This window comes from Cobetia sp. BL01 (genome assembly GCF_056493605.1).
This window is the reverse complement of record NZ_JBVBEE010000006.1, coordinates 57,672-115,342: the sequence shown is the minus strand read 5'-3', so window position 1 is coordinate 115,342 and position 57,671 is coordinate 57,672. Positions and strand designations below refer to the sequence as shown.

At 63.1% G+C, this 57,671-nt stretch carries 46 protein-coding genes and 1 pseudogene (1 of these 47 only partly in view); 20 read left to right on the top strand and 27 right to left on the bottom strand.

Annotation, left to right across the window (positions count from 1 at the left end):
* Positions 1-299: 299 nt before the first annotated feature.
* A complete protein-coding gene (rpmE, locus tag ACZYGA_RS12215) occupies positions 300-512 on the bottom strand; it encodes a 50S ribosomal protein L31 (protein WP_077377930.1) in 213 nt (70 codons plus the stop codon).
* 218 nt (positions 513-730) lie between these two features.
* Here rpmE and ACZYGA_RS12210 point away from each other — a divergent pair, with 218 nt between their 5' ends.
* The 13 genes from ACZYGA_RS12210 (at position 731) to tatC (ending at position 13,850) form a co-directional block, all read left to right on the top strand.
* Positions 731-2,998, top strand: coding sequence for a primosomal protein N' (locus ACZYGA_RS12210; protein WP_084207835.1), 2,268 nt, complete (start codon positions 731-733; stop codon positions 2,996-2,998).
* Positions 2,999-3,238: 240 nt separating this feature from the next.
* Complete coding sequence (gene argS / locus ACZYGA_RS12205; RefSeq protein WP_077377924.1) at positions 3,239-4,924, top strand: arginine--tRNA ligase; 1,686 nt, start codon at positions 3,239-3,241, stop codon at positions 4,922-4,924.
* A 3-nt stretch (positions 4,925-4,927) separates the two neighbouring features.
* A complete protein-coding gene (locus tag ACZYGA_RS12200; RefSeq protein ID WP_077377921.1) occupies positions 4,928-5,581 on the top strand; it encodes an SPOR domain-containing protein in 654 nt (217 codons plus the stop codon).
* A gap of 334 nt (positions 5,582-5,915) precedes the next feature.
* Positions 5,916-6,437, top strand: a complete 522-nt coding sequence (gene hslV / locus ACZYGA_RS12195) for an ATP-dependent protease subunit HslV (protein WP_077377918.1) — start codon at positions 5,916-5,918, stop codon at positions 6,435-6,437.
* Between the two features lies 1 nt (position 6,438).
* Positions 6,439-7,764 (top strand): ATP-dependent protease ATPase subunit HslU, encoded by a 1,326-nt coding sequence (gene hslU, locus ACZYGA_RS12190; protein ID WP_077377915.1) that lies wholly within the window; start codon positions 6,439-6,441, stop codon positions 7,762-7,764.
* Between the two features lie 346 nt (positions 7,765-8,110).
* Positions 8,111-8,470 carry a gamma-butyrobetaine hydroxylase family protein gene (locus tag ACZYGA_RS12185; protein WP_240499733.1) on the top strand — a complete coding sequence of 120 codons (360 nt, stop codon included), beginning with the start codon at positions 8,111-8,113 and terminating at the stop codon, positions 8,468-8,470.
* 150 nt (positions 8,471-8,620) lie between these two features.
* Positions 8,621-9,367: a bifunctional demethylmenaquinone methyltransferase/2-methoxy-6-polyprenyl-1,4-benzoquinol methylase UbiE gene (gene ubiE, locus ACZYGA_RS12180; protein WP_077377909.1), complete on the top strand. Its 747-nt coding sequence runs from the start codon at positions 8,621-8,623 to the stop codon at positions 9,365-9,367.
* A 7-nt stretch (positions 9,368-9,374) separates the two neighbouring features.
* Entirely contained in the window at positions 9,375-10,043 is a 669-nt protein-coding gene (locus ACZYGA_RS12175) for a ubiquinone biosynthesis accessory factor UbiJ (protein WP_077377906.1), read from the top strand.
* A complete protein-coding gene (gene ubiB, locus ACZYGA_RS12170) occupies positions 10,040-11,668 on the top strand; it encodes a ubiquinone biosynthesis regulatory protein kinase UbiB (protein WP_084207832.1) in 1,629 nt (542 codons plus the stop codon). The genes ACZYGA_RS12175 and ubiB overlap by 4 nt, the downstream gene beginning before the upstream one ends.
* Positions 11,669-11,942: 274 nt before the next feature.
* The gene (locus ACZYGA_RS12165) at positions 11,943-12,278 is read left to right on the top strand and encodes a phosphoribosyl-ATP diphosphatase (protein ID WP_077377900.1); all 336 of its coding nucleotides are present in this window, start codon (positions 11,943-11,945) and stop codon (positions 12,276-12,278) included.
* Positions 12,279-12,391: 113 nt separating this feature from the next.
* Positions 12,392-12,646, top strand: coding sequence for a Sec-independent protein translocase subunit TatA (tatA, locus tag ACZYGA_RS12160; protein ID WP_084207831.1), 255 nt, complete (start codon positions 12,392-12,394; stop codon positions 12,644-12,646).
* 5 nt (positions 12,647-12,651) lie between these two features.
* Entirely contained in the window at positions 12,652-13,056 is a 405-nt protein-coding gene (gene tatB / locus ACZYGA_RS12155) for a Sec-independent protein translocase protein TatB (RefSeq protein ID WP_479399265.1), read from the top strand.
* On the top strand, positions 13,056-13,850 hold the full coding sequence (gene tatC, locus ACZYGA_RS12150) for a twin-arginine translocase subunit TatC (protein ID WP_404626319.1): 795 nt from the start codon (positions 13,056-13,058) through the stop codon (positions 13,848-13,850). The genes tatB and tatC overlap by 1 nt, the downstream gene beginning before the upstream one ends.
* A 122-nt stretch (positions 13,851-13,972) precedes the next feature.
* Here the strand turns inward: tatC and elbB are convergent, their stop codons facing one another.
* The gene (elbB, locus tag ACZYGA_RS12145) at positions 13,973-14,659 is read right to left on the bottom strand and encodes an isoprenoid biosynthesis glyoxalase ElbB (protein WP_404626317.1); all 687 of its coding nucleotides are present in this window, start codon (positions 14,657-14,659) and stop codon (positions 13,973-13,975) included.
* Positions 14,660-15,106: 447 nt separating this feature from the next.
* On the opposite strand from elbB, the gene hemB reads away from it, so the two are divergent.
* Both hemB and ppk1 read left to right on the top strand, forming a co-directional pair.
* Positions 15,107-16,126 carry a porphobilinogen synthase gene (gene hemB, locus ACZYGA_RS12140; RefSeq protein ID WP_136939602.1) on the top strand — a complete coding sequence of 340 codons (1,020 nt, stop codon included), beginning with the start codon at positions 15,107-15,109 and terminating at the stop codon, positions 16,124-16,126.
* Between the two features lie 159 nt (positions 16,127-16,285).
* Positions 16,286-18,454 (top strand): polyphosphate kinase 1, encoded by a 2,169-nt coding sequence (gene ppk1 / locus ACZYGA_RS12135; protein ID WP_077377882.1) that lies wholly within the window; start codon positions 16,286-16,288, stop codon positions 18,452-18,454.
* A 213-nt stretch (positions 18,455-18,667) separates the two neighbouring features.
* On the opposite strand, the gene ACZYGA_RS12130 is transcribed toward ppk1, so the two are convergent.
* Positions 18,668-20,818, bottom strand: a complete 2,151-nt coding sequence (locus tag ACZYGA_RS12130; RefSeq protein ID WP_404626314.1) for a PhoX family protein — start codon at positions 20,816-20,818, stop codon at positions 18,668-18,670.
* A 240-nt stretch (positions 20,819-21,058) separates the two neighbouring features.
* Positions 21,059-22,153: a 3-deoxy-7-phosphoheptulonate synthase gene (locus tag ACZYGA_RS12125; RefSeq protein ID WP_077378189.1), complete on the bottom strand. Its 1,095-nt coding sequence runs from the start codon at positions 22,151-22,153 to the stop codon at positions 21,059-21,061.
* A gap of 794 nt (positions 22,154-22,947) precedes the next feature.
* On the opposite strand from ACZYGA_RS12125, the gene ACZYGA_RS12120 reads away from it, so the two are divergent.
* Positions 22,948-23,502, top strand: coding sequence for a sigma-70 family RNA polymerase sigma factor (locus ACZYGA_RS12120; protein WP_084207827.1), 555 nt, complete (start codon positions 22,948-22,950; stop codon positions 23,500-23,502).
* The gene (locus tag ACZYGA_RS12115; RefSeq protein WP_077377873.1) at positions 23,481-24,191 is read left to right on the top strand and encodes an anti-sigma factor; all 711 of its coding nucleotides are present in this window, start codon (positions 23,481-23,483) and stop codon (positions 24,189-24,191) included. Before ACZYGA_RS12120 ends, ACZYGA_RS12115 begins: the two co-directional genes overlap by 22 nt.
* A gap of 152 nt (positions 24,192-24,343) precedes the next feature.
* On the opposite strand, the gene folM is transcribed toward ACZYGA_RS12115, so the two are convergent.
* From folM to trxA, 5 genes are all read right to left on the bottom strand, one after another.
* The gene (gene folM, locus ACZYGA_RS12110) at positions 24,344-25,057 is read right to left on the bottom strand and encodes a dihydromonapterin reductase (RefSeq protein ID WP_077377870.1); all 714 of its coding nucleotides are present in this window, start codon (positions 25,055-25,057) and stop codon (positions 24,344-24,346) included.
* A gap of 33 nt (positions 25,058-25,090) precedes the next feature.
* The gene (locus ACZYGA_RS12105; RefSeq protein WP_176494248.1) at positions 25,091-25,885 is read right to left on the bottom strand and encodes an FAD-binding oxidoreductase; all 795 of its coding nucleotides are present in this window, start codon (positions 25,883-25,885) and stop codon (positions 25,091-25,093) included.
* A gap of 84 nt (positions 25,886-25,969) precedes the next feature.
* Positions 25,970-27,439, bottom strand: coding sequence for a 4-hydroxy-3-polyprenylbenzoate decarboxylase (gene ubiD / locus ACZYGA_RS12100; RefSeq protein WP_404626310.1), 1,470 nt, complete (start codon positions 27,437-27,439; stop codon positions 25,970-25,972).
* Between the two features lie 197 nt (positions 27,440-27,636).
* Positions 27,637-28,896 carry a transcription termination factor Rho gene (gene rho / locus ACZYGA_RS12095; protein WP_077377862.1) on the bottom strand — a complete coding sequence of 420 codons (1,260 nt, stop codon included), beginning with the start codon at positions 28,894-28,896 and terminating at the stop codon, positions 27,637-27,639.
* A 528-nt stretch (positions 28,897-29,424) separates the two neighbouring features.
* Positions 29,425-29,751, bottom strand: coding sequence for a thioredoxin (gene trxA, locus ACZYGA_RS12090; RefSeq protein WP_077377859.1), 327 nt, complete (start codon positions 29,749-29,751; stop codon positions 29,425-29,427).
* A gap of 411 nt (positions 29,752-30,162) precedes the next feature.
* On the opposite strand from trxA, the gene ppx reads away from it, so the two are divergent.
* The gene (gene ppx, locus ACZYGA_RS12085; RefSeq protein WP_404626307.1) at positions 30,163-31,725 is read left to right on the top strand and encodes an exopolyphosphatase; all 1,563 of its coding nucleotides are present in this window, start codon (positions 30,163-30,165) and stop codon (positions 31,723-31,725) included.
* 104 nt (positions 31,726-31,829) lie between these two features.
* On the opposite strand, the gene tilS is transcribed toward ppx, so the two are convergent.
* The 18 genes and pseudogenes from tilS to rpsB all read right to left on the bottom strand — a co-directional run bounded on the left by tilS (position 31,830) and on the right by rpsB (position 53,865).
* Positions 31,830-33,386, bottom strand: a complete 1,557-nt coding sequence (gene tilS / locus ACZYGA_RS12080; protein WP_479399263.1) for a tRNA lysidine(34) synthetase TilS — start codon at positions 33,384-33,386, stop codon at positions 31,830-31,832.
* Between the two features lie 143 nt (positions 33,387-33,529).
* On the bottom strand, positions 33,530-34,483 hold the full coding sequence (gene accA, locus ACZYGA_RS12075; protein WP_084207821.1) for an acetyl-CoA carboxylase carboxyl transferase subunit alpha: 954 nt from the start codon (positions 34,481-34,483) through the stop codon (positions 33,530-33,532).
* A 277-nt stretch (positions 34,484-34,760) separates the two neighbouring features.
* Positions 34,761-38,261, bottom strand: a complete 3,501-nt coding sequence (gene dnaE / locus ACZYGA_RS12070; protein ID WP_077377851.1) for a DNA polymerase III subunit alpha — start codon at positions 38,259-38,261, stop codon at positions 34,761-34,763.
* Between the two features lie 428 nt (positions 38,262-38,689).
* A pseudogene (gene rnhB, locus ACZYGA_RS12065) lies at positions 38,690-39,334 on the bottom strand (ribonuclease HII); the annotation flags it as partial.
* A 92-nt stretch (positions 39,335-39,426) separates the two neighbouring features.
* Positions 39,427-40,578 carry a lipid-A-disaccharide synthase gene (gene lpxB / locus ACZYGA_RS12060; RefSeq protein ID WP_084207819.1) on the bottom strand — a complete coding sequence of 384 codons (1,152 nt, stop codon included), beginning with the start codon at positions 40,576-40,578 and terminating at the stop codon, positions 39,427-39,429.
* Between the two features lie 2 nt (positions 40,579-40,580).
* On the bottom strand, positions 40,581-41,348 hold the full coding sequence (gene lpxA / locus ACZYGA_RS12055; RefSeq protein ID WP_077377842.1) for an acyl-ACP--UDP-N-acetylglucosamine O-acyltransferase: 768 nt from the start codon (positions 41,346-41,348) through the stop codon (positions 40,581-40,583).
* The gene (gene fabZ, locus ACZYGA_RS12050; protein WP_077377839.1) at positions 41,345-41,788 is read right to left on the bottom strand and encodes a 3-hydroxyacyl-ACP dehydratase FabZ; all 444 of its coding nucleotides are present in this window, start codon (positions 41,786-41,788) and stop codon (positions 41,345-41,347) included. Before fabZ ends, lpxA begins: the two co-directional genes overlap by 4 nt.
* 251 nt (positions 41,789-42,039) lie before the next feature.
* Positions 42,040-43,077, bottom strand: a complete 1,038-nt coding sequence (lpxD, locus tag ACZYGA_RS12045; protein ID WP_077378183.1) for a UDP-3-O-(3-hydroxymyristoyl)glucosamine N-acyltransferase — start codon at positions 43,075-43,077, stop codon at positions 42,040-42,042.
* A gap of 86 nt (positions 43,078-43,163) precedes the next feature.
* A complete protein-coding gene (locus tag ACZYGA_RS12040) occupies positions 43,164-43,676 on the bottom strand; it encodes an OmpH/Skp family outer membrane protein (RefSeq protein ID WP_077377836.1) in 513 nt (170 codons plus the stop codon).
* Positions 43,677-43,793: 117 nt separating this feature from the next.
* Positions 43,794-46,130 carry an outer membrane protein assembly factor BamA gene (gene bamA / locus ACZYGA_RS12035; RefSeq protein WP_170877460.1) on the bottom strand — a complete coding sequence of 779 codons (2,337 nt, stop codon included), beginning with the start codon at positions 46,128-46,130 and terminating at the stop codon, positions 43,794-43,796.
* A gap of 258 nt (positions 46,131-46,388) precedes the next feature.
* Complete coding sequence (gene rseP / locus ACZYGA_RS12030; RefSeq protein ID WP_404626298.1) at positions 46,389-47,744, bottom strand: sigma E protease regulator RseP; 1,356 nt, start codon at positions 47,742-47,744, stop codon at positions 46,389-46,391.
* A gap of 88 nt (positions 47,745-47,832) precedes the next feature.
* Entirely contained in the window at positions 47,833-49,053 is a 1,221-nt protein-coding gene (gene ispC, locus ACZYGA_RS12025) for a 1-deoxy-D-xylulose-5-phosphate reductoisomerase (RefSeq protein ID WP_084209578.1), read from the bottom strand.
* A gap of 11 nt (positions 49,054-49,064) precedes the next feature.
* Entirely contained in the window at positions 49,065-49,868 is an 804-nt protein-coding gene (locus tag ACZYGA_RS12020) for a phosphatidate cytidylyltransferase (RefSeq protein WP_084207817.1), read from the bottom strand.
* Positions 49,868-50,611 (bottom strand): polyprenyl diphosphate synthase, encoded by a 744-nt coding sequence (gene uppS, locus ACZYGA_RS12015; RefSeq protein ID WP_084207816.1) that lies wholly within the window; start codon positions 50,609-50,611, stop codon positions 49,868-49,870. The genes ACZYGA_RS12020 and uppS overlap by 1 nt, the downstream gene beginning before the upstream one ends.
* 55 nt (positions 50,612-50,666) lie before the next feature.
* Positions 50,667-51,224, bottom strand: coding sequence for a ribosome recycling factor (gene frr, locus ACZYGA_RS12010; RefSeq protein WP_077377825.1), 558 nt, complete (start codon positions 51,222-51,224; stop codon positions 50,667-50,669).
* Between the two features lie 4 nt (positions 51,225-51,228).
* Positions 51,229-51,966 (bottom strand): UMP kinase, encoded by a 738-nt coding sequence (gene pyrH, locus ACZYGA_RS12005; RefSeq protein ID WP_240499639.1) that lies wholly within the window; start codon positions 51,964-51,966, stop codon positions 51,229-51,231.
* Positions 51,967-52,081: 115 nt separating this feature from the next.
* On the bottom strand, positions 52,082-52,951 hold the full coding sequence (gene tsf / locus ACZYGA_RS12000; protein WP_065392492.1) for a translation elongation factor Ts: 870 nt from the start codon (positions 52,949-52,951) through the stop codon (positions 52,082-52,084).
* Positions 52,952-53,130: 179 nt separating this feature from the next.
* On the bottom strand, positions 53,131-53,865 hold the full coding sequence (gene rpsB, locus ACZYGA_RS11995) for a 30S ribosomal protein S2 (RefSeq protein WP_065392491.1): 735 nt from the start codon (positions 53,863-53,865) through the stop codon (positions 53,131-53,133).
* A gap of 316 nt (positions 53,866-54,181) precedes the next feature.
* On the opposite strand from rpsB, the gene map reads away from it, so the two are divergent.
* Together map and ACZYGA_RS11985 are read left to right on the top strand one after the other, a co-directional pair.
* Positions 54,182-54,973 carry a type I methionyl aminopeptidase gene (gene map, locus ACZYGA_RS11990; RefSeq protein WP_077378170.1) on the top strand — a complete coding sequence of 264 codons (792 nt, stop codon included), beginning with the start codon at positions 54,182-54,184 and terminating at the stop codon, positions 54,971-54,973.
* A 5-nt stretch (positions 54,974-54,978) separates the two neighbouring features.
* Positions 54,979-57,671, top strand: partial view of a [protein-PII] uridylyltransferase gene (locus ACZYGA_RS11985; protein WP_077377823.1) — the 5' portion only. 19 nt of this gene lie beyond the right edge of the window; 2,693 of the gene's 2,712 nt are visible here — the first part of the coding sequence; the start codon lies at positions 54,979-54,981; its stop codon lies off the right edge, out of view.

Here is a 57,671-nt window from a genome sequence, read left to right as displayed (position 1 = left end):
GTTATGGATGCCCCACTCAGTCATAAACCTTTCCTTATCACTGACGGGTCGGCGTGGCGTTTCGCCCCGCGTATCTCATGAAAATCCGCGCAATGACCGCGCGCATCCGGCGCCGGAAATGAAATGCCTCCTGCGCAGAGGGGTGATGCGTTGGTGGCGCTGGAATAGTGCCAGCTCGGCACCAATCCCCTCACCTGCATCGAATGACAGGCACAAAAAAACCCGCTCGCAAGCGGGTTTTTTCGTTGATGGCGCTGCGCGATGCACAGCGCCATGCAAGCGACAAGCAGCTGAAGGTATCAGCGCTTGATGGCAGCACCGAAACGCTTGTTGAAGCGCTCGACGCGGCCACCGGTGGTAGCCTGCTTCTGCTTGCCGGTGTAGAACGGGTGGCACTCGGAGCACACGTCCAGCGCGAAGGTCTGCTTGGAAGTGGAACCGATTTCGTGCTGCGCGCCGCAGGAGCAGGTTGCGGTCTGGCGCTGGTAGTCCGGATGGATACCCTGTTTCATGGTGTGTAACCTCAGGTCGCTGTGCACCGCCACCTGATCGATTGCCAGGCACCGTACACGGGTTTTGGATGTAACCGGTCATTCCGCCGACTCCGACGGAAGGCGACGCATTTTACCAGCCATCTGCGACAAGACCAAACTTTGTGGCGTTTATTGCCGGCAACACTCTGTAGACTGCGTGGCGTTTTCCTCTCGTCATCTCATTCTCTCTTCCTCGGATGCCTTGCGTGCCTGACACCAGCGACAAGACTGCGACTCACCTGCCCGGACGTGTACTGGGCATCGCGATTCCCGGCCCCCTGCGCGACCTGTTTGACTATCTGCCAGCACGCCAGCCACCTCGCCATGGCTGGCAGGTCGGTCTGCGCGTGCGCGTCGAGTTCGGCCGTCGCCAGCTGGTCGGGGTGATCGCGGAGCTGCGCAGCGACTCAGCCTTTCCCATCGAGAAGCTCAAGCCCGTCAGCGAGGTGATCGACGAAGCGCCATTGCCGGCCGACTGGCTGTGGATATGTCAGTTCACCGCACGCTATTACCAGCACTCACTCGGCGACACCTTCGCGCAGGCGATGCCATCACTGCTGCGCCAGGGACGTGCCCTCGAGGCACGCACCCGTGAGCGCTGGTCACTCACCGACAAGGGGCGTATCACGGAGCCGGCCAGCCTCGGCCGCGCGACCCGCCAGATCGCATTGCTCGAGCTGCTCGCTCAGCACCGTCATGGCCTGGTACACAGCGCGATCACCGCCCAGGGCTTCACCCGCCAGCAGCTGGAAACCCTGCGCAGTCGTGGCTTCATCGAATCACGTGAAGAGCCTGTCACCGGCGCCACCCCGGAGCAGGCCAGCAAGGGCGTGCTGGCCGAGCCCAGCCTGGCACTCAATGACGAGCAGGGCCGCGCGCTCTCGCGCCTGCATGAAGGCCTGAGTCGCTTCTCCCCCACGCTGCTGGAGGGCGTGACCGGCTCCGGCAAGACCGAGGTCTACCTGCAACTGATCGAGGCGGTGCTGGATCGCGGCGGCCAGGCTCTGGTGCTGGTGCCCGAGATCGGCCTGACGCCCCAGACGCTGGAGCGCTTCCGCAGACGTTTCCGCGTCCCCCAGGTGATGCTGCATTCCGGCGTCAGCGATGGCGAGCGCCTCGATGGCTTCGAGGCGGCACGCAGCGGCCGCGCGCGCATCGTGATCGGCACGCGCTCTGCCATCTTCACGCCGATGGCAAAGCTCGGGGTGATCATCGTCGACGAGGAGCACGACGGCTCCTTCAAGCAACAGGATGGCCTGCGCTATCACGCCCGCGATCTGGCGCTGGTACGTGGCAAGCAGGAAGGCATCCCGGTAGTGCTCGGCAGCGCCACGCCGTCTCTGGAAAGCCTGCGCCATGCCCGCGAAGGGCGCTTCACTCACCTGCATCTGCATCAGCGTGCCGGGCGCAGCCAACCGGCACGCCTGCACCCGATCGACCTGCGCGGCCGCATGACGCTGGGCGGACTCTCCACCCAGAGTCTGGACGCCATCGAGAAGCGCCTCGCCCAGGGCGATCAGGTGCTGGTATTCATCAATCGGCGCGGCTTCGCTCCGACGCTGACCTGCCATGCCTGCGGCTGGATCGCCGAATGTGACAACTGCGACGCACGCATGACCCTGCATCGCCATCCCCCGCAGCTGACCTGCCATCACTGCGAACGCACCCGCCCGCTGCCGGATGCCTGCCCGGCCTGCGGCAGCGGCGATGTTCGTCCACAAGGCGCGGGCACCGAGCGCACCGAAGAGCTGCTCGGCGAGAAATTCCCCGACGTGCCGGTGCTGCGCATCGACCGCGACAGTACCCAGCGCAAGGACGCCATGAGTGAAGCGCTGGCAGTGATCCGCCGTGGCGAACCCTGCCTGCTGGTCGGCACCCAGATGCTGGCCAAGGGCCACCACTTCCCCCACGTCACGCTGGTGGTGGTGGTCAATGCCGACAGCGGACTCTACGCCGCCGACTTCCGTGCGCTGGAGCAATCCGCCCAGCTGCTGGTGCAGGTCGCCGGGCGAGCCGGACGCGCCGAGCGCCCCGGTGAGGTGCTGATCCAGACCCGCCATCCGGAAGACCCCAACCTGCTGACACTGATCCAGGCCGGCTACCCACAGCTGGCCGGCGAGCTGCTGGAGGAGCGCCGCATCGCGCAGTTGCCGCCGTTCAGCCATCTGGCCTTGCTGCGCGCCGAAGCCACCGATCAGCAGCAGGTCGAGCAGTGGCTGTTGAAGGTAGGAAGCGCCCTGCGTCAGCACATCGACAGTGCCGACCTCAAGGTGGACTGCCTCGGCCCGGTACCGGCGCCGATGGAGCGCCGCCAGAATCGCTATCACGCCCAATTGCTGTTGCGCGCGGCGAAACGCGGCCCGCTGCATGAAGCCGCCGCCTGGCTGGTGACGCTCTGCGAGCAGGATCGTGACGCGCGCCGCCTGCGCTGGTCACTGGATGTCGATCCCATCGGCATGGCCTGAGTCTGGCAGGGGGACTCAGGCAGGTGTCGCCAGCTCCGATACTGAACTGACCACTATCCCGCCAGGACACGGATTGCGCCGTGATTGATCACGACGGTTTATGCAAGCCGCAGGATCGGTGATAATGCCCGCCATCGTGCAGCGACATCCGCACTCCCCCATTGCCCGCAGGCCTGATGCCTGCAACCGCCTGCTCCAGAGCACGCGGTGCGACCTGAGCCGTGAAGAGACCGATATTCCATGAAAGAGACGATCATCGAACTGCTGGGCCAGGCCCTGGATTCCCTCAAGGCCGACGGCACCCTGCCCGCCGACGCCAGCCCGCAGATCAAGGTCGACCCGACCAAGGACAAGACCCACGGCGACTACGCCAGCAACTTGGCGATGATGACGTCCAAGGCTGCCGGCATGAAGCCGCGTGAGCTGGCCGAGAAGCTGGTCGCCGCCCTGCCGGCCTCCGACGCGGTCTCCAAGGTCGAGATCGCCGGCCCCGGCTTCCTGAACTTCTTCGCCGAGACCGGGGCGGTGGCCGACATCGTGCGCCGCGTCTTCAGCGAAGGCGACCGCTTCGGGCACAGCGACGTGGGCGCCGGTGAGAAGGTCCAGGTCGAGTTCGTCTCCGCCAATCCGACCGGGCCGCTGCATGTCGGTCACGGGCGTGGCGCCGCGGTCGGCGACGTGCTGTGCCGCCTGCTGGCCGCCACCGGCCACGACGTCACGCGCGAGTTCTACTACAACGACGCCGGCGCCCAGATCAACAATCTGGCGCTCTCCGTTCAGGCACGCGCCAAGGGCCTGGGCCCGGATGACGCCAGCTGGCCGGCTGATGGCTATCGCGGTGACTACATCCGCGAACTGGCCGCCTCCTACATGGCCGGCGATACCGTCGAAGCCGATGGCAAGCAGGTCACGGGCGCCGCAGAACCTGACGATCTCGACGCCATCCGCGTCTTCGCCGTCGCCTACCTGCGCCATGAACAGGATCTGGACCTCAAGGCCTTCGGCGTCGAGTTCGACGTCTACTTCCTCGAATCCTCGCTCTACCGTGACGGCAAGGTCGAAGACACCGTCAAGCGCCTGGTCGACAACGGCTATACCTACGAAGACGATGGCGCCATGTGGCTGCGCACCACCGACTTCGGGGATGACAAGGACCGCGTGATGCGCAAGCGTGACGGCGGTTACACCTACTTCCTGCCAGATGTCGCCTACCACCTGGACAAATGGCAGCGCGGTTTCACCCAGGTCATCAATGAACAGGGTGCCGACCACCACTCCACCGTGACTCGCGTGCGTGCGGGCCTGCAGGCCCTCAAGGCCGGCATCCCGGAAGGCTGGCCTGACTACGTGCTGCACCAGATGGTCACCGTGATGCGCTCCGGTGAGGAAGTGAAGCTCTCCAAGCGTGCCGGCAGCTACGTGACCCTGCGCGACCTGATCGAGGAAGTCGGCCGCGACGCGACCCGCTACTTCCTGGCGGCGCGGCGCGCCGACTCCCAGCTGACCTTCGACATTGACCTGGCCCGCTCCCAGTCCAACGACAACCCGGTCTACTACATCCAGTATGCCCACGCCCGCGTGCACAGCGTGCTGCGCAAGGCCAGCCGTGAAGACAAGGCCTTCGATGAATCTCTGGCCATGGCGCAACTGTCCTTGCTGACCAGCGATCAGGAAAAGGCCGTGATGAATCGCATGGCCCAGTTCCCGGACGTCGTCACCCACGCCGCCAAGGTGCGGGAACCGCAGCAGGTCGCTCAGTATCTGCAGGACCTCTCCTCTGACTTCCACACCTGCTACAACGCGGTGAAGGTGATGGTCGAGGACGACGCGACCCGCAACGCGCGCCTGGCGCTGGGTCTGGCGACCGCTCAGGTCATCCGCAACGGCCTGGCCCTGCTGGGTGTCAGCGCTCCCGAGGAGATGTAAGCCATGGCAGCTCGCCGCCCCGCCAGCAAGAAGCCCGCTTCCCGTCAGGGAGCCAGCCCCCGCCGGCAACCCGCCGCCAGTCAGAGCCGCGGCTTCCCGGGGTGGCTGTGGGGGATCGTCGGTCTGGTCGCCGGCTTCGTGCTGGCTCAGTATTTCCAGCAACAGGCGCCGCGTCTGCCGGTGGCTGCCATCGTGCCCAAGGCCAACACTCAGCAGAATGGTCAGCAGGCCGCACAACAGGGTAGCCAGCAGGACAAGGCATCGCAGAAGGACACTCCCGAAGAGAGCGGCGGCAGCATGCCAACCTTCGAGTTCTACACTCTGTTGCCGGAAACCGAGGTGATCGCCCCCAAGGTGGATGAGTACAAGTCCACTCCGCGTCCGGGCAGCGCCGAGAGCACCAAGAAGTCCGAGGCTTCGCTGACCAACTACATGCTGCAGGCGGCCTCCTTCCGCGAGATGTCCGATGCCAGGAAACTGGCCGGCAAGCTCAAGGATCTCGGCCTGCTGGCCAAGGTCAGTGACGTCAATGCTTCTGGCGGTACCGTCTGGCACCGCGTTCAGGTCGGCCCGTACAAGGACACCCGCGAGCTCAACCGCGCACAGGATCTGATGAACACCCAGGGCATCGAGCCTCTGCTGATCAAGCTGCAATGACCTCGGCATGACGCCACAGGTCAACGGGCCCGCTCACAAGTTGAGCGGGCCCGTTGCGTAAAGGGCGCCAGCCCTCTGCACAACGGGCGTCAACGCTGAGTCGCCGATGACTTGAAACCCGCATCAGCGCCCCCATTTACAGCATTCCGGTGAGATATCAGACCGCGATCCGCCACGGTGGCGGTGACACGTCGCGGCAAGCAGTGGCAATTGCCAGACTGACGACCACCACCCGTTTTACGCGACGAGGCCCTGGCCTCGTCTGCCCCGAAATGCCATGCCCGGCCCCGTTCACCTTATTCCAATCGCCGGCATGCTCTCTCAGGAGTTATCCATGACCACGATCGTCTCCGTGCGTCGCAACGGCCAGGTCGCCCTGGCTGGTGACGGCCAGGTATCCCTTGGCAACACTGTCATGAAAGGCAACGCAGCCAAGGTGCGTCGCCTGTATCGCAATCAGGTGCTGGCCGGCTTCGCTGGCGGTACCGCCGATGCCTTCACGCTGTTCGAACGCTTCGAAGCGCAGCTCGAGAAGTATCAGGGCCAGCTGGTGAAATCCGCCGTGGAACTGGCCAAGGAGTGGCGCTCCGACCGCGCCCTGCGCAAGCTGGAAGCCATGCTGGTGGTGGCCGACAAGCATGCCTCGCTGATCATCACCGGCAACGGTGACGTGGTCGAGCCCGAACACGGCGTGCTGGCCATCGGCTCGGGCGGCAACTTCGCCGAAGCCGCCGCCCGCGCCCTGATCGAGAACACCGAGCTGTCCGCCCGCGAGATCACCGAGAAGTCCATCTCCATCGCGGCCGACATCTGCGTCTTCACCAACCACAATGCCATCATCGAGGAGCTGTCCTGAGATGTCCCAGATGACCCCGAAGGAAATCGTCAACGCCCTCGATCAGCACATCGTCGGTCAGCCGGAAGCCAAGCGTGCCGTGGCCGTGGCCATGCGCAATCGCTGGCGTCGCATGCAGCTCAACGATGATCTGCGCCCGGAAGTCACCCCGAAGAACATCCTGATGATCGGCCCGACCGGTGTCGGCAAGACCGAGATCGCTCGTCGTCTGGCCAAGCTGGCCGGCGCGCCCTTCCTGAAGATCGAGGCGACCAAGTTCACCGAGGTCGGCTACGTCGGACGTGACGTGGAATCGATCATCCGTGACCTGGTCGAGGTCGCCATGAAGCTGGTGCGTGAAGAGGCCATGAAGGAAGTGCGCGACAAGGCCGAGGATGCCGCCGAGGATCGCATCCTCGATGCGCTGCTGCCGCGCGCCCGTGGCGAGGAATATGATGCGGCGGCCAACAACAGCAGCACGCGTCAGATGTTCCGCAAGAAGCTGCGCGAAGGTCAGCTGGATGACAAGGAAATCGACATCGAGCTGAGCCCGGCCAGCCAGAGCCTGGATTTCGCCACCCCGCCGGGGATGGAAGAGATGACCAGTCAGCTGCAGTCCATGTTCTCCAGCATGGGCAAGCAGCAGAAGGAAAGCCGTCGCATCAGCGTCAAGGAAGCCCTCAAGCTGGTTCACGAGGAAGAAGCGGCCAGAATGGTCAGCGATGAAGACCTCAAGAGCCGTGCCATCGAGGCCGTCGAACAGAACGGTATCGTCTTCCTCGACGAGATCGACAAGGTCGCCAAGCGTGGCGAGTCCGGCAGTGGTGGCGACGTGTCCCGTGAAGGCGTGCAGCGCGATCTGCTGCCGCTGATCGAGGGCTCCACCGTCTCCACCAAGCACGGCATGGTCAAGACGGACCACATCCTGTTCATCGCTTCCGGCGCCTTCCACCTGTCCAAGCCCTCGGACATGATTCCGGAGCTTCAGGGCCGTCTGCCGATCCGCGTCGAGCTCAATGCCCTGACCCCGGACGACTTCAAGCGCATCCTGACCGAGCCGTCCGCGGCATTGATCCGTCAGTACAAGGCGCTGCTGGCCACCGAAGGCGTCGAGCTGAGCTTCGCGGATGACGCCATCGAGCGTATCGCCCAGATCGCCTATCAGGTCAACGAAGGCACCGAGAACATCGGCGCGCGTCGTCTGCATACCGTGATGGAACGCCTGCTGGAAGAGATTTCCTACGAAGGTGCCGATCAGGCGGGTGAGCTCAAGGTCGATGCCGCCTATGTCGATGCTCGCCTGGGCGACCTGGCGTGTGACGAAGACCTGTCGCGCTACATTCTCTGACGTCTGGCGTCAGCGCCTGACCCGCGAGAAGCCCTCATGGCGGCAATCGCCACCCTGAGAGATGCCACTGACGCCCGATCCGGCTTGGCCCGGTTCGGGCGTCAGTGCATCATGCGACATAGATACGTCGACGCGCCCGAGATGTCGCTCGACGCTCCTGTTCCTTCGGTCGCCTTACAGCGTGGTGTCATGCTGGACGGCGGGCTGACACGAGGATGCCCTGATGAGCCACGACACACCTGAAGACCACGCTGCCGAGCAGGACGAACCTCGCAGCCAGCAGCGCGACTACCGCCTCAATGAGCGCCATGCCCGTGACGCCGACGAGGCCCCGGTACCGACGCGCGTGCACTATCACAAGTCGGAGCGTGAACTGGAACTGGGCTATGCGGATGGCCAGACTTTCCGCCTCAGCACCGAATTCCTGCGCGTGATGTCCCCCTCCGCGGAAGTGCGCGGTCACGGTGTCGGCCAGGAAACGCTGCAGGTCGGCATGCGCCACGTCGGTCTGGCCAACATCACCCAGAGCGGTCGCTATGCGCTGAAGCTGCATTTCGATGATGGCCACGACAGCGGCCTCTACACCTGGGAATACCTGTGGGAACTGGCCAACCGCCGCGATGCCATGTGGGCCTACTACCTGCGCCAGCTGGAAGAGGCCGGTGCCTCGCGTGAGCCGCTGGGCATTCCGCTCAATCAGCTGTAAGCCACTGATGCCAATGGGGCGCGGCAAGATGTCCGACTCGACGTCTTGTCAAAAGACAGCCCGCTGGCCAGCGGTTACAATCGAGCCACTGCGAAAGCTCACCATATTGCGCTGACGTCCCCCATGGGTGGCGTCACAACAGGGGAAGTCATGGACAAGCGTACGACTCACTTCGGTTATCAGGAAGTTGCCGTGGACGAGAAGGCAGGCCGCGTCGCGGATGTCTTCCACAGTGTCGCCGCCAAGTACGACGTGATGAATGACCTGATGTCCTTCGGCATCCACCGTCTGTGGAAGCGCATTACCCTGGAGCGTGCCGGTGCCCGTCCGGGCCAGACGGTGCTGGACATTGCCGGTGGCACCGGGGATCTGACGCTGAAGTTCTCGCGCCTGGTCGGGCCGAAGGGTCGCGTGGTGCTCGCCGATATCAACGCCTCGATGCTCAACGTCGGGCGTGACAAGCTGCTCGACCGCGGTGTGGGTGGCAATGTCGAGTATGTGCAGGCCAATGCCGAGGCGCTGCCCTTCCCTGACAACACCTTCGACATCATCACCATCGCCTTCGGGCTGCGCAACGTCACCGACCAGGCCAAGGCCCTGCGCTCCATGCAGCGCATCCTCAAGCCCGGAGGCCGTCTGCTGGTGCTGGAGTTCTCCAAGCCGGTCAATCCGCTGCTCTCCACCGCCTACGATCAGTACAGCTTCCGCCTGCTGCCGAAGATGGGCGAGATGGTCGCCGGCGACGCCGATTCCTACCGCTATCTGGCCGAATCCATTCGCATGCACCCCGACCAGAAGACCCTGGCCGGCATGATGGAAGAGGCAGGTCTCGAGCGTGTCGAGTTCACCAATCTCACCGGTGGCATCGTCGCGCTGCACCGTGGTATCAAGCTTTGAGGCTGTCATGGCATTGCTGACCCCCCTGCTGGTGGCGACGGCGGAACGCACGCTCAACCGCCTGCTCGCCCGTGACCCCGCCTCCGCCATGCGCCTGAATGCGCTTGCCGGCAGACGCCTGCTGCTGCGCCTGGAGCGCCCCGCCTTCGACCTGCTGGTGCACTTCGACCTGCAGGGGCTGCATCTGCTGCGCCTGCCCGAGGCCAACGAGAGCGACGGCGACGTGGTGGTGGAGCTGGACATGGAAACTGCCGCGGCACTGCTGTCCGGTGAGCCCATCGAGCGCTTGATGTTCGAGGGCCGCCTGGCCGTGCGTGGCCGTCTGCACCTGCTGGAAAGCGCACGGGACCTGGTGATGGATCTCGATCTCGACTGGGAAGGGGCCTTGAGCGAATGGTTCGGCGAGACCCCCGGTCATAGTCTGGCCACCGGCCTGCGCAGCCTCGGTCGCTTCGGGCTGACCAGCCGTCGTGAGCTGGAGCTGGATCTGCGCGAGTATCTGACCGAGGAAGCACGCTGGCTGCCCGGCCATGCCCAGCTGCAGGTCGCGCGGGACGAGCTGACCGAGCTGACCCAGTGCCTGGATCGCACCGAGGCACGCCTGGCGCGCCTGCGACGCCATCTGGAGGCCGTCACCACGCCACAGTCCGCTGATCGGGAGTGCCAGCCGTCGTGAGACTCTATCGCCTGCTGAGCATCCTGTGGGTCATCGCCCGCTATCGACTGGATGATCTGATCCCGCTGTCTCGCGTACCTGCGCTGCTGCGGCCGCTGGTCAAGCTCTCACCGCTGCGCCTGCTGCCTGTCGGCAAGCGCTCGCGTGGTGAGCGCCTGCGGCTGGCACTCGAAGCGCTGGGCCCGATCTTCATCAAGTTCGGCCAGATGCTCTCGACTCGTCGTGACCTGCTGCCACCGGACGTCGCCGATGAGCTCAAGCGCCTGCAGGACCAGGTGCCGCCCTTCGAGAACGAGGTGGCGCGCGAACTGGTCGAGCAGGAGCTGGGCATGCCGGTCGAGGAAGCCTTCGCCGAATTCGAGGCGCAACCGCTGGCCTCGGCTTCCATCGCCCAGGTCCATGCGGCACGCCTGCACGATGGTGCCGACGTGGTGGTCAAGGTGATCCGCCCGCGCATCGAAGAGGTGATGCGCAAGGATATCGGCCTGCTGTATCTGCTCGCGCGTCTGCTGATGAAGCTCTCGCCGGAAGCACGGCGTCTGCGCCCCGTGGAAGTGGTCTCCGATTACGAGGCCACGCTGTTCGACGAGCTGGACATGCACAAGGAGGCCGCCAACACCTCCCAGCTCAAGCGCAACTTCCTCGATTCGCCCCTGCTCTACGTGCCGACCATCCACTGGCCGCTGACGCGGCGCCGGGTAATGGTGCAGGAGCGCATCCGCGGCATCCCGGTCGCCGACATCGACGAGCTGGAAGCCCAGGGCACCGACTTGAAGAAGCTGGCCGAGCGCGGCGTGGAGATCTTCTTCACCCAAGTGTTCCGCGACAACTTCTTCCACGCCGACATGCACCCCGGCAACATCTTCGTCTCGCGTGAGAACGCCCATGACCCGCAGTTCATCGCCATCGACTGCGGTATCGTCGGCAGCCTGACCCGCGAGGACCAGGACTATCTGGCGCGCAATCTGCTGGCCTTTTTCCGTCAGGATTACTACGAGGTCGCGGCGCTGCACATCGAGTCCGGCTGGGTCGGGGAAGGCACGCGCGCCAACGAATTCGCCGCGGCCATCCGGGCCGTCTGCGAGCCGATTCTCGAGAAGCCGCTCAAGGACATCAGCTTCGGCCAGGTGCTGCTGGGCCTGTTCCAGACCGCGCGCCGCTTCAACATGGAAGTCCAGCCGCAGCTGGTCCTGCTGCAGAAGACGCTGCTCAACATCGAGGGCCTCGGCCGTCAGCTGTATCCGGATCTCGACCTGTGGGCCACCGCCCGCCCCTATCTGGAGCGCTGGATGAAGGAGCGCGCCGGCCCCAAGGCGTTCTGGGCCGAGATGGTCAAGCAGGCTCCGGAGCTGTCACATCAGCTGCCGCAGCTGCCGGTGATGGCCTTCCAGGCCATGCAGCGCATCGACGATGAACACCGCGCTCGACAGCGTCAGACCGAGGCACTCGCCACGCTGCGCGATCGTGTCAATCATGCGTCCAGCACCGGCTGGCGCTTGCGCGCAGGTGGACTGCTGATCGCCGTGGCCTTCGGCTGGCAACCGCTGATCGCCTGGGCCGAGACGCAGCCGATGATGGTGCTGGTCGGCGCGGGCCTGGGCATCGTGCTGTTGCTGTGGCGCTAGCCGCGCCCCCGCTTCGCTCGCGGCGCTGACCGAAACTTGCCGCCCCTCGGGGCGCAGTGCAATATGATTGTCATGTAACCCTTGCATCCTGAGTCGCCGGGCCTTGCCTCGCGGCAGTGCTCGATGAGGCAGGAGCCCAGGGCTGGACTCGCTGCCTTCGCTCGGGCCCGGTTGTCTGGCTGGCCGCGACGCTCCTGCAACGGTTCTCATGCAACGGTTCTCATGCAAGATACGGTTTTCATGCCAGACCCCATGCTTTCAGGAATGATGATTCATGAGTGATATTCTCAACCGCCTGTCAGACGTACTGGCAGAGCGGCGCGACGCTGATCCGACGTCCTCCTATGTCGCGAGCCTGCATCACAAGGGCCTCAACAAGGTATTGGAGAAGATTGGCGAAGAGGCCACGGAAACGGTACTGGCCGCCAAGGATTTCACTCAGGACGACGTGGACTCCCACCGTGCAGTGATCGGTGAGACCGCCGACCTGTGGTTCCACTCGCTGGTGATGCTTTCTCACCTCGGGCTGGACCATCAGGACGTGCTGGATGAGCTGGCGCGACGCTTCGGCGTCTCCGGCCATGATGAAAAGGCCGCTCGCGGTCAGTGATGATCAAGCAGACGACTTGCAGCGCAAGCCGATTTCCCTGGCAGTGGTGCTCTCACCCTGCAAGACTCAAGGCCTCGTGACCTAGTCCCATCGGCCAAAATGGAGAACTTCCCATGTTAGGTGGCATCAGTATCTGGCAGCTCCTCATCGTGCTCGGCATCATCATCCTGATCTTCGGCACCAAGAAGCTCCGCAACGTCGGATCAGACCTCGGTGGCGCGGTCAAAGGCTTCAAGGGCGCCATGAAGGAAGAGGAAAAGGCCCCCGAAGACACGGCTCCTCAGCAGAAGGTCTCCCACGGTGAATCCCGCGGCGATACCATCGATGTCGAGGCCGAGCGCCGCGATACCGCTGACAAGCGCTCGTAAGCCGCATGTTCGACATCGGCTTTTTTGAACTGGCACTGATCTCGCTGCTGGCATTGATCGTGCTCGGCCCGGAGCGTCTGCCCCGGGCGGCGCGTACGGCGGGATTGTGGCTGGGGCGCATCAAGCGCAGCGTCTCGGGGATCCAGCAGGAAGTCAGCGCCCAGCTGGAAGCCGAAGAACTGCGCCAGACGCTCAATGAGCAGAAGAAGCAGCTCGACGAGACCCTGGCACATGCCCGCAATGAGGCGCGTGAGGTGGAAACCACCATCACGCGTTCCTCGCCCGCGTCACAGGAGGATGCCAACGCCTCGCCTGCCGCCGACAGTGCTCGCTCGACGACGGAGACGACCTCAGGCGAGCAAGAGACCTCCGCCACCCCTACCAGTGAGTCACGGGAGCCGCGTTCCTGATGAGTGATCCGCATGACCCGCAGCCCTCCGCCTCCGGCGAGGCTGCCCACGCCCCGCTCATCGAGCATCTGATCGAACTGCGCTCCCGCCTGCTGCGTGCGACTGTCGTGGTCCTCGTGGTATTCGCGGCGCTGTATGGCTTCTCCAATCAGATCTATCTGTATGTGGCCGAGCCGCTGATGGCCCTGCTGCCTCCCGGCTCTCAGATGATCGCCACCGAGGTGGCCTCGCCCTTCCTGGCCCCCTTCAAGCTGACACTGGTGGTGGCGCTGTTCCTGGCGATTCCGGCGGTGCTCTATCAGGCCTGGGCCTTCATCGCGCCGGGACTCTACGAGAACGAGAAGGCGTTGGCGTTGCCGCTGCTGGCCTCCAGCATCCTGCTGTTCTATGCGGGCGCGGCGTTTGCCTACTATGTCGTCTTCCCGCTGCTGTTCCAGTTCTTCACCACCACGGGCCCCGAGAACGTGGCGATCATGACGGACATCAATCAGTACCTGAATTTTGTCCTCAAGCTGTTCTTCGCCTTCGGTGTGGCCTTCGAGATTCCCATCGCCACCTTCCTGCTGATCTGGACGGGGGCCACGTCCGTGGAGGTGCTGAGCAAGAAACGCCCCTACATCGTGATCGCCTGCTTCGTGGTCGGCATGCTGCTGACACCGCCTGACGTCATCTCGCAGTCATTGCTGGCGATTCCGATGTGGCTGCTGTTCGAGGTCGGGATTCTCGCCGCACGCGCCTTCAAGCGCCGCCGTCCGGCGAGCGATGATGAGGCCTCGCAGCAGCAGGCCCCCTGACGCGAAGACTCGAGCAGACAGCGCCTGGACGATGACGCGCAAGAATCATGACGCAGGAAACGACGAAGCCCCCGCCAATGGCGGGGGCTTCGTCGTTTCCTGCTGGGTACCGTGCGACCGTGTCAATCCTGTTGGCTGGCCTTGGCCTGGTCTTCCTCGATCCAGCCGTTCAGACGCTCCACCAGCTTGAAAATGCCTTCGGCAGCCTCGGAGATGCGCTCTGCCTGCATGTAGGCTGGCGTCGTGATCACGCGATTGGCGGCATCAATCACGATATCCGTCACCTCACAGCTCTTGTGCAGACCGCCTTGGGCACTGATGGCGCCGGAGACTTCAGGGTCCGTGCCGATGGTGACCGAGATCCCCTCGCCCAGCAGCTTCGGCACCATCACCGGCGCGATGCACATCACGCCGATCGGCTTGCCGACCGCATGGAAGGGCTGCACCACCTCGCGCAGACCATCCACCAGCGTCAGATCCGCGCCCTTGACGGCAAAGTTGCTGAGATTCTTGGCGGCACCGAAGCCACCGGGCAGAATCAGCGCGTCGAAGTCCTCGGCGGACAGCTCCGGCAACGGACGCACCTTGCCACGCGCCAGGCGAGCCGACTCGGTCAGCACATTGCGTGTCTCGTCCATTTCCTCGCCGGTGGCGTGGTTGAGCACATGATGCTGATCGATGTCCGGAGCGAAGCACTCGTAGCGGATGCCCAGCTGATCAAGCCGAAGCATGGTCAGGGTCGTTTCGTAGATCTCGGAGCCATCATAGACACCGCAACCGGATAGGATCAGGGCTACCTGCTTGGTCATGTGTTACTCCATTGACGGTGAACTGCTCGGCGGCTGCCGACAGGTCAGAAGTGACAGATTCGTACAGGAATCCGCTACAGGCAAGCACCATGTGAAGAGGTACCTGCTGGAAAGGACAGATGATGCCGGCGGCCTGCAGCACCTGAGTATTCGTCACTCCGATGCCCCAAGACTATGGGCGGCATGGCCACATCTCAAGGGCGCCCCTCGCGGTTCGGCGGGCAGGATGACAGTGCACACGACGCGACACCCTGCCCCATGCCGCGCCCCTGTTCCGACCTGCATGCACTGATATACTCGAAAGCATCGTGCCGACAGCTTGCTCGGCCAATCCCATCTCCTTCGGTCGTATGGGCGCCGTCTGACCTGTAATATCATTGAAATATTATAGACCTAGACTTCCAGCGTCCCTCACGGAACCGGAGCCTTAGATCCGGAGAGCCTCTCTTGAGTCAACGTACCCCACGCCAGTTTCCTGCGATTCGCATGCGCCGCATGCGCAAGGATGATTTCTCTCGCCGCCTGATGCGCGAGAACCAGCTGACGGCCGATGATCTGATCCTGCCGGTCTTCGTGCTGGAAGGTTCGCAGCGTCGTGAAGCCGTGACCAGCATGCCCGGGGTCGAGCGCCTGTCCATCGACCTGCTGGTCGAGGAATGCCGTGAGGTCCATGCGCTGGGCGTGCCGGCCATCGCGCTGTTCCCGGTGATCGATGCCGAGGCCAAGAGCCTGCTGGCCGAGGAGTCCTACAACGCCAATGGCCTGGTGCAGCGCGCGGTGCGTGCCCTCAAGGAAGCCATCCCGACGCTGGGCGTGATCACCGATGTGGCGCTGGATCCCTACACCGTGCATGGCCAGGACGGCATCCTCGATGATGACGGCTACGTGCTCAACGACCGCACCGTGGACACCCTGATCAAGCAGGCACTGTCACACGCGGAAGCGGGCGCCGATGTCGTGGCCCCTTCTGACATGATGGACGGCCGCATCGGCTCCATCCGTGCCATGCTGGAACAGGAAGGCCTGATCAATACCCGCATCATGGCCTATTCGGCCAAGTACGCCTCCAACTACTACGGCCCGTTCCGTGATGCGGTGGGCTCGAGCGGCAATCTGGGCAAGGCCGACAAGCAGACCTACCAGATGGATCCGGCCAACAGCGACGAAGCGCTGCATGAAGTGGCCATGGATCTCGCCGAGGGCGCCGACATGGTGATGGTCAAGCCGGGCATGCCCTACCTGGATGTGGTGTCCCGCGTGAAGCGTGAACTGGAAGTGCCGACCTTCGCCTACCAGGTCAGCGGCGAGTACGCCATGCACATGGCCGCCTTCCAGAACGGCTGGCTGGATGCCGACAAGGTCATTCTCGAATCATTGATGTGCTTCAAGCGTGCGGGTGCCGACGGCATTCTCACCTATTTTGCCCGCCGGGCCGCGGAACTGCTGGCGGAGAAGAATCGCCTTTGACTACCCCGGCGACCGTGTCTGACCGGGGTCATGGAGTTGATGATGGAACAGACCCACAAGAACGCCATAGATGACGCGTCAGACACCTCGCTGGACACCGCTCCCCAACCGCATCAGGACGCTGCCGCCCCGGCGGCGTCCCGGGGGAAAGAGGGCGACATGGAGCTGGTCACCGACGAGCCGCCAGCCCTTGAACCTCCGCCCCTGCGCGTCAATCGCACGCGCAAGGGCATTCACGCCAAGGTCACGCCCTCCCCCGAAGCCGACCTGGCCGACCCCGCCCTGTATTTCAATCGTGAGCTGTCGAATCTGCAGTTCAACATCCGGGTACTGGAACAGGCGCAGGACACTTCGCATCCGCTGCTCAACCGGCTGATGTTCCTGCTGATCTTCACGTCCAACATGGACGAGTTCTTCGAGATCCGCGTGGCGGGTCTCAAGCATCAGATCGCCTTCGACCGCACCGAGCCCGGCCCGGATGGCATGCTGCCCGGCAAGGTGCTCGACGAGATCTCGCGCATCACCCACGAGCAGGTGGAGCGCCAGTACCGCATCCTCAACGAAGAACTGATTCCGGCGCTTGAAGAGCAACACATCCGCTTCCGTCGCCGCAATCAGTGGAACGACGCCCAGAAAGCCTGGGTTCGCGAATACTTCGAGGAAGAGATTCAGCCGGTCATCAGCCCGATCGGGCTTGATCCATCACATCCCTTCCCGCGCCTGGTCAACAAGAGCCTCAACTTCATCGTCGAGCTGGAAGGAAAGGACGCCTTCGGGCGCGAGGGCGGCCTGGCCATTCTTCCGGCTCCGCGCTCGCTGCCGCGCTTGATTCGCGTGCCGGAAGCGCTCGCAGAGAGCGGCTATACCGAGTACGTCTTCCTGTCCTCGATGATTCATGCCCATGCCCAGGAGCTGTTCCCGGGGATGAAGATCAAGGGCTGCTACCAGTTCCGGCTGACGCGCAACGCCGACCTCTCGGTGGATGCCGAGGATGTCTCGGATCTGGCCTCGGCGCTGCGCGGCGAGCTGCTGGCGCGGCGTTACGGCGATGGCGTGCGCCTGGAAGTGGCGGACAACTGTCCGGAGGCGCTCTACACCTTCCTGCTCAAGCAGTTCGAGCTGGAGAAGCGAGACCTGTATCAGGTGAAGGGACCGGTCAATCTCAATCGCCTGATGGAAGTCATCGGCGACGTGGGCCGCGAGGACCTGCTCTACGCACCGTTCACTCCCGGCACGCCCAAGGCACTCAAGAGTGACAACAGCCTGTTCGATGCCATTCGCCGCGAAGACATCCTGCTGCATCACCCCTTCCAGTCGTTCTCGCCGGTCGAGAGTCTGCTGGCCGAGGCAGCGCGCGACCCGAACGTGCTGGCCATCAAGCAGACGCTCTATCGCACCGGAGCCGATTCCAACATCGTCTCCTCGCTGGTGGAAGCTGCACGCCAGGGCAAGGAGATCACCGTGGTGATCGAGCTGCGTGCCCGCTTCGATGAAGCCGACAACCTGCAGCTGGCCTCCCGCCTTCAGGAGGCAGGCGCCATCGTCATCTACGGGGTGATGGCCTACAAGACCCATGCCAAGATGCTGCACATCGTGCGGCGAGAAAATGGCGAGCTGCGCCACTATGCGCACCTCGGCACCGGCAACTACCACGCCAAGACGGCGCGCCTGTACACCGATTACAGCCTGCTGACGTCCAACGAGACCTTGTGCGAGGACGTGCACAAGGTCTTCCAGCAGCTGACTGGCATGGGCAAGCAACGCAATATCGAGAAGTTGCTGCATGCCCCCTTCACACTGCATGAGCGACTGGTGGAGATGATCGACCGGGAAGCGCGCAACGCCGAGAAGGGCAAGCGCGCCCACATCATCATCAAGTGCAACTCACTGACCGAACCCAAGCTGATCCGCGCGCTGTATCGCGCCTCACGCGCGGGCGTGCAGTGCGATCTGATCATCCGCGGGGTCTGCTGTCTGCGTCCGGGCGTTCCGGGCATCTCCGACAATATCCGCGTCCGCTCGGTGATCGGTCGCTTCCTGGAACATACTCGCACCTTCCACTTCCACAATGCCGGCCAGCCGGAGACCTGGTGTTCCAGCGCGGACTTCATGGAGCGCAACATGTTCCATCGCGTCGAGACCTGCTTCCCGTTGCTCGACAAGAAGCTGGCACAGCGCATCCGCAAGGACCTGGACACCTATCTGGTTGACAACTGCCAGAGCTGGCGCCTGGAAAGCGATGGTCACTACACCCAGCTGGATGCCGGCGATGCAGAGCCGATCAGCGTGCAGGAAACCCTGCTGTTCGCCTACGCTGCCAAGGCCTGATCGCGCCCCGCTCGGGCCCGCCTCATCCGGCGCAGTCCATTCACCTGACTCTCGGCCCTCACGCTTGCGTGGGGGCCGTCTGCGTTGAGCAGACAAGCCTTGTCCCAGTCCTCCTGTCCCGATCCTTCTGCCCCCCAACCAGACAATGAAAAGGCCCCCGCATCTTGGATGCGGGGGCCTGGCAGCTGACGATCGGATCAAGCGCTCAACGGATCAGACGCCGATCTGACCACCATCTTCACGCTGGATGACGACGGTCGCGGCGCGCGGGCGCACACTGCCGTCAGTTTCGGCAGTCGCATCCACACTCTGCGGCCAGTTGCCGGGATGCTGGATATTGACGAACAACGCCGTCCTGTCAGGTGTCGCGAAGATGCCGGTCACTTCACAGCCGTTCGGGCCAACCGCGAAGCGCTTGAGCTGTGCCTGGTTATCGGCACCGATCACGGCAGCATCCCCTTCGGCCTGCTGAAGCGCGGCCGGCACGACGGCCAGTAGCTGGTCATTGGTGGCGTCCGCCACACCGGCGTAGCCGTTGTCCGTCTGGATCCACAGGATACCCTGCTCGTCCTCACGTTCGTCGAAGTAGAGGCCATCCGGACTGGCGAATTCATTCATCTCGGTCAGGCCGGACAGGTTGTCGGCGTCACTGGCCGCCGCGCCGAACACGAATATCTCCCAATCGAAGGCGGTGTGATCCCCTGCCTCACGCCAGCGGATGATCTGTCCTGCCTCGTTGTCACCGCGCGGGTTGGCGGCATTGGTCGGCGCCGTCTTGTAACCGACTCCCGGCTCCTCGATGGCCTTGCCGTCATTGGTGAAGGCCGCCGCGGCACCCTCTTCGGTGCGCTTGGAGTTGTTGGTCAGTGTCATGTAGACCTCACCGGAAGCCGGGTCGACGGCACCCCACTCCGGGCGGTCCATCGGCGTGGCGCCCATCAGATCCGCCGCGTCCGCGGTATGGATGATGACGCCGGCCAGATCATCGGCCGCCAGGCCCAGCGCAGCGGCAAGCGTCCGGCCATCCCTGGTCACGGCATCCGGCGTCAGCTTCAGCCACTTGCCAGTACCGTCGGCGGAGAACTGGGCAACATACAACGTGCCCTTGTCCAGATACTTGTCACCGATCGTCAGGCGATTCTTGTCGGCTCCCGGCACGTGCGCATCGGCGGCCTCCCATCTGGCATCGGAGACGAACTTGTAGATGTATTCGTTGCGCGAGTCATGGCCTGAATAGAACACCACCGGCTCGCCTTCGACCAGCTTGCCAGGCCAGCAGCCTTCATGGCGGAAACGTCCCAGCGCGGTGCGCTTGACGGCCTTCTCACCGGTGTAGGGGTCGATCTCGACGATGTAGCCGAAGGTACGCGGCTCATTGCGATAATCCTTGTCGGCACTGTCCGCCGTCGGCGTATTGTCGAAGCGCGCGAATTCGCCATCGACTTCGCTGGCATCTCCCGCGGCGGTTTCCCAGCCGTAGCGGCCACGCTCGGTCTCGATGCCGATGCGATCATCATCGCTCTGACGATCACTGCGCTTGACGAAGTAACCCGGCCAGTTCTCCTCACAGGTCAGGTAGGTGCCCCAGGGGGTATAGCCGTTGGCGCAGTTGTTGTTGGTACCACGCGTGCGCGTGCCATCCGGAGAGAAGGCAGTCTTGACGTAATCACTGCCTGCCACCGGGCCACTCAACACCATCTCGCTGGCGCTGGTATAGCGACGGTTGTAGCCGGAGTTGCTCACCACATCCCACTTGCCGCCGGCATCCTTCTTGACTTCGACGACGGTCACGCCGTGGGCATTGATCTCGGTACGCACTTCATCGGCCGGGCGCTTACCGGACTCCGCATTGGTCGCGCCGCCCTTGGGCGCCCACAGGGCATCCTGATCGATGTACTCATTGTTCATCACCAGCAGGAAATTGCTGGAGGCGGTGTCTTCGCTCAGCGCGAAGTTGTGCATGCCGTCGTGATGCATGCCGATACTGTTGAGCTGGGCCTCCGGCGTCATCGCCAGCGATTCACTCCACTGCGGTGCCTTGTCGTTGAGCGGGGTGCCCCACGGTGCCAGGACATGGGCGGTATACCCTGCAGGTACCACGAAGGCATCCGTGCGAGAGCCCTTGATGGACTCGAAGGCCAGCGCCAGCGGTGTCTTCGCCGGGGTCCCTGTGGTCTTGCCGCTGTCGGCATTGGCCGTACCGCTCAGGCCCGCCAGCCCGAAGCCGCCCAGCATGCTGGCAGCCGCCATGCCCAGACCACCCTGCAACACGCGACGACGGGAAAGGTGCTTGTCGATGATGGAAGAGAATGTCTCGTTGTGACTGGCATTCAGTAGGCGATGATCTTCAATTTCCTTGCTCATGCTGCTTCCCCGTAGTCAGGTTGCGGGTTGTTCTTTTCAGGCCTGGCCCCTGTGGGGCCGCCAAGGGCAACAAGAGTGATACGCGAACCAAATGACAGTCGTATGACGCGAACGATACGCCTCATGCAAACGACAGCGCCCGACGGTCGCATGACCATCGGGCGCGGGGAATTCACAAGCGCGAGACCTGCTCCGTCAGCCGTGAGGAAAGAGGGCTTCACCAGCAGGGTGGTGTCTGGGTCAGGCGTCTCGCAGACGCTCTGCCGCCAGACTCAGCAGATGCTCCGTCGTCTCCCACCCGAGACAGGCATCGGTCACGGAAACGCCATGGCGCAGCTGCGAGAGCTTGTCCGCTGCCGGCAATGCCTGCTTGCCCTCGTTGAGATGGCTTTCCAGCATCACGCCGATCAAGGCGTCATCACCGGCCAGACGCTGGGAGAGCACATCCAGCATCACTTCGCTCTGACGACGGTGATCCTTGCGCGAGTTGGCATGACTGCAGTCGACCATCAGTCGCGGTGTCAGACCGGCCCCTTCCAGCTCTCGCCGGCAGGCGGCCACCGAGTCTGCATCGTAGTTGGGCTGACCATGGCCGCCCCGCAGCACCACATGGGTGTGGGGATTGCCCGCGGTCTCGATCAGCGCCGGGCGCCCGCTGTCATCCATGCCGAAGTGGCGATGCCCGTGAGCTGCCGCACCGATCGCCTGCACGGCGACCTCGACCCCACCATCGGTTCCATTCTTGAAGCCTACGGCGCAGCCAAGGCCGGAGGCCATCTCGCGGTGGATCTGTGACTCGGTGGTGCGTGCCCCGATGGCCGCCCAGCCGAGCAGGTCTTCCAGGTAGGCGGCGGTCAGCGGCTGCAGCAGCTCCGTCGCCACCGGCAGGCCCAGCTGGTTGATCTCGCGCATCAGCTCGCGCGCCTGACGCAGGCCGCTGGCCATGTCATCACTGCCATCCAGATGCGGATCATAGGCCAGCCCCTTCCAGCCCACCGTCGTGCGCGGCTTCTCGACATAGACACGCATCACCAGCTTGAGGCGATCACGGACCTGCGGTTCGATCACCGCAAGGCGCTGGGCGTATTCACGCGCGGCCTTGAGATCATGGATGGAACACGGGCCGACTACCACCAGCAGGCGATCATCCTCCCCGGCAAGAATCGCGTTGATCTCAGCGCGGTGCTGGCGAATCTGGCCGGCCAGGTCAGCATCCACCGGCAGCTGCGCGCGCAATTCGCTGGCGCTGGGCAGGGCTTCACGGCTGATGCGTCCGGGAGTGGTCGGTGTCTGGGCGGCATCGAAGCGGGTCACGGGGGTAGTCTCGGCGGTCATGGTGCCGACAGTGGTATCGGCTGTGTGCGGGTCATTCGTCAACACGCGTTCAAGGCTGGCGTTCATGGTCTTCTCTCCTGTGACGAAGCTTCGGCTTCATCACGCAATATTCACTCTGACAGACAGGGACTTCGCGAATCGTCACCCCGGTGTTGCTCGCCCTGCCCCGCGGTGACAGCGGAAAGAGGCAGGACGCCGCTAAATCGCCAGCGCCAATAACCATGCACGACCCGAGCGGAAGCGAAAGAGAAGCGGGTAGTCGGGATCGTGGTACGCATGGTCATTCCTCCAGTCATTCATGCTGCAATCATCGTTGGCACGTTAGGGTGGCACGCCTCTCTCGTCATGAGAGATTGCCGGGCCCAAACGCAAGAACCCCCGGTCGTGGCTGCGACCGGGGGTTCTTCAAGGTGGTGGCAGCCCGTACGAGACAGGCACGCCGTAACCTCAGGCGCGCCCCTGTGTAAACCAATACCAATAGCCAGCCGCACACGCAGCCGACGCCAGCTGACCCGAAGGGCAGGCAGCGGCAGTGCGAAGGCGGGAGCTTGAGGATTGATTCATGGGTCGGGCCGGTGTCCAGTGATGACGATGAAGCGTCGATGACTCTATCCTTGCACTACGAAACGTCGCACGCAAGCGTGATCGGGCAACAAACCGTTGCCTGCACGTATAAAGAAGGACTATCAGCCCGGAGTGGCATCAGTATAACCTTTGGTTGTCGAACGACATGATCGGCAACGCGCATTCGTCCAGCGGTGCCTGACACCGCGCCCACAGCTTGGAATGCATACATGCAGGATTCCCGAAATGATGCACTGATAGAGTATCTGTCGGGATGTGCCCGGCAGGATGCCAAGGCACTGGATCGACTTTATCGCGCAACCAGTGCGCATCTATACGCTCAGTTGCTGCGTATCTTGAGACATGAGGCATCCGCGCAGGATTGTCTTCAGCAGGTCTACATCCGGGTATGGGCCGCCGCCGGCCAGTATGACGCCGGCCGCGCCCGCCCGATGACCTGGCTCGGCACCATGACCCGCAACATCGCCATCGACTGGATACGTCGACAGCGACCCAGCGAGCACGACAGCGACGAATTGATCGCTGCCATGCCCGGTCGAAGTGATATCGAGGCAGATGTCGACCTGGCCCAGCACAGTGGTGAACTCCACCAGTGTCTGGCCGAGCTGAATGACGATCAACGCCGCGCCCTGGAACTGGCCTACTTCGAAGGCCTCACCCACCAGGATCTGGCCAACCAACTGGACCAGCCCTTGGGCACCGTCAAGAGCTGGGTCCGACGTGGACTCGAGAGGTTAAAGACATGCATGAGTCATTTGATCTGAGCGATCCCGAACTGCGTGAAACCGCAGCGGGCGAGTACGCGCTCGGAACCCTGACACGCAGTGAGCGCGCCGCTTTCGAATCGCTGCTCTCCGTGAGTCACGACCTGCAGCGCGATGTGGAGCGCTGGCGCGAACACCTGAACGTGTTCAATGAACAGCTTCCCCCTGTCGCACCGCCCGCCGATGTCTGGCAAGGCATCGCCGAGGCGACGGGCACCGCCCGGCAGCCGTGGTGGCGTCGCCTGGGCCTGTGGCAAGGCATGACGGCCACGGCGTTCAGCCTCGCACTCGCCGTCAGCCTGACCTTCAGTCTGGGTCAGAACGAGAGCATGGAGAGCGACTACGTGTTCGTGGTCAGCAACCCTGACAGCAGCCCCGGCTGGATCGTCAATGCCTCCCACTCGGGTGAGATGATGGTCCAGGCCGTCAGCCCCAACGCCCCGGCCCCCGGCAAGGTCTGCGAGCTGTGGCTGATGGCCAAGGATGGCAAGGAGCCGATGTCACTGGGCATTCTGCCGCACTCCGGCACCATGAAGGTGGAAGTGCCGAAGGAATATCTGGCCGCCTTCCCCGACAGCGATCTGGTGATCACGCTGGAAAATCCGGGCGGCGCTCCCTCCGGTCAGAACATGGGGCCAACGCTCAAGAAAGGCCAGTTCACCGCCGTCGAAGGCCGCCACATTCTGTAGGCACTGCCTGCAAGCACTGACGGCAAACGCTGCGTCACCACACGACGTCGCATCAACGAAAAAGCCCCCGCTTCTCAGCGGGGGCTTTTTTCATGCTGCTCTGCCGGGCCTCGATCCCTGGAGGCTACCCGGACACCGGCAGGAAACACCCGTCACGTGAGATGACGTCCGCCATCCACCGGGAGTGTCGTGCCCGTGACATAGGGACTGTCCAGCAGATAACGCAGCGCCTGCCAGATCACGCCTGGGCCCGGCACACTCTGCATCGCAGACTTGGCCCGCGCACGCTCGGCGTAATCATCGTCGTCGTCCGGGCGCAGCATGATCAGTGCCGGTGCGATGGTGTTGACCTGGATACGAGGGGCGAACATCGATGCGAACGACAAGGTCAGATTCTCGAGCCCCGCCTTGCTGGCCGCGTAGGCCGCATGCTTGCGCGAGCCTTTCTGGACCACGAAATCACTCATGTGGACGATGTCGGCCTGAGTCTCGATACCTGCCTCCAGCAGATCACGCAGCGCCAGATTGATCAGATACGGCGCCTGCATGTGGACGCGAAACAGATGCTCGAACATCTCGCCGCGCTCCTCCGCCCCACCATCCGGCGCCCAGTCGCTGGCATTGTGCACGATGGCCCTCAGCGTCGGCGTCATCTCACGAATCGTCGCGATGAAGGCCTGGATGCCCGCCTCACTGGAGAAATCCGCCTGGACGGTGCGGATACCCAACGCCCGCAGGGCATCGAGCTCTTCGCGCTCACGTCGGTAACTGATGATGACGGGATGGCCATCATCCACCAGACGTTCGGCGCAGTAGCGCCCCAGTCGCTGGGCGCCACCGGTGATCAGGATGGGGGACTGACTCATTCACTCGACTCCTTCAGGCAACGTCAGGCAGCTTCAGCCGGATACCAGCGCCGGATCCAGTAGCGGCTCGCGTGGTGCATAACTGAAGACATCGGAGCTCAGCGCGCTGGCCTCGACCCCCAGCGGCGTCAGCGCATCGACACAGGCATAGACCATGCCGGGCGAGCCCGACAGATAGACGCGCTTGCCTGCCATGCTCTCCGCATGCGCTCGCAGCGCATCATCGATACGTCCGATATGGCCATTGAAGCTTGCCTCGACCCCAGCCGCTTCCAGTGCCTGATGGTGGGCATCACCCGCCTCAGGCGCTTCTTCCAGTACCGGCACGTAGCGGAAATTGGGCTGACTGGCGGCCCAGTGGAGCGCGGCGCTTTCCAGATACAGATCCCGACGCTCACGCGCGGCCCACCACAGTTCGATGGGCTGATTGAGGCCGTGTGCAAACGCTGCCTGCAACATGGCATGCATCTGCGAGAATCCGGTACCGGCACAGATCAGCACGATGGGACTGGGGTCGTCGAGATCGAGCACGCATTCGCCATTCGGCAGGCGCAACTCCAGCTGATTGGCCGCGACCAGCAGGCTGCGCAGACGCGCCGAGTTGCTGCGCTCCGGCCAGTGCTGGATGTGCAGCTCAAGCACGCCATCTCCCTTGGCAGCGTTGGCGATGGAGAACGGTACCCAGGTGGTGTCGTCGAGCTTCATCTCGAGATACTGGCCCGGCGCATGCGCCAGGGCCTCGGGACGTGCGGCAAAGCGCACACGAAACACGTCCGGGGTCAGGTCTTCCACACTCTCGACATGACAGGTCAGGGTCCGCGCCGTCATCGTATCCTCTTGTTGTCTGAAGCCTGCCGCGACGCCTGGCGCCGAGGCAGGGTAAATGCATGAGTGGTGATGGTCAGGTGAGACTCAATCCAGAATGCCCAGACTATCCCAGCGCTCATCGACCCGCGAGACGATCTCGTCGCTCATCACGATGGGCTCGCCCCATTCGCGGTCGGTCTCGCCGGGCCACTTGTTGGTGGCATCCATGCCCATCTTGGAGCCGAGCCCCGCGGTTGGCGAGGCGAAATCGAGATAGTCGATCGGCGTATTGTCGACCAGAACGGTATCACGGCTCGGGTCCATCCGCGTGGTGATGGCCCAGATGACATCTTCCCACTTGCGGGCATCGACATCATCATCCAGCACGATCACGAACTTGGTATACATGAACTGGCGCAGGAAGCTCCAGACTCCCATCATCACGCGCTTGGCGTGGCCGGGGTACTGCTTCTTCATCGTCACCACCGCCATGCGGTAGGAGCATCCCTCCGGCGGCAGATAGAAGTCGACGATCTCCGGGAACTGCTTGCGCAGAATCGGCACGAAGACCTCATTGAGGGCCAGACCGAGAATCGCCGGCTCATCCGGTGGACGCCCGGTATAGGTCGAGTGATAGATCGGATCGCGACGATGGGTGATGCGCTCGATGGTGAAGACGGGGAAGCTCTCGACCTCGTTGTAATAGCCGGTGTGATCGCCGTAGGGGCCTTCCGGTGCCATGTCATCCGGATACAGGTAGCCCTCGAGGATGATCTCGGCGCTGGCCGGCACCTCGAGCTCCGACAGGCCACATTTGACCAGCTCGGTGCGCGAGCCGCGCAGCAGCCCCGCGAAGGCGTACTCTGACAGCGTATCCGGCACCGGAGTGACAGCGCCCAGAATCGTCGCCGGGTCAGCCCCCAGCGCCACGGAGACCGGGAAGGGCTCACCCGGATGGGCCTTCTGCCACTCACGGAAATCCAGAGCCCCGCCACGGTGCGCCAGCCAGCGCATGATCAGCCGATTCTTGCCAAGCTTCTGCTGACGGTAGATGCCGAGGTTCTGACGCTCCTTGTGCGGCCCGCGGGTAATCACCAGCGGCCAGGTCACCAGCGGCGCGGCATCTCCGGGCCAGCAGTGCTGAATCGGAATCATGTCGAGATCGACATCATCCCCCTCCAGTACGACCTCCTGACAGGGCGCACGCTTGACCCGCTTGGGGCCCATGCTCATCACCTGCTTGAAGATCGGCAGCTTGTCCCAGGCATCACGGAAGCCTCTGGGCGGCTCCGGCTCCTTGAGGAAGGCGAGCAGCTCGCCGACTTCGCGCAGTGCCTCGACCGACTCCTGCCCCATGCCCAGCGCCACACGACGCGGCGTGCCGAACAGATTGCCCAGCACCGGCATGCTGTGGCCCTTGACGTTCTCGAACAGCAACGCCGGACCACCCGCCTTCAGGGTGCGATCGCAGATCTCGGTCATCTCCAGGTAAGGGTCCACCTCGGCACGAATGCGCTTGAGTTCGCCCTTCTCTTCCAGCGCCGCGATGAAATCGCGCAAGTCTCGATACTGCATGGGAGTTTCCGGTCGGCTTGATCAGGTTCCGAGCATACCATTGCCAGCCGATAGTCGGCAGGCCGACAACGCAAGACGCCCATCTCCTGATCAGGAGATGGGCGTCTCGGGAAGTGCTGATTCCCCACGTGATTCCGTCATTGAACGGAATCACGTGGGGAATCCATGGCATTGCCTCGTCAACTCAGGACATCGGCTCAGCGGCGCTTCATGGCCTCGAAGAACTCGAGGTTGGTCTTGGTATCTTTCAGGCGGTCGATCAGGAATTCGGTCGCGGCCACGTCTTCCATCGGATTGAGCAGCTTGCGCAGGATCCACATGCGCTGCATTTCATCTTCAGACGCGATCAGGTCTTCACGACGCGTACCGGAACGACGGATGTTGAGTGCCGGGAAGACACGACGCTCGGCCAGCTTGCGGTCGAGGTGCGCTTCCATGTTACCGGTGCCCTTGAACTCCTCGAAGATGACTTCGTCCATCTTGGAACCGGTGTCGACCAGTGCCGTGGCGAGGATGGTCAGACTGCCGCCTTCCTCGATGTTGCGCGCGGCACCGAAGAAGCGCTTCGGCTTCTCGAGGGCATGCGCATCGACACCACCGGTCAACACCTTGCCGGAGGACGGCACCACGGTGTTGTAGGCACGCGCCAGACGCGTGATGGAATCGAGCAGGATGACGACATCCTTCTTGTGCTCCACCAGACGCTTGGCCTTCTCGATCACCATCTCGGCGACCTGGACGTGACGGGCCGGCGGCTCATCGAAGGTGGAGGCCACGACTTCGCCGCGCACGGTGCGCGACATTTCGGTGACTTCCTCAGGACGCTCATCGATCAGCAGCACGATGAGGTGACATTCGGGGTTGTTGCGAGTGATGGAGGCGGCGATGTTCTGCAGCATCATCGTCTTGCCCGCCTTGGGCGGTGACACGATCAGACCACGCTGTCCCTTGCCGATCGGGGCCGTGAGATCCAGGATGCGCGAGGTGATGTCCTCGGTGGAACCGTTGCCGATTTCCATCAGCAGACGCGATTGCGGGAACAGCGGCGTCAGGTTCTCGAACAGGATCTTGTGCTTGGCGTTCTCGGGACGGTCAAAGTTGATCTGATTGACCTTGAGCAGCGCGAAGTAACGTTCCCCTTCCTTCGGCGGACGAATCTTGCCGGAAATGGTATCGCCCTTGCGCAGATTGAAGCGGCGAATCTGGGACGGGGAAACGTAGATGTCGTCGGGGCCAGCAAGGTAGGAAGAATCCGCACTGCGCAGGAAGCCGAAGCCGTCCTGCAGGATTTCCAGCACACCATCACCATAGATATCCTCGCCGCTTTTCGCGTGCTTCTTGAGGATGGCGAAGATGATGTCCTGCTTGCGCGAACGTGCCAGGTTGTCGATCCCCATGGTCTGGGCGAGTTCCAGCAGTTCCGGGACGGTATTTTGCTTGAGTTGGGTAAGATTCATCGGCTTGTTTGAACGTAGCTCGTGTCAGCAGGGCTGAAGATAAGAAGGGAATCGAGAAGACGAGCAGGAGGCAGAGACTGACACTGTACTGTGTGAGTGCAGGCTGATCTCGACAGCATTCCCGGGGGCAAGCGCCTGAGTGGAAAGAATACAGGTGCCAAAGGTTCAGGAAAGATCACTCACCACGGCCGTACAACGGATTCGGCAACGGAGTGTCGAGCGACTGCAGCCCGTCCGCAAGGACATGGGGCGTCGTGCTTCCTGACGTAAAAGTCTTCTCGATATGGAATCTAGCGGTATGAATCGCCTGGTGGCTGACCTGTGAATATAAGGACAGAATTACCAGAGGGCTGGCTGACAACTGGGGGACCGTGGGACGGTCGACATGACGCAATCAGAGAGCGTGTAATCAGGCGAACGCCTCGATGGTAGTCAAGCTTCACCTCGAACGCAAGTCCCGTGCTCAGAGGCCATGCCAGCGCAGCCCGGGGGACGGGGCCGCCGCTCAACTGACGGCGTCATCCCCCATCACAGGTTGGCATCCAGGAAGGCGGCCAATTGCGCACGAGGCATCGCCCCGACCTTGCTGGCCTCGACATTTCCGGACAGGAACAGCATCAGGGTCGGCACGCCACGAACGCCGAAACGGGACGCCAGTTCAGGGGCCTCATCGACATCGACCTTGACGATCTTCAACCGCCCTTCATATTCCTCCGCCAGCGACTCGAGTGTCGGGGCCACCGTCTTGCACGGCCCACACCAGGAGGCCCAGAAATCCACCAGTACCGGCTGCTCGCTCTCCAACACCACGGATTCAAAGTCTCTTTCTGAAATCGGTGCCACACGTTCGCTCATCGCGACGTTATCTCCCAGGCCACATCGGCCTTGCTGATCTTCCTGCAGGTAAATGATGATGCTTCAGCGTGACGACGATGACGGCAAGCCCCGGGACGAGCGGTGTCACGCGAGCGCCTTGCACGAGAGGCATCGCTCTCTGGCGCTTCGCACGACTGTCATGTCGCACCAGTAGACTACCACGCCCTGTCTCTGACATGCCCCACTCTCGACCGATCCTGCCGACGACATGCCATGAGGTTTGACACCTCACACAAGTCGCCGCAACCTTGATCCAGACTGACATTGCATTCTTTACCGTGATACTCCGCAGCGTGGACGGCTTGACACATGGCGCCCTGCCCTCGAGGACAGCGCATGTAGCAGCGCCCGTTCGCGCAAGGCCTGCCAGCAGGACCTGCCACAAGGACCATGCATTTGAGTGATTCAGCCTCCTCTCTACCTGACAGCTCCCCCGCTGCCACGGACACCAGTGACGATGCACCACTGTTGAAGCTGGCCGCCATCGATCTCGGCTCCAACAGTTTCCATCTGCTGCTGGCCAATCATCAGGCCGGACAATTGCAGGTCGTGGCCAAGCAGGGCGAGAAGATCCAGCTGGCAGCTGGCCTGGATGAAGACGGCATGCTCAGTGAAGATGCCATGGAGCGTGCGCTCAACTGCCTCGCACAGTTCGCGCCCTTCCTGGATGGCATCGAGGCGGAGCATCTGCGCATCGTCGGCACCAACGCGCTGCGTGCCGCGCACAACAGCCAGACATTGATCGATCGCGCCGAGGAATTGCTGGGGCATCCCATCGAGATCATCGCCGGCCGTGAAGAAGCGCGCCTGATCTATCTGGGGGCCGCCCATGCCCTGGCCGATGTGCATGGCAAGCGCCTCATCATCGACATCGGCGGCGGCTCGACGGAATTCATCATCGGTGAACAGTTCGAGCCGCTGTTGCTGGAAAGTCTGCACATGGGCTGCGTGGCCTATACCAAGGCATTCTTCTCTGACGGCGAGATCAGCGAGAAACGCATGCGCCGTGCCGAACTGGCCGCTCGCTCGGAGCTGGCCAGCATACAGCGCAGCTATCGCGAGCTGGGCTGGGACGACCCCGTCGGCTCCTCCGGCACCATCAAGGCAGCCGCCAGCGTGATGGAAGCCCATGGCTGGGCAGCACACGGCCTGGTGACTCGCGAGGGACTCCATCGGCTGCGCACCGCTCTCTTGGGATTCAAGCGTCTCGACAAGGTCTGCCTGCCAGGCCTGAAAAGTGACCGCGCCAGCGTCTTCCCGGCCGGGGTCGCGATCCTGTGCGGTATCTTCGAAGCCCTGGAACTCGAGCAGATCCGCTACTCCGATGGCGCGTTGCGCGAAGGCGTGCTGTTTGATCTGATCGGTCGCAATACGGCGGAAGACTCGCGCATCGCGGCCATCGATCTGCTGCGCCGTCGCTATGGTATCGACACCCGCCATGCGGCCAACGTGCGCGATACCGCGCTGGCGCTGTTCGACCAGGTCGCGGATGCGTGGTCACTGGGGGCAACCTCCCGTCAGATGCTGGCCTGGGGGGCCGAACTGCATGAAGTCGGGCTGGCCATCTCGCATAGCCAGTTCCATCGTCATGGCGCCTACCTGATCGAGCATTCCGACCTGCAGGGGTTCTCGCGACCGGAGCAGAAGGCGCTCGCCTTCCTGGTACGCGCCCATCGTCGCAAGTTCGCCAGCCGGGAGCTTGCCAATCTGCCGCTGACGCTCCAGCCACGCCTCGCCCGTCTGGCACGCCTGCTGCGCATCGCCGTGATGCTCAATCATTCACGCCCTGAACAGCCTGTCCTCGGCACGCAATTGAGCGCCAAGGGCGACGAATTGCGACTGAGCCTGGCAGAAGAATATCGGGATCACAGTCTGATCTGTGATGACCTGACCCAGGAAAGCAGTCTGCAGAAGGCCGCCGACATGACGCTCACCCTCGAAGACGTCGACTGAGAACGGACGCCGCCCTGGCCTCGTGCTGTCCCGCCACTACGCCCAGGGCCCCGTGAGACTCTCTGTCGAGACTGACTCCCGGGGCCGACTTCTGAGGCCCACAGTCAGCCACTCGGCTTTGCTCGCAACCACCACCCGCACGCGGGATGCCATAGCGCCACGATGGCTTGATCGCGGGCACGTCGCGCTACCCGCAGCTGGTGGCGCTGCCAGGGTGGGATGTCGGCTTCCTGCAGCAGGCGCTTGAGGTCCCGCCGGCCCCTGTCAGCCAGACGCATGACATCACCCGGCTGACGCTGACCGATCACGACTTCGTCCTCCTGCGCGGCCAATGCCTGCCAGCTCTGTCTCGCCCGATCATCCAGTTCACGCCGTTGGCAGTCACTGACCCCATCACCAAGACCATGCCTTGTAACGGTATCACTCACCTGCCACCACAGCTGACCGCGCCAGAGGCGCACCACCAGACTTGAGACCGGACTGTGCCAGCGCACCTCCGCCACCGAGTCCGGCGGCGTGGCGATCCACTGCTGCAGACTGGCCAGGCGCCCGCGCGGCGGCACCGGCCAGCCGCGTGATTGGCACAGGTGACGCAACACCAGACGCTGGCGTGGCTCACTCAACTCGCCCAGACGTGCCAACGACAGCTGCACCTCCTGCTCCTGCTCTTGCTCTTGCTCTTGCTCTTGCTCTTGCTCTTGCTCTTGCTCTTGCTCTTGCTCTTGCTCTTGCTCTTGCTCTTGCTCTTGCTCTTGCTCTTGCTCTTGCTCTTGCTCTTGCTCCTGCCCCGGCGTGACGCGCTCCGCGCCTGACAGCCGTACCTTCGCCAGCAGCTCGGCCGCCAGCTCATCCAGCAATGACTGCTCTTCCTGGAGCTGCTGCGCCGAGCGCGCAAGGCTGCCCGCAGCCTGTGGCCAACGCCCTTCGAGTGCCGGCAGCACCGTGTGACGCAGATAATTGCGATCGAAACGCTGACTGAGATTGCTGGGGTCCTCGCACCAGTCTCGTGAGACACACAGCCCTTGCTGACTCGCCAGAGTCTCGAGATCACGGCGAGAGACATCCAGCAGCGGGCGTACCAGTCGTGCACGCGCATGGGGGGGCAGATCTCGCCCAGTGGGCGAGTTGCCCACAGTCAGCGCCCGCTCAGGCGGCATGGCCGCCAGCCCGCGCCCGCCACTGCCGCGCAGCGCGTTGAGCAACAATGTCTCGGCCTGATCATCCTGATGCTGCGCCAGCCACAGGCTATCGCCCGCCGCCAGACAGGCCGTCAGTGCCGCCAGCCGCGCCTCACGTGCGGCAGCCTCCACGCCTCGCGACTTGAATGCCGCCTCATCCAGCGCCAGATGGCGCACACTCAACGGCAACCCCAACCGCGAGGCCAGCCTGCGCGCCAGACGCTCGAAATCATCATTGGCCGCCTGCAGGCCATGGTGCACATGCACCAGCCGCAGTCGCCGCGGGCACTCCTGCGTCGCTCGTGCCGCCAGCCTCGCCAGCATCACCGAATCCAGTCCGCCCGAGAGTGCGATCCATACCGTGTGCCGTGAATCCGTTGTTGCCAACGCCGCACGGACGGCAACGAGTGCGCGCGATTCCGCCATCTCGCCAAGAGACTGCGGAGACGAGGACATCGAGTCCAGTGAAGAAGACAGAGACATGCCGAGCTCCCGTCGCGAAAGCAGATGGATGGAGTGAGCGGAGAAAAAGCGGCCCTGAACGCAAGGACGCCCCCGGAAGATTCCGGAGGCGTCCTGGTCACTCAGGCGTGAACTGAATGCGCATCAAGCGTGATGTGCAGAGATCATGCCGGTGCGCCGTAGCTCATCAGGCGCTGGTAACGACGCTCCAGCAGGGCGTCGGTATCCAGCGCGCCAAGACGCTCCAGGCCTTCACCCAGCGCGGCCTTGATGCTGTCGGCAGCAGCTTGCGGATTGCGGTGCGCGCCACCCAGCGGCTCCTTGATCAAGTTGTCGACGAAGCCCAGCTCCTTGAGGCGCGAGGCCGTGATGCCCATGGCATCAGCGGCATCGGCGGCACGCTCTGCGCTCTTCCACAGGATGGAGGCACACCCTTCCGGCGAGATCACCGAGTAGGTGGAGTACTGCAGCATGTTGAGCTCGTCACACACGCCGATGGCCAGTGCACCACCGGAACCGCCCTCACCGATGACGGTGGAGATGATCGGGGTCTTGAGACGCGACATCACTGCCAGATTGTAGGCGATGGCCTCGGACTGACCGCGCTCCTCGGCACCGATGCCCGGATAGGCACCCGGGGTGTCGATGAAGGTCAGGATCGGCATCTTGAAGCGCTCGGCCATCTCCATCAGACGGCAGGCCTTGCGGTAGCCTTCCGGACGCGGCATGCCGAAGTTGCGACGCACCTTTTCCTTCACGTCACGGCCTTTCTGGTGACCGATCACCATCACCGGCTTGTCGTCGAGACGCGCGATGCCACCGACCAGGGCTTCATCGTCCGCGTAGTGACGGTCGCCGTGCAGCTCATCGAAATCCGTGAACAGGTTCTCGAGGTAGTCGAGGGTATACGGACGCTGCGGATGACGCGCCAGCTGAGATACCTGCCAGGCACCGAGGTCCTTGAAGATGGACTCGGTGAGCTTGGTGCTCTTGTCCTGCAGACGAGCGATCTCGTCAGACAGGTTGACCTGGGAGTCGTTACCGACCAGACGGAGTTCCTCGATCTTGGCCTGCAGCTCGGCGATCGGCTGTTCAAAGTCCAGATAATTGGGATTCATAAGGCGTTTCGTTCGTCGTCTCGGGCAGCCAGGAAAGCGAGTCGGCCGGGTCACTCCCCCTGAGCAAGCGCTCAGGCGATCTGTGGCTCACGGCGGTCACAGTCGGCATGGAATTGGGTACGGAAAAGATAGGGGGGCATTATCGCACCCTGTTCGACAGGTGCAAACCTTGCCCGCCCGTTCGGCGCGGGATTGCCTCTCCCCCACGCCCTTCACCACCTGGTTTCACTTGCATCATCAAGGGGAAGGGATGGCGTCCCTTCCCCTTGATCAACAATCACTCACGGTACTTGAGTCGCACGCCGCGCTGGCCTTCCACCTCACCCAGCTGGATCAGCAGTTCATCGCTGGGGGCGACGCGCCATTGCTCACCAAGCTCCAGCCAGGCCTCCGCGGCGGCATTGCGATAGCGTAGCCGCATCGGCAGGCCTTCGCTGGCCAGGTGCGGCGTCAACAGCGTGGACAACTGCTGGGTGAAGCGTCCGCCGATATCCTCGGCGGCGATGCTCATCTCGACGGCCTCACCGAAGCGCGCCCGCGCATCGATGATCGGCGTGACATCCTTGCCACGCAGGCGCAGGCCGCCGGAATAATCATCCTGACTGACCTCCCCCTCGACGATCACCACGCTGTCAGGTACCAGCTTGTTGCGTACCTGATCGTAGAGTTCGCCGAACATCGAGGCCTCGATGCGTCCGGTGCGATCATCCAGGGTCACGAAGGCCATGGTATCGCCACGCTTGGACTTCATGGTGCGCATGGCGATCACCAGCCCGGCGATGCGCTGCGGCTCCCGCGACGGTTTCAGGTCGCTGATGCGCGCATTGATGAAGCGCTTGAGCTCACCTTCGTATTCATCGATGGGATGGCCGGTCAGATAGAGCCCCAGGGTGTCCTTCTCGCCGGTGAGGCGCTCCTTGTCGGTCCACTCACGCGCCTTGCGATAGCCGGCGTAGACATCCGTTTCCGGCTCGCTGAAGGCATCGCCGAACATGTCGGTGATGCCGACATCGTTGTTGGCATGATTCTGGGAGGCGGCCTTGAGCGCATCCTCCACCGCCAGCATCAGCACCGCACGGGACGGGCCGATGTTGTCCAGCGCCCCGGAGCGGATCAACGCCTCCAGGGTGCGCTTGTTGATCTTCTTGGCATCGATGCGCTTGCAGAAGTCGAAGATGTCGCTGAACGGCCCACCCTCGGCACGTGCGCTGACGATCGCCTCGATCGGGCCCTCGCCCACGCCACGGATCGCGCCCAGCCCGTAGACGACGCGCCCTTCGAGGTCGACGGTGAACTTGTAGCCACCGATGTTGACGTCCGGTGGCGTGACCGTCAGGCCGATATGGCGGCATTCCTCGATCAGCGGTACCACCTTCTCGATGGTCTGCATCTCGGTCGAGATCACCGCGGCCATGAACGGCCCCGGATAGTGCGCCTTCAGCCAGCCCGTCTGGTAGGAGACGAGGCCATAGGCCGCCGAGTGGGACTTGTTGAAGCCGTAACCGGCGAACTTTTCCACCAGGTCGAAGATGTTGCCCGCCAGGTCCTTGTCGATGCCCTTCTCGGCACACCCTTCCATGAAGCCGGCACGCTGCTTGGCCATCTCTTCCGGCTTCTTCTTGCCCATCGCGCGGCGCAGCATGTCGGCCTGGCCCAGCGTGTAGCCGGCCAGCACCTGCGCGATCTGCATGACCTGCTCCTGGTACAGGATGATGCCGTAGGTCGGCTCCAGTACCGGCTTGAGCAGCTCGTGCTGATAATCCGGGTGTGGATAAGACACTTCGGAGCGACCGTGCTTGCGGTTGATGAAGTCATCCACCATGCCGGACTGCAGCGGGCCCGGACGGAACAGGGCCACCAGGGCGATCATGTCTTCCAGGCAGTCAGGCTTGAGCTTCTTGATCAGCTCCTTCATGCCGCGGGATTCCAGCTGGAAGACCGCCGTCGTCTCCGCCTTCTGCAGCATGTCGAAGGTCTTGGCGTCGTCCAGCGGAATGTCATCGATCTCCAGCGGCGGCAGCCCTTCACGCTCACGGACCTTGTCGACCATCTCGGTCGCCCAGTCGATGATGGTCAGGGTACGCAGCCCCAGGAAGTCGAACTTGACCAGCCCGGCTTCCTCGACATCGTTCTTGTCGAACTGCACCACCAGACCGCTGCCATCCTCTTCACACAGCAGCGGCGAGAAATCGGTCAGCTTGGTGGGAGCGATCACCACGCCCCCGGCGTGCTTGCCGGTACCGCGGGTGGTGCCCTCGAGCTTGAGCGCCATCTCCCAGATTTCCTGGGCCTCTTCATCGTTCTCGATGAATTCCTTGAGCTGAGGCTCCTGCTCGATGGCCTTCTCCAGCGTCATGCCGACTTCAAAGGGAATCAGCTTGGAGAGCTTGTCGCCCAGCGAGTAGGGACGCCCCTGGGCACGCGCCACGTCACGCACCACCGCCTTGGCGGCCATGGTGCCGAAGGTGACGATCTGCGAGACCGCATTGCGCCCGTAGCGCTCGGCCACGTAATCGATGACGCGATCGCGCTTCTCCATGCAGAAGTCGACGTCGAAGTCGGGCATGGAGACACGTTCCGGGTTCAGGAAGCGCTCGAACAGCAGGTCGTATTCCAGCGGATCCAGATCGGTGATCTTCTGGGCATAGGCCACCAGTGAGCCGGCACCGGAACCACGCCCCGGGCCGACCGGCACGCCGTTGTCCTTGCCCCACTGGATGAAGTCCATGACGATCAGGAAGTACCCGGGGAAGCCCATCTGCAGGATGATGTCGAGCTCGAAGTCCAGGCGGGAACGATAGCGCTGTTCGGTGTCAGCCCAGGCTTCGCTGTCGCGGGGATGCCTGTCGCGCGGATAGAGCTTCTCGAGGCGTTCCGTCAGGCCATCATGGGAAACCTTGCGGAAGAACTCATCCATCGTCATGCCTTCCGGCACCGGGAACTCGGGCAGGAAGTAGGTCCCCAGCTGAACCGTCACGGAACAGCGCGCCGCGATCAGCACGCTGTTCTCGAGCGCTTCGGGAATGTCGGCGAACAGCTCGTGCATTTCCTCGGCGGTCTTCAGGTACTGCTCATCGCTGTAGCGGGTCTCGCGGCGCGGGTCATCCAGCGCCTTGCCTTCCCCGATGGCCACGCGTGTCTCGTGGGCCCAGTAGTCCTCACGCTTGAGGAAGCGCACGTCATTGGTGGCGACCACCGGGGTATCGGTCGCCTCCGCCAACGCCACCGACAGGTGCAGGCACTCTTCCTCGTACTGGCGCTGGGTACGGGTCAGCTCCAGATAGAAGCGATCCCCGAAGACCGCCTTCCATTCGCTCAGCAGGGTCCGTGCGGTGTCTTCGTGATCCGAGAGCAGATGACGCCCGATCTCGCCCTCGCGCCCCCCGGACAGCACGATCAGCCCCTCGGCCTGCTCGAAGATCCACTGCTTCTCGAGATAGGCACGCCCCTGCTTCTGGCCGTCGGTCCAACCACGCGAGATCAGCTCGGTCAGATGGCGATAGCCGATGTCATTCATCGCCAGCAGCGTGATGCGGTAGGGACGCGTGACGTCCTGCGGATTGGTCATCCACAGATCGGAACCGATGATCGGCTTGATCCCGGCCCCTCGGGCATTGGAGTAGAACTTGACCAGCCCGAACAGGTTGGCCTCGTCGGTGACCGCGACAGCCGGCTGGCCTGCCGTGGCGGTCGCCTTGATCAGCGGCTTGACGCCGGGCAGACCATCGACGAGAGAGAACTCGGTGTGAACGCGCAGGTGAACAAAGGGCGTGGTCATGGAATCGGCTCGTGAAGTCTGCGTGACGGTAAAGGATTCAGTCGCGGCGGGTGACGATGGCCGCGCTGACGCTGCCGGCGCCTTGGACGCTGAAGGCGGGGACTCCGCTGCCAAGGATAGCGCGTCGGGGGCAGCGTCTGAAGGCGCCTCGCCTGTCAGGACGACCTCGACTGACGGGGATGCCGTGGTCTCACTGGCATCAGTCAGACCACGGCTGGCGGCTTTTTTGCAGCGGGAGACTGGCTCGGCTCACTCGTCGACAGGGCCGCTTCCTGCTCTGACGGCCCCGACGATTGCTCTGACGGCCCCGACGAATGCCCTGATGACTCGACAGCCTTGTCCGGCTCAGCGGCTGGCTCAACCGGGGCCGGCAGCGCGATCAATGCATCTTCCGGCACGGCCTGCGGCACATGCCCGGCCATGTAAAGCCGCTTGACCGGCCCGAAGCTCTTGCGATGCAGGGTAAGGATGCCATGCGTCTCGATGGCGGCCTGATGCTCGCGGGTCGGGTAGCCCTTGTGACGCGCGAAACCGTAGGCGGGGAAGCAGGCATCCAGCGCTGCCATCTGGGCATCGCGGTATACCTTGGCCAGTATGGAAGCCGCGCCGATGGCGGCGTGGCGCAGGTCGCCCTTCACCACTGCCATGCCGGGAATCTCGTGCCCCGGCAAGCGGTTGCCATCCACCAGCAGATATTCCGGGCGTACGCCCAGGGCATCGACAGCACGCCGCATCGCAAGGTGCGTGGCCTGATAGATGTTCAGCTCATCGATCTCTTCACTGGTAGCCTCGGCGATCGCCCAGGCCCAGGCACGCGTACGAATCTGCTCGTACAGTGCCAGGCGCTTCTTCTCGCTGAGTTTCTTGGAGTCGGTGATGCCCTCGATGGGGTCATTCGGGTCAAGAATCACCGCTGCCGCCACCACGGGCCCGACCAGCGGTCCACGCCCGACCTCATCGATACCTGCCAGCAGCTCCCCGTGATAGGGGATCACCAGCGCCGGAAAATCATCGGCGGGTTTGCGCTTGCGGCTGGCGGGCAGAGTGGCGGGTCGATCGGCAGAGTCGGTCATGGTATCTCGGGGCGTCAGACAACCGACAGACCACTGTTGCGGCCTGCCGATCAGGGGGTATCAGTCAGTAAAGGCATCACGGGCGGTCGTGATCAGCGCCCCGCCAGCTCACCGATGGCAATGGCGGCCGCGGCGCTGGCATCACAGGTCAACTCACGATGCATGGCGACGAAGCGCTCACGCAGCTCACGCTGGCGACAGACATCGCCGGCGGCACGCGACAGCAAGGGAGCGAGGCTTTCCTCGATGGACTCCGGCGTGGCTGCGTCCTGGATCAGCTCCGGCACCAATGTCTCGCGGGCAATCAGGTTGGGCAGCGAAATCCACTCGGTCTTGACCATGTGCCGTGCGATGCGGTGGGTCATCGGCGCCATGCGATAGGCCACCACCATCGGGCGATGACACAGCAGACATTCGAGCGCTGCCGTACCGGAGGCCAGCAGCACGGCATCGGCGGCAGTCATCGCTTCACGCGACTGGCCATCGATGAGGTGAATGCGACTGCGATCCAGCGCCTCGCGCCCCTGCATCAGTGACTCAAGCTCGCTACGCCGCAGCGACGTGGCGGCCGGAATCACCACTTCAAGCGCAGGGTAACGCTGGCAAAGGCGCTCAATGGAGGCCAGGAAGGTCTCGCCGAGGAAACGAATCTCGTTGCCACGGGATCCCGGCAACACCGCCAGCAACTGCACGTCGGGGGCAATCCCCAGCTGCAGGCGAGCAGCATCGCGATCATCCTCGAGCGGCAACTCATCCGCCAGCGGATGGCCGACGAAGGTCACCGGCACCTGATGTTCGCGATAGAAGGCCGCCTCGAAGGGCAGGAAGGTCAGCATGCGATCGACGGCACGGCGGATGGTCTTCACCCTGCCCTGACGCCAGGCCCATACGGAAGGACTGACATAGTGCGCCGTGGTGATGCCCCGCTTGCGCAGGCGCAGCTCGAGCCCCAGATTGAAGTCGGGAGCATCGATACCGATCATCACGTCAGGCTGCCACTCAAGCGCGTCGCGCAACAGATGGCGACGCACCTTGATCAACTCCGGCAGATGCTTGAGCACCTCGACCAGCCCCATGATGGAGAGAGTTTCCAGCGGATAGAGGCTGTCGAAGCCTTCGGCCTGCATGCGCGGCCCCCCGATGCCACGAAACTCGACATCGGGATGACGCGCCTTGAGCGCGCGCATCAAGCTGGCACCGAGGATGTCACCGGAGAGCTCTCCGGCTACCAGGTAGATGCGCATGCTCAGCGTGTCAGGCCACGAGTGGACGCCTTGAGCGAGGCGATGAAGACATCGCGCTCGGCGAGAGGCGGCTCACCTTCCAGCTTCTCGAGTGCCTGCGCCAGTGTCAGCCCCTGACGGAAGACCGTCTTGTAGGCCGCGTTCAGGGCGGAGATGGTCTCGCGACTGAAACCACGGCGCTTGAGGCCGACGCTGTTGAGGCCATGCGCCTCGGCAGGGTGCCCATTGACCATCACGAAGGCCGCGATGTCCTTGGTGATGATGGAGCCACCGCCCGCCATGGCGTGCTCGCCGACATGACAGAACTGGTGCACCGCCGACAGTCCGCCAAGAATGACGTGATTGCCCAGATGGACATGCCCCCCCAGCGTCGCCTGATTGGCCATGATGCAGTCATCCCCGATGATGCAATCATGGCCCACGTGCGAGTAGGCCATGAACAGGTTGCGACTGCCGATGCGTGTCAGGCTGGCATCCTGGACGGTACCCCGGTGCAGGGTCACACCCTCGCGAATGACGTTGTCATCCCCGATCTCCAGGCGTGTCGGCTCACCGGCGTACTTCTTGTCCTGGCAATCCTCACCGACCGAGGCGAACTGGAAGATGCGGTTACGCTCACCGATGACCGTCGTACCCTTGATGACGACGTGCGGCCCCACCACCGTGCCAGCGCCGATCTCGACGTCGGCACCGATCACGCAAAACGGACCGACCTCGACATCGTCGGCCAGGCGGGCGCCGGGATCGACAATGGCAGTAGGATGTATCAAGCGACCTTCCTCTCGGCACAGATGATTTCGGCTTCACAGACCACATCACCGTCGACCTTGGCCTGACAGGCGAACTTCCAGATACCACGCTTCTCGCGCAGCACGCGGGCGCTGATCTCGAGCTGGTCGCCCGGCATGACCGGACGCTTGAAGCGCACGTTGTCACTGCCCACGAGGTAATAGATGTAACCATCGGCAGGACGCTTGTCGACCGTCTTGAAACCCAGAATACCTGCCGCCTGAGCCATGGCCTCAACGATCAGCACACCCGGCATGATCGGGTGTCCCGGGAAGTGGCCATTGAAGAACGGCTCATTGATGCTCACATTCTTGCGCGCGACGATGAACTCGCCAAGGGACAGTTCCATGACCCGATCGATCAGCAGGAAAGGATAGCGGTGCGGGAGATACTCACGGATCTCGTTGACGTCCATAACCATTGGCTTGCAACCTCTGAAATAACGAAATGCCTGCCGCACTCGGGCAGGCATGTAATGACGGTCCGGACCGCCGTTCTGGCAATGGCGCGCATTATAGCGTCCTTGCGCGCGACTGGCAGCCGCTCATTGCCCAGAGTCGCCGGGCTGACGAGATGACCTGCCTGGACAGGCGCTCGGCACAAGGCACAAAACCAGCGACCACTGCCTCATGGACAACGCCTGCTGGCACCTGCCGCGGTGCCAGAGCAGCGCTACCTGTCCTTCAAGTCCTTCTCGACCTGGTTCAGACGTCGTGCGAGCTGATCCAGCTGCTTGAAACGCACGGCATTGCGGCGCCACAGGCCATTGTCCATCGCCCCGGTACCCGACGAGTACACGCCCGGCTTGGTGATGGAATTGGTCACCAGACTCATGCCGGTGACCTGCACGCCATCACAGATTTCCAGATGCCCGGCAAGCCCCACGCCACCGCCCATCAGACAGTAGCGACCCACCTTGGTGGAACCGGCGATGCCGACACAGCCGGCCAGCGCCGAGTGATCTCCGATCTGCACGTTGTGCGCGATCTGGACCTGGGAGTCGATCTTGACGTCATTGCCGATGATGGTGTCGCCGAGTGCTCCTCGGTCAATGCTGGTGCAGCTGCCGACCTCGACATCATCACCGATCATCACGCCACCCAGCTGGGCGATCTTGTGCCAGCCCTTGCCGTCGTGGGCGAAACCGAAGCCGTCGGCACCGATCACGCAGCCACTGTGCAGGACTGCCCGCGCCCCGATGACCACCCCGTGATAGAGCGTGACATTGGGATGCAGCAGACACCCTTCGCCCAGCACGCTGTCAGCGCCAATGACGCACCCGGCCTGGAGACGGGAGCCATCCCCGATACTGACACCGGGGCCGACCACCACCTGCGGGCCGATCTCGACATTCGCGCCCAGCGTGGCCGTCTCATCGACGACCGCACTGGGATGCACGCTGGCCTGCGGTGCCTGTGCCATGGGATCGAACAACCGTGACAGCTCGGCATAGGCCAGGTAAGGATTGTCCAGCACCAGCGCATGGCTCTTGCACTCGTCGAGATGACTCTCGTGCAGCAGCACCGCCGTGGCCTGAGAGTCCGCGAGATACTTGAGGTAGGCGCGATTGGCGAGGAAGGCGATATCGCCTGGCGCCGCGTCCACCAGCGTCGACAGACCAGAGACCCGAACGTTCGGGTCGCCAACGAGTCGAGCACCCAGCCGCTGAGCCAGATCCTCGAGAGTGTAGGAGAATTGTTGCTTTTTCATGCTGTCTCTAGGCGTCGGGCGCCGCTGGCTCGCATTCGCGTAGGCATGCTCAATGCTGGCATCGCGCGCCGTGACGCGCGACGACATCAGTTGAGCGAGTTGAAGACCTGGGTGACCTCATCGGTCAGGTCGAGACCATCCTTGCTGTAGACCGTGGCACTGCGGTCCACCAGCAACTCGACACCGTGCTTGTCGACGACCTGCTGAATGGCCTTGTCCAGCTTGGGCTTGGATTGCTTGAGGAATGCCTGCTCGGCCTGCTGCTGCTGCTGCTGGACCTGGCCGCGCAGCTGCTGGAACTGCCCGCCCTTCTGGCGCAGTTGCTGCTGCAGTGACTGGCGCTCGGAATCCGACATCACCGCACCATCCTTCTGCAGCTTGTTCTGCATGGTCTCAAGCTCCTTGGCCAGCGCCTTGGCCTGATCCTGCTTGCCAGCCAGCTGATTCTTGAGCTGATTCATGGAGCGCTGGGCAGCATCGGAGCTCAACAGCGCCTGGCGCCAGTCCATGACCGCCACTTCCGTGGCCTGGGCCATCATCGGGGTCGCAAAGGCTGCGAGGCCGCCTGCCAGACACAGTGCGCGGGTCAATTTACGCATCATAAAACTCCTTGTAGGCCTGTTGTTCGGTGACCGACGCCAGAACAGGAACGGCGGCGCCGGCAGCGGGGACATGACGCCACATCGGTTGCCCACCGGTGTGGCGTCATGTCCGCCTTAGAAGGTCTGGCCCAGTGAGAACTGGAAGATCTCGGTGTCGTCGTCGTCATCGTCACCGATGGGCTGCGCGACACTGAAGGTCAGCGGGCCAACCGGCGTGATCCATGACAGGCCGATACCGGCGCTGTAATTCAGATCGCCGAGGTCCACGCCACTCTCACAGGAACTGGAATAGCTGGAGCCGACATCGTAGCAGGACGTCAGATAGGTATTCCCCGCATCCACGAAGAACGACGGCTGGACGCTGCGCTTGTCCTTGACGAAGGGCATCGGGAAGATCAGGTCGATCCCGCCCTCGACCAGAATGTTGCCGCCCAGGGTATCGTCATCACCGTCATCGACCTCGGTGGATGCCTGACCCAGGGTGTTGGAGCTGTAACCACGCACGCTGCCCAGACCACCCGCATAGAAGTTCTTGAAGAACGGGTAGGTATCGCCGGAGAACGAATTGGCATAGCCAAGTTCGGTCCGGAACTTGAGCGACCAGTCATCATGCAGTTCGAACAGCTTCTGCCCCTTGTAGCGGAACTTGTAATAATCCGCATCGGAGCCGGGCACTGCCACTTCCAGTGACAGCAGCTGCGAGCTGCCCGCCGTGGGCAGGATGCCGCGGTTGAGATTGTTGCGCGACCAGCTGGCGGTCAGCTTGTAGAGGTTGAAATCCTCGCCCTCATCACTGATGTACTGCGTGACCTCGGCGGGGCTGTCATCGAAGTCCTTGACGCGCACGAACTCGTAACCGGCACCGAAATTCAGGCGCGACAGTTCGTTGATCGGGTAACCGAAGTTGATGCCACCGCCGAAGCTGTCGGTCGCGTAGCTGGCGACATCGTCATCATCGTCGTAATCCACCTTGCGGTAGAACAGGTTGTAGCCACGCGAGATGCCATCCAGTGTCCAGTACGGGTCGGTATAGCCGAAGCTGACATTGGTGTAGTCATCGGACTTCTGGGCATTGATGTTGACTTCGTTGCCGGTGCCCAGGAAGTTCTTCTGCGACAGCCCCACCCCGTAGATGACCCCGTCACCCTGAGAGAAGCCGACCGACGCCGAGATCGAGCCCGACGGCTGTTCCTCGACGTTGTAGTTGACGTCCAGCTGGTCCGGCTCGCCGGCGACCGGACGCGTGTCCACATCGACCTGCTTGAAGAAGCCGAGACGCTCGAGCTTCTGCTTGGATTGCTTGATCTTGTCCGTCGAGGCAGGCGCACCCTCGAGCTGGGTCATCTCACGACGCAGCACCTCGTCCGCCGTCGTGGTATTGCCCTTGAAGTTGATGCGACGCACGTAGGCGCGCTTGCCGGGGTCGACCGCAAAGGTCAGATCCACCGTCTCGCTCTCTTCATTGACCTCAGGCACGGCGTTGACCTTGGCGAAGGCGAAGCCGTCGGCTCCCAATGCCTGACGCAGGGCCTCGCTGGAAGCCGTCACATCACGCTGGGAATAGAGGGCATCCGGAGCGAGCTTGACCAGATCACGCGCCCGCTCTTCCTTCATCTTGATGTCGCCGGCGAAACCGATCTCACCGATCTTGTACGGCTTGCCTTCGTCGACATTGATGGTGACGAAGATCTCGGACTTGTCCGGCGAGATGGACACCTGGGTCGAGCGCACCTGGAAGTTCACGTAACCACGATCCAGATACCAGGACTTGAGCGTCTCGATGTCCCCGGTCAGCTTCTCGCGCGAGTATTCGTCGTCGGAGAACCAGCCGAAGAACCAGCTCGGGCGGTCTTCCAGCTCGAGCTGTTCACGCAGGGTCTCGTCATCGAAGGCGGAGTTGCCGACGATGTTGATCTGGTGGATCTTGGCGACCGCACCTTCCTTGACGTCGATATTGACCTGAACACGGTTGCGCTCGAGGGTTTCCACCGAGGTCTCGATGCGAGCGCTGTAGCGGCCCTGCGCCTGGTAGACGCGCTCCAGCTCACGCTGCATCTCTTCCAGCGTGGAGCGCTGCAACACCTGACCTTCGGCCAGCCCGGCTTCCTTGAGGCCCTTGCGCAGGTCCTCGTCGGGAATCTGCGAGTTGCCGTCGATCTCGATCTTGGAGATCGTCGGGCGCTCGACCACGTCGATGATCAACACATCGCCATCACGCTTGAGGCGGATATCATCAAACAGGCCAGTGTCGAACAGCTGGCGCGCCGCGGAGGACAGATCATCATCCTCGACGGTCTGATCAGCGGAGACAGGGAAGGCGTTGAACACGGTGCCCGCAGACACGCGCTGAAGGCCTTCTACCCGGATGTCGGATACTTTGAAAGACGCGGCCAAGGCGCCTTGACTGGCCCCGAGCAGCGCAGCTGCCAATCCAATGGTCTTGAGTTTCATGCAGTCGCTTCGCTTCTCTGGATTCCGCCCGCTTGGATAAACAGGCACCTTATACACAACCCCTGGCTACTGACAAGACAGCACCCCTGGGGGTCGGCAATCGGGGCCGAAGTCGTGTGGGCATGATGACGGGAGTTGGCCATGTTGGCCAGCCCGTGCAATGAATTGACCCTCATGAGGGGCGACAGTTCAGCTCTGGTTCATCTTGCAGGAAACGCGAGGCAATCCTGAGGCACCCCGTCTTCGCCATCCTGGTGGTTACCACAGACGCATGAGGTCGAAATAGATCGCCATGAACATCAACGACCCGACCAGCGCCATGCCGATCCTGAGCCCGGCATTCTGCACCTTCTCGGACAGTGGCTTGCCGCGCACCGCCTCGACCAGATAGAACAGCAGATGCCCGCCATCCAGCACCGGAATCGGCAGCAGATTCAATACCCCGAGACTGATGGACAGATACGCCATGAAGCCCAGGAAGGCTTCAAGCCCGGAGCGAGCCGTATCACCGGCGATCCGCGCGATGGTGATCGGTCCGGACAGATTGGAGGGCGCGATCAGGCCCACCAGCATCTTGCGGATGGAGTCCAGCGTCAGCACCGTCATCTCGCCGGTCTTGCTCACCGCCTGCCCCACGGCAGCCAGGGGCCCATAGCTGAGCTCACGCTGATACTCTTCCGGCCAGCTGACATTCTCGACACCGGCGCCGACCTGCCCCACGACACGCCCGTCATCGAGCGCATTGCTCGCGGGCGTCAGTGACAGCGTCTCTTCCTTGCCATCACGCGCCACCAGCACGGACAGCGTCTCGCCCGGCGCACCGCGCACCCGCTCGACGAAGTCGATCCAGTCCACCACCAGCACGCCATCAATGCTGACGATACGGTCTCCCGCCTTCAAGCCGGCAGCCTGCGCCGCACCGTCCTCCAGCACTCGCCCCAGCACCGCCGGCAACTGGGGCCGCCAGGCGGTGATGCCCAGCGTGACCAGCGGACGCGGCGGATCCTGATCCACCAGGAAGCGCTCGACATCCAATGTCTTTTCACGCGAGGCACTGGCGCCCGGAGCACGGGTGGTGATCGTCAGCTGGTCGTCCCCTATCGCGCCGATGAGGCGCAGATTGATCGCCTCCCAGCTTGGTGTCGGCTGATCATTGATGGCGACGATTTCCGCATCGGGCGTCAGCCCGGCACGCCCTGCAGGAGAGTCCGGCGCCACCGCTCCGACCATCGGCACCACGGTCGTGGTACCGGCGACGAACAGCGCCCAGTACGCCAGAATCGCCAGCAGGAAATTGGCCAGCGGCCCTGCCGAGACGACGGCGATGCGCTTCCAGACGGACTTGGTATTGAAGGCCAGATGGCGCTCCGACGGGTCGACTGGCCCCTCGCGCTCATCCAGCATCTTGACGTAGCCGCCCAATGGAATGGCCGCGACACCGTATTCCGTGCCGTGGCGGTCCGTCCACGACCAGAACGGCTTGCCGAAACCGATGGAGAAGCGCAGCACCTTGATGCCGCAACGACGCGCGACCCAGAAATGACCGTACTCATGGATGGTGATCAACACCCCCAGCACGACGATCACGGCAAGAATATTCTGGATCACACCCATCACGCGCTCCTGGAAATTGGTGCCCGAGATGGGCAGCCTGCCCTGTCACGCCCACAAGGAAAGTGACAAGACAGTGCAAGATAGGATTTCAGGGCCCGACGAGGGCCAATTGGGCGGCTGCCAACTCACGTGCCGCGGCATCTTCGGACAGGATCACCTCGAGACCATCCACCGCCAGGGGCGGGCGAGCCTGCATGACGGCTTCCACCACCACCGGGATACGATCGAAGGCCAGGCGGCCCTCGAGGAAGGCTGCCACTGCCACCTCATTGGCGGCATTCATCACTGCAGGCCAGGTGCCGCCTGCCGCGATGGCTTCACGCGCCAGACGCAGACACGGGAAGCGCGTCTCATCGGCGGCACGGAAGTCGAGTCGCGCCACCTGGAAAAGATCCAGCGGCTCGACGCCGGCATCGATGCGCTCCGGCCAGGCCAGCGCATAGGCGATGGGCGTGCGCATGTCGGGATTGCCCATCTGGGCCAGCACCGAACCATCACTGTAAGCCGCCATCGAGTGAATGACACTCTGGGGATGCACGACGACCTGGATGTCGTTGGGCCCACAGGCGAACAGCCAGCAGGCCTCGATCAGTTCCAGCCCCTTGTTCATCAGGGTGGCACTGTCGACGGAGATCTTGCGCCCCATCGACCAGTTGGGATGCGCGCAGGCCTCGGCCGGCGTCACCGTCGCCAGGCGCTCGGCAGGCCACTCGACCTCGTCACGGAACGGGCCACCCGAGGCAGTCAACAGCAGCTTCTCGACCCCGATGGGGGCCAGCCCATCGCGATGCTCGGGCGGCAGGCACTGGAAGATGGCGTTGTGCTCGGAATCGATGGGCAGCAGCGTCGCACCATGCTGCTTCACCGCATCCATGAACAACTGGCCGGCACACACCAGCGCCTCCTTGTTGGCCAGCAGGACGCGCTTTCCCGCACGCACCGCAGCCAGAGTCGGCAGCAGCCCGGCAGCACCCACGATGGCCGCCATCACGCTGTCGACCTCGGGGGCCTCGCTGATGTCCACCAGCGCCTGCTCACCGTGACGTACCTCGATGGGCGTGCCCTGGTAGCTCTCGACGCCCTCGAGCGCCTCACCGAGCCACAGCGCCGCCTCGGCGGAGGCGATCACCGCCACCTGAGGTCGATGGACCAGGCACAGCTCCAGCAATGCCTCATGGCGCGTGGCGGCACTCAATGCATGCACCACATAGCGCTCCGGATGGCGCGAGATCACATCCAGCGTGCTGGAGCCGATGGAGCCGGTGGCCCCCAGAATCGTGATGCGCTGCACCGGCGCATTGGAGGACATGTCACCCGCCATCACGCACCACCTCCCAACACCCAGGGCAACAGTAGCGCAAACAACGGCACGGCCGCCGTCAGACTATCGATGCGGTCCATGATGCCGCCGTGCCCCGGCAACAGCTGACTGGAGTCCTTCATCTCACGCTCGCGCTTGAACATGCTTTCCAGCAGGTCTCCCAGCACCGAGACGCCAGTGACGCCCAGTGTGACCAGCAGCAGCGGCAGCCAGTCGGCCTGCCCTGCCAGCGCATAGCCGGTGGCCAGCAATCCGGTGGCGACCAGCCCGCCGTAGACACCTTCCCAGGACTTGCCCGGGCTGACACGTGGCGCCAGCTTGCGCTTGCCGAATCGCTTGCCGGAGAAATAGGCACCGATATCCGCCGCCCACACCATCAGCAGCACGTACAGCAGCCACTCGCCACCGCTGGTCTTGAGCTGGAGAAAGCCGAACCAGGTCGGCAACAGTGCCAGGACCCCGACACCCAGTCGCATGCCGGTGGCATGCCATTCCTGACGCTTTTCGGGGTAATGCATCACCCAGCGCAGATTGACGGCCCATGCCAGCGCCGCCAGATAGAGCGGCCAGCGAGCCTGGGAGGCATCCGCCCACCACACCAGCAGCATCGCCAGCGCCATGCAGGCAGGAAACAGCAGACGCGCCGCGCCGGCACGCACGCCGGCAAGATTGGCCCACTCCCAGGCGGCCAGTGCCACCACGCCCCCGGTCATGACCGCAAAGGCGGCACCGTCGAGGCCAAACAGCCCCCACAGCGCCAGCGGGGCGAGAATGAGCGCGGTGATGATTCGTTGTTTGAGCACTAGAGCCCCTCGGCGTCGAGTTGTTCGCTGGTCATGCCGTAGCGCCGTTGACGCTGGGCATAGGCATCGAGCGCCTCATCGAAGGCCGCCGAGTCGAAATCAGGCCACAGCACCGGCGAGAAGTAGAACTCGGCGTAGGCCAGCTGCCAGAGCAGGAAGTTGGAGATACGCTGCTCGCCACTGGTGCGAATGCACAGATCCACTTCCGGGAGCGAACTCAGACAGACCTCGGCCCCGAGGCGGGACTCGTCGATATCCGCGGCCTTGAGCTCGCCTCGCTCGACCTGCGTCGCCAGACGTCGGGCAGCCTCGGCAATGTCCCAGCGGCCACCGTAGTTGGCGCAGATGACCACATGCATGCCGCGATTGTCGCGCGTCATCTCTTCGGCACTGCGGATATGTTTCTGGATGGAGCTTGAGAAGCGGCTGCGCTCCCCGATCACGGAGAGGCGTATGTCGTGTCGATGAAGCTTCTTGACCTCACGCTTGAGCGCCATGAGGAACAGCTCCATCAGCGCACTGACCTCATTGGCCGGACGCTTCCAGTTCTCGCTGGAGAAAGCAAACAGGGTCAGTACCTCGACGCCCTGCTCGGCAGCGCGACGGATGGTACTGCGGACGGTCTCGGCACCGGCACGATGGCCACGGATGCCAGCCCAGCCGCGGGATTTCGCCCAGCGGTTGTTGCCGTCCATGATGATCGCCACATGGCGTGGCGTGGAGAGGGAATTCGGTGACGTCATGGGGTCTCGCTACGAGCACCGGATGCCGCCGACAGGGTGCCGGCGGCAGACCCGATCAGACCTGCATCAGGTCAGTTTCCTTGTGCTCCAGAGCACTGTCGACTTCCGCCACATACTTGTCGGTCAGCTTCTGGATCTCGTCTTCTCCGCGACGTGCATCGTCTTCGGAGATGTCCTTGTCCTTGAGCAGGCTCTTGATGTCGCCATTGGCGTCACGACGCACATTGCGAAGCGCCACGCGGGCGTTTTCCGCTTCTGCACGCGCCTGCTTGGTGTAACCACGACGCGTCTCTTCCGTCAGCATCGGCATCGGCACGCGAATCACGTCACCGGCGGTGGACGGGTTGAGACCCAGGTCAGAAGTCATGATGGCCTTCTCGACCTTCGGCACCATGGGCTTTTCCCACGGCACGACAGTCAGGGTGCGCGCATCTTCGGTGGTGATGTTGGCCACCTGATTCAGCGGCACCTGGCTACCGTAGTAGTCGACCGTCACGGCATCGAGAATGCTCGGATGCGCACGACCGGTACGAATCTTGCTGAAGGCGGCACCGAGGGACTCGATGGTCTTCTTCATGCGTGCTTCGACGTCTTTCTTGATATCGTTGATCACAATCTTACCCTCTATCAATCAGCGTGCCTTCCTTGCCACCCACCACCAGGTTGAGCAGCGCGCCTACCTTGTTCATGTTGAACACCCGTACCGGCATGTCATGGTCACGCACCAGGCAGATGGCGGTCAAATCCATCACGCCGAGCTTCTGCTCCAGCGCGTCGTCATAACTGAGGCTCTCGTACTTCACGGCATCCGGGAACTTGACCGGGTCCTTGTCGTAGACACCATCCACCTTGGTCGCCTTGATGACGGCATCGGCATCGATCTCGATGCCACGCAGACAGGCGGCGGAATCCGTGGTGAAGAACGGGTTGCCGGTGCCGGCGGAGAAGATGACGACGTCACCCGAGGTCAGATAACGGATCGCGGTACGGCGGTCGTAATGTTCTACCACGCCACTCATCGGGATGGCAGACATGACGCGAGAGCGGATGTTGGAACGCTCCAGTGCATCACGCAGCGCCAGACCGTTCATGACGGTGGCCAGCATGCCCATGTGGTCGCCGGTCACGCGTTCCATGCCGGCTTCCTGCAGGGCCGCGCCACGGAACAGGTTACCGCCGCCGATCACGATGCCGACCTGGACACCGATGCCCACCAGCTGACCGATTTCCAGCGCCATGCGATCCAGCACCTTGGGGTCGATGCCGAACTCGCCATCGCCCATCAGGGCCTCACCGGAAAGCTTGAGCAGTATGCGCTTGTACTTGGCATTGCGTTCAGCGGAAATGGTGGCCATGCGAATTTCTCCTGATACTGACATACGGGGACGGGGCGGCCCGAAGGCGGGGGCCAGATACACGATGGCGTGCGACTAAGCGCACGCCATCGTGAGAAGCGAAAACAGTCAGCCCTTACGCGCGGCTGGCCTGCTCACGGACTTCAGCTGCGAAGTCCACTTCTTCCTTCTCGATACCTTCACCGACTTCCATGCGCACGAAGGATACCACTTCACCGCCGGCAGCCTTGACGAACTCGGCGACGGTCTGGTTCGGGTCCTTGACGAACGGCTGTTCGGTCAGGCTGTTTTCAGCCAGGTACTTCTTCAGACGGCCCTGGGACATCTTCTCGGCGATTTCCGCCGGCTTGCCAGCCATGTCCGGCTGAGCAAGGATGATGGCCTTCTCGGCGTCCATCTGTTCCTGCGGCATGTCTGCCGGACGTGCACAGACCGGGTTCACGGCTGCGACGTGCATGGAGACGTCCTTGGCCGCGTCAGCGGTGCCGCCCTGCAGCAGGGTCAGAGCCGCGATGCGACCGCCGTGGACGTAACCACCGACGACACCACCGGCCGGCGCTTCGACCAGCTCGGCGCGACGCACGGAGATGTTCTCACCGATCTTCTGAACCAGCTGACCACGAGTGTCTTCCAGCTCGCCTTCCATCAGGGAAGCGATATCGGTGTTCTTGGTCTCGAACACGCGGTCGGCGATCAGCTTGGTGAAGGCCTGGAAGTTGTCATCGCGAGCGACGAAGTCGGTCTCGGAGTTGACTTCGACCATCACGCCATAGCTGGCATCGTCGGCGACCTTGATGACGATGGCGCCTTCAGCGGCCACACGGCCAGCTTTCTTGGCGGCCTTCAGGCCGGAGTTCTTGCGCAGGTTCTCGATCGCGAGCTCGATGTCGCCACCGGCTTCGGTAAGAGCCTTCTTGCATTCCATCATGCCGAGCGCAGTACGCTCACGCAGTTCCTTGACCATAGATGCGCTGATAGCTGCCATGGGATGAAACCTCTGTCGTGTCGACGTCTTTGAATACGGGAATTCGGTCACGACCGCTTGAGCGGTCGCAAATGAGGGGGCCGTGGCCCCCTCATTGCCTGACCTGACTGCCGCTTGGCTAGGCCATGCCGCACTTAGTGTAGCGCAGCGTGTGTGACAGTCAGATCAAGCCGCCAGGATCACTCTGCTGCGTCTTCTTCAGCCGCAGTTTCGACGAACTCACCGGCCAGCTCTTCTTCCTTGTTCTTGCCACAGGCGCCTGCAATTGCCTGGACATAGATCTGGATGGCACGGATGGAGTCATCGTTACCCGGGATGACGTAGTCCACGCCGTCCGGGTTGGAGTTGGTATCGACGACGCCGATGACCGGGATGCCCAGCTTGTTGGCTTCGTTGATCGCGATGCGCTCGTGGTCAACGTCGATCACGAACATGGCGTCCGGCAGGCCGCCCATTTCCTTGATACCGCCGATGGAACGCTCGAGCTTGTCCTGCTCACGAGTGGCCATCAGGACTTCTTTCTTGGTCAGCTTCGCGAAGGTACCGTCTTCATGCATCTGCTCGATTTCGCGCAGGCGCTTGATGGACTGACGGATGGTCTTGAAGTTGGTCAGCATGCCGCCTAACCAGCGATGGTTGACGTACGGCTGGCCAGCCTTGCGAGCTTCTTCCTTGATGATCTTGCCGGCAGCGCGCTTGGTGCCCACGAACATGATCTTGTTGCCATTGGCAGCCATCTTCTCGACCACTGACACGGCTTCGTTCAGCGCCGGCAGGGTGTGCTCGAGGTTGATGATGTGGATCTTGTTGCGAGCGCCGAAGATGAACTTGGACATCTTCGGGTTCCAGTACTTGGTCTGGTGGCCGAAGTGTGCGCCTGCCTTGAGCAGATCGCGCATGTTGACTTGCGCCATGTGAATATCTCCTGGATATCGGGTTGGGCCTCCACGTCCCCCATGGATCCGACCGCTTGCGCGGCACCCGGGACCATGTGACGGAACGTGTGTGGATTGGGGTTATGTACGTCAGTCCTTTCAATGTCGCCTCGGCCAGATGCCCGGAGGTGGCCGATCGAGGAGAATTTGCAGGAAAGCGCGCGGCTTTATACCATAGCTCGACCACGATATGAAGTCGCGACTGCCCGACACGGCACGCGATGCGTCGCGCCATTCCCCCGCCACGCGCGGCCTGGCGGCGTTTCATCCCTCTTATCTCCTGCCTCGAGTCCTCATGAACATTCCCATCAAGACAGCTGAAGAAATCGACAAGATGCGCGTCGCCGGCCGTCTGGCGGCTGAAGTGCTGGAGCTGCTCGACGAGCACGTCCGTCCCGGTGTCACCACGGGCGAGCTCAATCGCATCGCTCACCATCACATCACCGAGGTTCAGGGCTGCATTCCGGCACCGCTCAACTACCACGGCTTCCCGAAATCGATCTGCACCTCGATCAATCACGTGGTCTGTCACGGCATCCCCGATGACAACAAGAAGCTCAAGAAGGGTGACATCCTCAACATCGACATCACCGTGATCAAGGACGGCTATCACGGCGACACCTCGAAGATGTACATCGTCGGGGAACCGACCATCCAGGCGGAGCGCCTGTGCCGCATCACCCAGGAATGTCTCTACAAGGGCATCGAGCTGGTACGCCCGGGCGTGCGTCTTTCCGAGATCGGTCGCGCCATCCAGAAGCATGCCGAAGCGGCAGGTTACAGTGTCGTGCGTGACTTCTGCGGCCACGGTATCGGCGCCGGCTTCCATGAGGACCCGCAGGTGCTGCACTATGACGGCTACGAAGCCCGTGCCGACGCCGAGCTCCTGGAAGGCATGTGCCTGACCATCGAGCCGATGGTCAATGTCGGTGGTTACAAGGTGAAGGTACTCAAGGACGATTGGACAGCCGTGACCAAGGACAAGAGCCTGTCCGCGCAGTGGGAGCACACCCTGCTGGTCACCGCCACCGGCGTCGAGGTGCTGACACGTCGCACGGAAGAGGACCTCTCCTTCCTCGAGGGTTGATCACGATGCTCCTGCACCACTACCACTTCGTCGAGCGTGAAGCGCTCTACGATGCCGTCACCTTCGACGGCGAGCTGGCCACGACGAAGACGCCCATCCCGCTGTTCAAGCGGGCTCTGGCACAGGTACAGGAGCGTCTCGAGGCCCGCTTCAAGGCGGGTGCCGACATCCGCGACCTCATCCATGGCCGTGCCCGCGCCATCGATCGCCTGCTGGCCATCGCCTGGCAACGCCAGGCCTGGCCGGATGATGGCATCGCCCTGCTCGCCGTGGGCGGCTATGGCCGCGGTGAGCTGCACCCGCACTCCGACATCGACCTGCTGCTGTTGCTGGAGCAGGACGATGACATGCCCTACCGTGAGGCGCTGTCCGCCTTCATCACCTTCCTGTGGGACATCGGGCTCGAGATCGGCCAGTCGGTGCGCTCGCTGAGTGACTGCGAACGTGAGGCCCGTGCCGACGTCACCGTGATCACCAACCTGCTGGAATCCCGTGTCATCGCCGGCCCGCAGCGGCTGCGCGAGGCCATGCGCGAGCGCCTGGGTACCGACCGTCTGTGGCCGGCCGAGGCCTTCTTCGAGGCCAAGTGGCAGGAGCAGATCGCTCGCCACCACAAGTTCGCCAATACCGAATATCACCTCGAGCCCAACATCAAGTCATCCCCCGGTGGCCTGCGCGATATCCAGATGATCGGCTGGGTCGCCAAGCGTCACTTCGGGGTCGAGCGCTACGACAACCTCGTCGAGCTGGGCTTCATGAATGACGCCGAGCTGCGCATCCTAAGCCAGGGGCAGGCCTTCCTGTGGCAGGTGCGCTTCGCGCTGCACATGCTGGCCGGGCGCGCCGAGGACCGGCTGCTGTTCGACCACCAGCGCACCATCGCCGAGCTGTTCGGCTTCCAGGACACGCCCGAGCACCTGGCGGTCGAGCAGTTCATGAAGCGCTACTATCGCCACGTCACCGCCCTGGCGGGCCTCAACGACATGCTGCTGCAGCACTTCGATGAGGCCATCCTGCGCCATGACGAGCCGGTCAACATCGTGCCGCTCAATCCGCGCTTCGAGATTCGCAGCGGCTACATCAGCCTGCGCGAGGAAGGCGTGTTCCGCCGTCGCCCCGCCGCGCTGCTGGAGCTGTTCCTGTTGATGGCGCAGCACCCCGAGATCGAGGGCGTGCGCGCCGACACCATCCGCGCACTGCGTGATCATCGTCACCAGATCGATGACGCCTTCCGTGACGACGTCCGTCACCAGAGCCTGTTCATGGAGCTGATGCGCTCCGGCGGCAACGTGCCACGCGTCCTCAAGCGCATGGCGCGCTACGGCATCCTCGGCAAGTATCTGCCGGCCTTCGGTCGTGCCGTCGGCCTGATGCAGCATGACCTGTTCCACGTCTACACCGTCGATGCCCACACCCTGCGCCTGCTCAAGGTCGCCCAGGAATTCCGCGCCCCTGACGCGGAAGAGGAATTCCCCGTCGCCGCCGCCTTGATCCGTGAACTGCCCAAGCTGGAATTGCTGTGGATCGCGGGGCTCTATCATGACATCGGCAAGGGACGCGGCGGCGATCACTCCGAGATCGGCGCACTGGAAATCGAGGACTTCGCCCGCCGTCATGATCTCAGCCAGCGCGACACTCGCACCTTGAGCTGGCTGGTGCGCCACCATCTGCTGATGTCGATGACCGCACAGAAGCAGGACATCGCCGACCCCGAGATCATCACGCGCTTCGCCGAGATCGTCGGCGACGAGACGCATCTCGACTACCTCTACGTGCTGACGGTGGCCGACATCAATGCCACCAACCCCTCGCTGTGGAATGGCTGGCGAGCGGCGCTGCTGCGTCAGCTGCACATGGAGACGCGCCGGGCGCTGCGACGGGGCCTGGAGCATCCGCCGGAACGCCACGAATGGATCGCCGAGACCCGCGAGGAAGCCCTGTCACTGCTGGCCGGCATGGGCACCTCACGCAGCGACGCCGAAGCGCTGTGGGCCAGCCTCGGTGACGACTACTTCGTACGCTACGCGCCCAGCGAGGTGGCCTGGCACACCCAGGGCATCCTGGCACGTCAGGCATCGCCCCAGCTGGACGAGCATGGCGAACCTCTGCCGCTGGTGCTGACCAGTGCACCCACCGAAGAGATGACCGAAGGCGGCACCAAGGTCTTCATCCATACCCGCTCGGTGGACAACCTGTTTGCCGCCACGGCGGCGGCACTGGAGCAGCTGGGGCTCTCGATCCACGATGCACGCATCGCCACCTCGAGCCACAACTGGACGCTCAACACCTTCATCCTGCTCGATGACGACGGTGAGCCGATCCGCGATGCCGCACGTCTCGCCGACATCCGCACCCATCTGGTCGAAGAGCTGGATGATCCGGATGACTACTCGGTGATCGTCAACCGTCACACGCCGCGTCAGCTCAAGCATTTCCGCATCGCGCCACGCATCACGCTCAGCCAGGACTACACCAATGGCCGCAGCGTGCTGGAAGTGATCGCCTCTGACCGCCCGGGTCTGCTGGCGCGCATCGGCCGCGTGTTCATGGAGCACGAGATCGCCATCGATGCCGCCAAGATCGTCACCCTGGGCGAGCGCGTCGAGGATATCTTCTTCATCACCGACCGCGCCGGTGAGCCGATCACCGACCCAGAGCGCCAGACGCGCCTGCGTGACGCCCTGACCGAAGTGCTCCA

Coding starts and splice junctions, on each gene's coding strand:
- rpsB (WP_065392491.1), bottom strand. CDS start 53,865: ATGGCGCAAGTCAACATGCGCGATCTGCTCAAGGCAGGCGCACACTTC.
- ACZYGA_RS12115 (WP_077377873.1), top strand. CDS start 23,481: ATGCATGAGTCATTTGATCTGAGCGATCCCGAACTGCGTGAAACCGCA.
- rho (WP_077377862.1), bottom strand. CDS start 28,896: ATGAATCTTACCCAACTCAAGCAAAATACCGTCCCGGAACTGCTGGAA.
- elbB (WP_404626317.1), bottom strand. CDS start 14,659: ATGACCAAGCAGGTAGCCCTGATCCTATCCGGTTGCGGTGTCTATGAT.
- ACZYGA_RS12125 (WP_077378189.1), bottom strand. CDS start 22,153: ATGACCGCCGAGACTACCCCCGTGACCCGCTTCGATGCCGCCCAGACA.
- rpmE (WP_077377930.1), bottom strand. CDS start 512: ATGAAACAGGGTATCCATCCGGACTACCAGCGCCAGACCGCAACCTGC.
- ACZYGA_RS12210 (WP_084207835.1), top strand. CDS start 731: ATGCCTTGCGTGCCTGACACCAGCGACAAGACTGCGACTCACCTGCCC.
- trxA (WP_077377859.1), bottom strand. CDS start 29,751: ATGAGCGAACGTGTGGCACCGATTTCAGAAAGAGACTTTGAATCCGTG.
- argS (WP_077377924.1), top strand. CDS start 3,239: ATGAAAGAGACGATCATCGAACTGCTGGGCCAGGCCCTGGATTCCCTC.
- ubiD (WP_404626310.1), bottom strand. CDS start 27,439: ATGCAGTATCGAGACTTGCGCGATTTCATCGCGGCGCTGGAAGAGAAG.
- pyrH (WP_240499639.1), bottom strand. CDS start 51,966: ATGGCCACCATTTCCGCTGAACGCAATGCCAAGTACAAGCGCATACTG.
- accA (WP_084207821.1), bottom strand. CDS start 34,483: ATGAATCCCAATTATCTGGACTTTGAACAGCCGATCGCCGAGCTGCAG.
- map (WP_077378170.1), top strand. CDS start 54,182: ATGAACATTCCCATCAAGACAGCTGAAGAAATCGACAAGATGCGCGTC.
- lpxB (WP_084207819.1), bottom strand. CDS start 40,578: ATGCGCATCTACCTGGTAGCCGGAGAGCTCTCCGGTGACATCCTCGGT.
- dnaE (WP_077377851.1), bottom strand. CDS start 38,261: ATGACCACGCCCTTTGTTCACCTGCGCGTTCACACCGAGTTCTCTCTC.
- tatB (WP_479399265.1), top strand. CDS start 12,652: ATGTTCGACATCGGCTTTTTTGAACTGGCACTGATCTCGCTGCTGGCA.
- ACZYGA_RS12200 (WP_077377921.1), top strand. CDS start 4,928: ATGGCAGCTCGCCGCCCCGCCAGCAAGAAGCCCGCTTCCCGTCAGGGA.
- bamA (WP_170877460.1), bottom strand. CDS start 46,130: ATGAAACTCAAGACCATTGGATTGGCAGCTGCGCTGCTCGGGGCCAGT.
- ACZYGA_RS12105 (WP_176494248.1), bottom strand. CDS start 25,885: ATGACGGCGCGGACCCTGACCTGTCATGTCGAGAGTGTGGAAGACCTG.
- tsf (WP_065392492.1), bottom strand. CDS start 52,951: ATGGCAGCTATCAGCGCATCTATGGTCAAGGAACTGCGTGAGCGTACT.
- ubiE (WP_077377909.1), top strand. CDS start 8,621: ATGGACAAGCGTACGACTCACTTCGGTTATCAGGAAGTTGCCGTGGAC.
- hslU (WP_077377915.1), top strand. CDS start 6,439: ATGTCCCAGATGACCCCGAAGGAAATCGTCAACGCCCTCGATCAGCAC.
- ACZYGA_RS12130 (WP_404626314.1), bottom strand. CDS start 20,818: ATGAGCAAGGAAATTGAAGATCATCGCCTACTGAATGCCAGTCACAAC.
- folM (WP_077377870.1), bottom strand. CDS start 25,057: ATGAGTCAGTCCCCCATCCTGATCACCGGTGGCGCCCAGCGACTGGGG.
- ACZYGA_RS12120 (WP_084207827.1), top strand. CDS start 22,948: ATGCAGGATTCCCGAAATGATGCACTGATAGAGTATCTGTCGGGATGT.
- ACZYGA_RS12175 (WP_077377906.1), top strand. CDS start 9,375: ATGGCATTGCTGACCCCCCTGCTGGTGGCGACGGCGGAACGCACGCTC.
- ACZYGA_RS12165 (WP_077377900.1), top strand. CDS start 11,943: ATGAGTGATATTCTCAACCGCCTGTCAGACGTACTGGCAGAGCGGCGC.
- ppx (WP_404626307.1), top strand. CDS start 30,163: ATGCATTTGAGTGATTCAGCCTCCTCTCTACCTGACAGCTCCCCCGCT.
- hslV (WP_077377918.1), top strand. CDS start 5,916: ATGACCACGATCGTCTCCGTGCGTCGCAACGGCCAGGTCGCCCTGGCT.
- ppk1 (WP_077377882.1), top strand. CDS start 16,286: ATGGAGCTGGTCACCGACGAGCCGCCAGCCCTTGAACCTCCGCCCCTG.
- tilS (WP_479399263.1), bottom strand. CDS start 33,386: ATGTCTCTGTCTTCTTCACTGGACTCGATGTCCTCGTCTCCGCAGTCT.
- ispC (WP_084209578.1), bottom strand. CDS start 49,053: ATGTCCTCCAATGCGCCGGTGCAGCGCATCACGATTCTGGGGGCCACC.
- rseP (WP_404626298.1), bottom strand. CDS start 47,744: ATGGGTGTGATCCAGAATATTCTTGCCGTGATCGTCGTGCTGGGGGTG.
- uppS (WP_084207816.1), bottom strand. CDS start 50,611: ATGACGTCACCGAATTCCCTCTCCACGCCACGCCATGTGGCGATCATC.
- ACZYGA_RS12040 (WP_077377836.1), bottom strand. CDS start 43,676: ATGCGTAAATTGACCCGCGCACTGTGTCTGGCAGGCGGCCTCGCAGCC.
- fabZ (WP_077377839.1), bottom strand. CDS start 41,788: ATGGTTATGGACGTCAACGAGATCCGTGAGTATCTCCCGCACCGCTAT.
- lpxD (WP_077378183.1), bottom strand. CDS start 43,077: ATGAAAAAGCAACAATTCTCCTACACTCTCGAGGATCTGGCTCAGCGG.
- tatC (WP_404626319.1), top strand. CDS start 13,056: ATGAGTGATCCGCATGACCCGCAGCCCTCCGCCTCCGGCGAGGCTGCC.
- tatA (WP_084207831.1), top strand. CDS start 12,392: ATGTTAGGTGGCATCAGTATCTGGCAGCTCCTCATCGTGCTCGGCATC.